General features: G+C 67.5%; 53 protein-coding genes, 1 tRNA gene, 1 rRNA gene and 1 pseudogene (1 of these 56 only partly in view). 27 read left to right on the forward strand and 29 right to left on the reverse strand.

Annotation, left to right across the window (positions count from 1 at the left end; translation table 11 throughout):
- Positions 1 to 165 precede the first annotated feature (165 nt).
- Positions 166 to 287, forward strand: a 5S ribosomal RNA gene (rrf, locus tag BM282_RS11855).
- A 270-nt stretch (positions 288 to 557) separates the two neighbouring features.
- Positions 558 to 1,808, forward strand: coding sequence for a hypothetical protein (locus BM282_RS11860; RefSeq protein WP_089881198.1), 1,251 nt, complete (start codon positions 558 to 560; stop codon positions 1,806 to 1,808).
- 52 nt (positions 1,809 to 1,860) lie between these two features.
- Here the strand turns inward: BM282_RS11860 and BM282_RS11865 are convergent, their stop codons facing one another.
- Together BM282_RS11865 and BM282_RS11870 are read right to left on the reverse strand one after the other, a co-directional pair.
- Positions 1,861 to 2,265: a hypothetical protein gene (locus BM282_RS11865; protein ID WP_089881200.1), complete on the reverse strand. Its 405-nt coding sequence runs from the start codon at positions 2,263 to 2,265 to the stop codon at positions 1,861 to 1,863.
- A complete protein-coding gene (locus tag BM282_RS11870) occupies positions 2,262 to 2,567 on the reverse strand; it encodes a hypothetical protein (protein WP_089881203.1) in 306 nt (101 codons plus the stop codon). Before BM282_RS11870 ends, BM282_RS11865 begins: the two co-directional genes overlap by 4 nt.
- A gap of 144 nt (positions 2,568 to 2,711) precedes the next feature.
- On the opposite strand from BM282_RS11870, the gene BM282_RS11875 reads away from it, so the two are divergent.
- Positions 2,712 to 3,902: a redox-regulated ATPase YchF gene (locus BM282_RS11875; RefSeq protein WP_089881205.1), complete on the forward strand. Its 1,191-nt coding sequence runs from the start codon at positions 2,712 to 2,714 to the stop codon at positions 3,900 to 3,902.
- Between the two features lie 136 nt (positions 3,903 to 4,038).
- The gene (locus BM282_RS11880) at positions 4,039 to 4,377 is read left to right on the forward strand and encodes a hypothetical protein (RefSeq protein WP_089881208.1); all 339 of its coding nucleotides are present in this window, start codon (positions 4,039 to 4,041) and stop codon (positions 4,375 to 4,377) included.
- A 126-nt stretch (positions 4,378 to 4,503) separates the two neighbouring features.
- On the opposite strand, the gene BM282_RS11885 is transcribed toward BM282_RS11880, so the two are convergent.
- Positions 4,504 to 5,160, reverse strand: a complete 657-nt coding sequence (locus tag BM282_RS11885) for a helix-turn-helix domain-containing protein (RefSeq protein WP_089881211.1) — start codon at positions 5,158 to 5,160, stop codon at positions 4,504 to 4,506.
- Positions 5,161 to 5,244: 84 nt separating this feature from the next.
- Between BM282_RS11885 and hutU the strand changes: the two genes are divergently transcribed.
- The 8 genes and pseudogenes from hutU (at position 5,245) to BM282_RS11925 (ending at position 15,356) form a co-directional block, all read left to right on the forward strand.
- A complete protein-coding gene (gene hutU / locus BM282_RS11890; protein WP_089881214.1) occupies positions 5,245 to 7,077 on the forward strand; it encodes a urocanate hydratase in 1,833 nt (610 codons plus the stop codon).
- Complete coding sequence (gene hutG / locus BM282_RS11895) at positions 7,074 to 8,018, forward strand: formimidoylglutamase (RefSeq protein WP_089881217.1); 945 nt, start codon at positions 7,074 to 7,076, stop codon at positions 8,016 to 8,018. Before hutU ends, hutG begins: the two co-directional genes overlap by 4 nt.
- A complete protein-coding gene (gene hutI, locus BM282_RS11900) occupies positions 8,015 to 9,232 on the forward strand; it encodes an imidazolonepropionase (RefSeq protein WP_089881220.1) in 1,218 nt (405 codons plus the stop codon). Before hutG ends, hutI begins: the two co-directional genes overlap by 4 nt.
- The gene (gene hutH / locus BM282_RS11905) at positions 9,225 to 10,787 is read left to right on the forward strand and encodes a histidine ammonia-lyase (protein ID WP_089881222.1); all 1,563 of its coding nucleotides are present in this window, start codon (positions 9,225 to 9,227) and stop codon (positions 10,785 to 10,787) included. Before hutI ends, hutH begins: the two co-directional genes overlap by 8 nt.
- A 193-nt stretch (positions 10,788 to 10,980) precedes the next feature.
- Positions 10,981 to 11,748 (forward strand): annotated as a pseudogene (locus BM282_RS11910) (DUF2270 domain-containing protein); the annotation flags it as partial.
- A gap of 307 nt (positions 11,749 to 12,055) precedes the next feature.
- Positions 12,056 to 13,792, forward strand: a complete 1,737-nt coding sequence (locus tag BM282_RS11915) for a glycosyltransferase family 39 protein (RefSeq protein ID WP_089881224.1) — start codon at positions 12,056 to 12,058, stop codon at positions 13,790 to 13,792.
- A gap of 9 nt (positions 13,793 to 13,801) precedes the next feature.
- The gene (locus BM282_RS11920) at positions 13,802 to 14,572 is read left to right on the forward strand and encodes a methionyl-tRNA formyltransferase (RefSeq protein ID WP_089881228.1); all 771 of its coding nucleotides are present in this window, start codon (positions 13,802 to 13,804) and stop codon (positions 14,570 to 14,572) included.
- Positions 14,573 to 14,699: 127 nt separating this feature from the next.
- The gene (locus BM282_RS11925; protein ID WP_089881231.1) at positions 14,700 to 15,356 is read left to right on the forward strand and encodes a TVP38/TMEM64 family protein; all 657 of its coding nucleotides are present in this window, start codon (positions 14,700 to 14,702) and stop codon (positions 15,354 to 15,356) included.
- Between the two features lie 26 nt (positions 15,357 to 15,382).
- Here BM282_RS11925 and BM282_RS11930 read toward each other — a convergent pair whose 3' ends face one another.
- On the reverse strand, positions 15,383 to 16,417 hold the full coding sequence (locus BM282_RS11930) for a Gfo/Idh/MocA family protein (protein ID WP_089881234.1): 1,035 nt from the start codon (positions 16,415 to 16,417) through the stop codon (positions 15,383 to 15,385).
- Positions 16,407 to 17,534, reverse strand: a complete 1,128-nt coding sequence (locus tag BM282_RS11935; protein WP_089881237.1) for a DegT/DnrJ/EryC1/StrS family aminotransferase — start codon at positions 17,532 to 17,534, stop codon at positions 16,407 to 16,409. The genes BM282_RS11930 and BM282_RS11935 overlap by 11 nt, the downstream gene beginning before the upstream one ends.
- A gap of 148 nt (positions 17,535 to 17,682) precedes the next feature.
- On the opposite strand from BM282_RS11935, the gene BM282_RS11940 reads away from it, so the two are divergent.
- On the forward strand, positions 17,683 to 18,597 hold the full coding sequence (locus BM282_RS11940; RefSeq protein WP_089881240.1) for a glycosyltransferase family 2 protein: 915 nt from the start codon (positions 17,683 to 17,685) through the stop codon (positions 18,595 to 18,597).
- Between the two features lie 117 nt (positions 18,598 to 18,714).
- Entirely contained in the window at positions 18,715 to 20,514 is a 1,800-nt protein-coding gene (locus BM282_RS11945) for a methyltransferase domain-containing protein (RefSeq protein WP_089881242.1), read from the forward strand.
- Here the strand turns inward: BM282_RS11945 and BM282_RS11950 are convergent.
- Together BM282_RS11950 and BM282_RS11955 are read right to left on the reverse strand one after the other, a co-directional pair.
- Positions 20,492 to 21,733 carry a glycosyltransferase family 4 protein gene (locus BM282_RS11950; RefSeq protein ID WP_089881245.1) on the reverse strand — a complete coding sequence of 414 codons (1,242 nt, stop codon included), beginning with the start codon at positions 21,731 to 21,733 and terminating at the stop codon, positions 20,492 to 20,494. The genes BM282_RS11945 and BM282_RS11950 overlap by 23 nt on opposite strands.
- Positions 21,734 to 22,642, reverse strand: coding sequence for a glycosyltransferase family 2 protein (locus tag BM282_RS11955; protein WP_089881248.1), 909 nt, complete (start codon positions 22,640 to 22,642; stop codon positions 21,734 to 21,736).
- A gap of 126 nt (positions 22,643 to 22,768) precedes the next feature.
- Between BM282_RS11955 and BM282_RS11960 the strand changes: the two genes are divergently transcribed.
- Complete coding sequence (locus tag BM282_RS11960; RefSeq protein ID WP_089881251.1) at positions 22,769 to 24,301, forward strand: lipopolysaccharide biosynthesis protein; 1,533 nt, start codon at positions 22,769 to 22,771, stop codon at positions 24,299 to 24,301.
- 11 nt (positions 24,302 to 24,312) lie between these two features.
- Here BM282_RS11960 and BM282_RS11965 read toward each other — a convergent pair whose 3' ends face one another.
- From BM282_RS11965 to BM282_RS11980, 4 genes are all read right to left on the reverse strand, one after another.
- A complete protein-coding gene (locus BM282_RS11965; RefSeq protein ID WP_245758355.1) occupies positions 24,313 to 25,596 on the reverse strand; it encodes a glycosyltransferase family 4 protein in 1,284 nt (427 codons plus the stop codon).
- Positions 25,593 to 26,765 carry a glycosyltransferase family 4 protein gene (locus BM282_RS11970; RefSeq protein WP_089881254.1) on the reverse strand — a complete coding sequence of 391 codons (1,173 nt, stop codon included), beginning with the start codon at positions 26,763 to 26,765 and terminating at the stop codon, positions 25,593 to 25,595. The genes BM282_RS11965 and BM282_RS11970 overlap by 4 nt, the downstream gene beginning before the upstream one ends.
- A gap of 169 nt (positions 26,766 to 26,934) precedes the next feature.
- A tRNA-Glu gene (locus tag BM282_RS11975) sits at positions 26,935 to 27,009 on the reverse strand.
- A 92-nt stretch (positions 27,010 to 27,101) separates the two neighbouring features.
- Positions 27,102 to 28,289 carry a metal-dependent hydrolase family protein gene (locus BM282_RS11980; protein ID WP_089881257.1) on the reverse strand — a complete coding sequence of 396 codons (1,188 nt, stop codon included), beginning with the start codon at positions 28,287 to 28,289 and terminating at the stop codon, positions 27,102 to 27,104.
- Between the two features lie 117 nt (positions 28,290 to 28,406).
- Here BM282_RS11980 and BM282_RS11985 point away from each other — a divergent pair, with 117 nt between their 5' ends.
- Entirely contained in the window at positions 28,407 to 29,141 is a 735-nt protein-coding gene (locus BM282_RS11985; RefSeq protein WP_089881260.1) for an SDR family oxidoreductase, read from the forward strand.
- Positions 29,142 to 29,159: 18 nt separating this feature from the next.
- Here BM282_RS11985 and BM282_RS11990 read toward each other — a convergent pair whose 3' ends face one another.
- The 3 genes from BM282_RS11990 to BM282_RS12000 all read right to left on the reverse strand — a co-directional run bounded on the left by BM282_RS11990 (position 29,160) and on the right by BM282_RS12000 (position 31,079).
- Positions 29,160 to 30,023: an MOSC domain-containing protein gene (locus tag BM282_RS11990; protein WP_089881263.1), complete on the reverse strand. Its 864-nt coding sequence runs from the start codon at positions 30,021 to 30,023 to the stop codon at positions 29,160 to 29,162.
- A 3-nt stretch (positions 30,024 to 30,026) separates the two neighbouring features.
- The gene (gene psmA / locus BM282_RS11995; RefSeq protein WP_089881266.1) at positions 30,027 to 30,779 is read right to left on the reverse strand and encodes an archaeal proteasome endopeptidase complex subunit alpha; all 753 of its coding nucleotides are present in this window, start codon (positions 30,777 to 30,779) and stop codon (positions 30,027 to 30,029) included.
- A 120-nt stretch (positions 30,780 to 30,899) separates the two neighbouring features.
- The gene (locus BM282_RS12000; protein WP_089881269.1) at positions 30,900 to 31,079 is read right to left on the reverse strand and encodes an HVO_2922 family protein; all 180 of its coding nucleotides are present in this window, start codon (positions 31,077 to 31,079) and stop codon (positions 30,900 to 30,902) included.
- 192 nt (positions 31,080 to 31,271) lie between these two features.
- On the opposite strand from BM282_RS12000, the gene sufB reads away from it, so the two are divergent.
- Complete coding sequence (gene sufB, locus BM282_RS12005; protein WP_089881272.1) at positions 31,272 to 32,705, forward strand: Fe-S cluster assembly protein SufB; 1,434 nt, start codon at positions 31,272 to 31,274, stop codon at positions 32,703 to 32,705.
- A 45-nt stretch (positions 32,706 to 32,750) separates the two neighbouring features.
- On the opposite strand, the gene BM282_RS12010 is transcribed toward sufB, so the two are convergent.
- From BM282_RS12010 to thyA, 5 genes are all read right to left on the reverse strand, one after another.
- Positions 32,751 to 33,128, reverse strand: coding sequence for a DUF7344 domain-containing protein (locus tag BM282_RS12010; RefSeq protein WP_139229718.1), 378 nt, complete (start codon positions 33,126 to 33,128; stop codon positions 32,751 to 32,753).
- Between the two features lie 45 nt (positions 33,129 to 33,173).
- On the reverse strand, positions 33,174 to 35,120 hold the full coding sequence (locus BM282_RS12015) for a bacterio-opsin activator domain-containing protein (RefSeq protein WP_089881278.1): 1,947 nt from the start codon (positions 35,118 to 35,120) through the stop codon (positions 33,174 to 33,176).
- 102 nt (positions 35,121 to 35,222) lie between these two features.
- Positions 35,223 to 36,632, reverse strand: a complete 1,410-nt coding sequence (locus BM282_RS12020) for a hypothetical protein (protein WP_089881281.1) — start codon at positions 36,630 to 36,632, stop codon at positions 35,223 to 35,225.
- A 70-nt stretch (positions 36,633 to 36,702) separates the two neighbouring features.
- Positions 36,703 to 37,239 carry a dihydrofolate reductase gene (locus BM282_RS12025; protein ID WP_089881284.1) on the reverse strand — a complete coding sequence of 179 codons (537 nt, stop codon included), beginning with the start codon at positions 37,237 to 37,239 and terminating at the stop codon, positions 36,703 to 36,705.
- Positions 37,236 to 38,234, reverse strand: a complete 999-nt coding sequence (thyA, locus tag BM282_RS12030; RefSeq protein WP_089881287.1) for a thymidylate synthase — start codon at positions 38,232 to 38,234, stop codon at positions 37,236 to 37,238. Before thyA ends, BM282_RS12025 begins: the two co-directional genes overlap by 4 nt.
- 106 nt (positions 38,235 to 38,340) lie before the next feature.
- Between thyA and BM282_RS12035 the strand changes: the two genes are divergently transcribed.
- Positions 38,341 to 39,321 (forward strand): hypothetical protein, encoded by a 981-nt coding sequence (locus BM282_RS12035; protein WP_089881290.1) that lies wholly within the window; start codon positions 38,341 to 38,343, stop codon positions 39,319 to 39,321.
- 35 nt (positions 39,322 to 39,356) lie between these two features.
- Entirely contained in the window at positions 39,357 to 39,935 is a 579-nt protein-coding gene (locus BM282_RS12040; protein WP_089881292.1) for an MBL fold metallo-hydrolase, read from the forward strand.
- Between the two features lie 61 nt (positions 39,936 to 39,996).
- Here the strand turns inward: BM282_RS12040 and BM282_RS12045 are convergent, their stop codons facing one another.
- Complete coding sequence (locus BM282_RS12045) at positions 39,997 to 40,302, reverse strand: DUF5827 family protein (protein WP_089881295.1); 306 nt, start codon at positions 40,300 to 40,302, stop codon at positions 39,997 to 39,999.
- Between the two features lie 90 nt (positions 40,303 to 40,392).
- Here BM282_RS12045 and BM282_RS12050 point away from each other — a divergent pair, with 90 nt between their 5' ends.
- A complete protein-coding gene (locus BM282_RS12050) occupies positions 40,393 to 40,821 on the forward strand; it encodes a DUF7522 family protein (RefSeq protein ID WP_089881298.1) in 429 nt (142 codons plus the stop codon).
- 80 nt (positions 40,822 to 40,901) lie between these two features.
- Here the strand turns inward: BM282_RS12050 and sod are convergent, their stop codons facing one another.
- From sod to BM282_RS12070, 4 genes are all read right to left on the reverse strand, one after another.
- Positions 40,902 to 41,501 (reverse strand): superoxide dismutase, encoded by a 600-nt coding sequence (gene sod / locus BM282_RS12055; protein ID WP_089882135.1) that lies wholly within the window; start codon positions 41,499 to 41,501, stop codon positions 40,902 to 40,904.
- A gap of 102 nt (positions 41,502 to 41,603) precedes the next feature.
- A complete protein-coding gene (locus tag BM282_RS12060) occupies positions 41,604 to 42,203 on the reverse strand; it encodes a DJ-1/PfpI family protein (protein ID WP_089881299.1) in 600 nt (199 codons plus the stop codon).
- A 39-nt stretch (positions 42,204 to 42,242) separates the two neighbouring features.
- Entirely contained in the window at positions 42,243 to 42,794 is a 552-nt protein-coding gene (locus BM282_RS12065; RefSeq protein ID WP_089881302.1) for a hypothetical protein, read from the reverse strand.
- A 71-nt stretch (positions 42,795 to 42,865) separates the two neighbouring features.
- Positions 42,866 to 44,275, reverse strand: coding sequence for a cryptochrome/photolyase family protein (locus BM282_RS12070; protein ID WP_089881304.1), 1,410 nt, complete (start codon positions 44,273 to 44,275; stop codon positions 42,866 to 42,868).
- A 382-nt stretch (positions 44,276 to 44,657) separates the two neighbouring features.
- Here BM282_RS12070 and BM282_RS12075 point away from each other — a divergent pair, with 382 nt between their 5' ends.
- Entirely contained in the window at positions 44,658 to 45,515 is an 858-nt protein-coding gene (locus BM282_RS12075) for a hypothetical protein (protein WP_245758356.1), read from the forward strand.
- A 32-nt stretch (positions 45,516 to 45,547) separates the two neighbouring features.
- Here BM282_RS12075 and BM282_RS12080 read toward each other — a convergent pair whose 3' ends face one another.
- Complete coding sequence (locus BM282_RS12080; RefSeq protein ID WP_089881309.1) at positions 45,548 to 46,222, reverse strand: 6-hydroxymethylpterin diphosphokinase MptE-like protein; 675 nt, start codon at positions 46,220 to 46,222, stop codon at positions 45,548 to 45,550.
- Positions 46,223 to 46,363: 141 nt separating this feature from the next.
- Positions 46,364 to 47,530, reverse strand: a complete 1,167-nt coding sequence (locus tag BM282_RS12085; RefSeq protein WP_089881312.1) for a dihydropteroate synthase — start codon at positions 47,528 to 47,530, stop codon at positions 46,364 to 46,366.
- A 255-nt stretch (positions 47,531 to 47,785) separates the two neighbouring features.
- On the opposite strand from BM282_RS12085, the gene BM282_RS12090 reads away from it, so the two are divergent.
- From BM282_RS12090 to BM282_RS12105, 4 genes are all read left to right on the forward strand, one after another.
- A complete protein-coding gene (locus BM282_RS12090) occupies positions 47,786 to 48,388 on the forward strand; it encodes a hypothetical protein (protein ID WP_089881315.1) in 603 nt (200 codons plus the stop codon).
- On the forward strand, positions 48,389 to 49,216 hold the full coding sequence (locus BM282_RS12095; protein WP_245758357.1) for an RNA methyltransferase: 828 nt from the start codon (positions 48,389 to 48,391) through the stop codon (positions 49,214 to 49,216).
- 114 nt (positions 49,217 to 49,330) lie between these two features.
- Complete coding sequence (locus tag BM282_RS12100; RefSeq protein WP_089882137.1) at positions 49,331 to 50,260, forward strand: M48 family metallopeptidase; 930 nt, start codon at positions 49,331 to 49,333, stop codon at positions 50,258 to 50,260.
- Entirely contained in the window at positions 50,257 to 50,646 is a 390-nt protein-coding gene (locus BM282_RS12105; protein WP_175501521.1) for a MaoC/PaaZ C-terminal domain-containing protein, read from the forward strand. Before BM282_RS12100 ends, BM282_RS12105 begins: the two co-directional genes overlap by 4 nt.
- Positions 50,647 to 50,673: 27 nt before the next feature.
- Here the strand turns inward: BM282_RS12105 and gatE are convergent, their stop codons facing one another.
- The 3 genes from gatE to BM282_RS12120 form a co-directional block, all read right to left on the reverse strand.
- Entirely contained in the window at positions 50,674 to 52,542 is a 1,869-nt protein-coding gene (gatE, locus tag BM282_RS12110) for a Glu-tRNA(Gln) amidotransferase subunit GatE (RefSeq protein WP_089881316.1), read from the reverse strand.
- 166 nt (positions 52,543 to 52,708) lie between these two features.
- On the reverse strand, positions 52,709 to 52,873 hold the full coding sequence (locus BM282_RS12115) for an HVO_2901 family zinc finger protein (RefSeq protein WP_175501523.1): 165 nt from the start codon (positions 52,871 to 52,873) through the stop codon (positions 52,709 to 52,711).
- Positions 52,874 to 53,153: 280 nt separating this feature from the next.
- Positions 53,154 to 54,560 carry a class II fumarate hydratase gene (locus BM282_RS12120; protein WP_089881321.1) on the reverse strand — a complete coding sequence of 469 codons (1,407 nt, stop codon included), beginning with the start codon at positions 54,558 to 54,560 and terminating at the stop codon, positions 53,154 to 53,156.
- A gap of 334 nt (positions 54,561 to 54,894) precedes the next feature.
- Here BM282_RS12120 and BM282_RS12125 point away from each other — a divergent pair, with 334 nt between their 5' ends.
- Complete coding sequence (locus BM282_RS12125) at positions 54,895 to 56,280, forward strand: ABC transporter substrate-binding protein (protein ID WP_089881324.1); 1,386 nt, start codon at positions 54,895 to 54,897, stop codon at positions 56,278 to 56,280.
- Positions 56,281 to 56,292: 12 nt separating this feature from the next.
- Positions 56,293 to 56,496 carry the 5' portion of a carbohydrate ABC transporter permease gene (locus BM282_RS12130; protein WP_089881326.1) on the forward strand. Its footprint extends 822 nt past the window's final position, so only the first 204 of its 1,026 coding nucleotides appear in the window; it begins with the start codon at positions 56,293 to 56,295; its stop codon lies beyond the right edge, outside the window.

Consider the following 56,496-nt stretch of genomic DNA (forward strand, 5'->3'; position numbering starts at 1 on the left):
CGAGCACTAACAGTCCATAGCCACATTCATACATCATCGGTCCGCGTCACGTGGACCGGTAAAGCGGGTTCAGGCGTTAACTGGATTGCACGCATTCACACATACGGTTAGAAGAACCACCAACGACTGGTGTTTAAACGATGGTTCGATTCCATCGGTTGGCGTTAAGGCGGCCACAGCGGCGAGGCAACACCCGTACCCATCTCGAACACGGAAGTTAAGCTCGCCAGCGTGGCAGTCAGTACTGGAGTGTGCGAACCTCTGGAAACGCTGCTTCGCCGCCTGCCACTCATACTATAGTCGACGCCCGCACGGGAGCGCCCGTGCGGGCGTCTTCCATTTCGAACGGCAGACTACGGAGAGCCGTAGGCTCGTCCGCGCCTCGACTCACGAACACGCAGACCTGAAACAGCCCTCGCAGCGACGAAACCCGGATTCGGCGTTTTGAATGCACTCAAACACCCGATTTAGCCCGAATTAAATCCGGGTAAAACGTCGAATAGTCGGATTCAGAGACGTTCTGTATTATGTGTGTGTCGTCCGATGGTGAATCCGTAATGCGCATCAACTCACTTGCGGTCGTCGTGGCGGTGCTGGTCGTAACGGCGGGAATGCCGGGTGCGGCGAGTGCGGCGACGACGCTGGACGTGACGCTCGAACAAGACGGTGCGACTGGCGACGGCCTCGTCGTCGTCACCACGAACGGAACCGCGGCGGAGAACGTGACCGTCGAGGTCGGCGGCGAACGCGCGTACGCGGGTAACGGGACGTACCGGACCGACGCGAACGGGTCGGTCGTCCTCGCGCAACCCGAGGACACGCAGAACGTCACCGTGACCGCGGTGGGCGCGAACGCGACTGCGACGACGACGGCCCTCTTGCAGGGTGACGACGACCTGACCGTCGACGCGACGCAGGCGACGGACGGACGAGTCGCCGTCGTCGTCGAACGCAACGGCACCGCCGTCGAGAACGCGACGGTGAACGTCACCAGCGAGAACGAGACGTACGCGGCCGACGGCGACTACAGGACGGACGCGAACGGCACGGTCGAACTCGACGCGCCCGCGGAGAACGTCACCGTGACGTTCACCGCGGCCGCGGACGGCGAGTCGGCGACGGAGACGACGACGCTCGTCGCCGTCGAAGCGCCGTTAGCCGTGTCGGTCGAACAGACGACGGACGTGACCGTGACCGTCGCGCGGGGTGACGAGGCCGTCGAGAACGCGACGGTGAACGTCACCAGCGAGAACTACAGCGGTGCGGGAAGCTACCAGACGGGTGCGGACGGCACGGTGTCGCTTCCGGCCCCGACGGAGAACGTGAGCGTCACCGTCACCGCGACGGCCGACGGCGACACCGCCTCCGAGACGGTGACGCTGAGCACCGAGTTCGTCGAGGAGTCGAAGAACTTCGGACAAGCGGTCAAGCGGTTCGTCGACGCGCTTCGGTCGGCGGGCTTCAACGGACCGCCGGGTCGCATCATCTCGGACTTCGTGACGGCGAACAACCCGGGTAACGCGGACGACGCCCCCGGACAGGCCAAGAAGAACGCAGTCGACGCCGCCGACGAGAACGAGACGGCCGAACGGGACGATTCGGAGAACCGACGAGGGCCGCCGGAACACGCGAAGGAGAAGAAGAACGGAGCGAAGGAAGACCGTGACGACCGGAAACGACCCGGTGACGACACCGAGGACGCGGACGGCGAAGCAGAAGCGGAAGACGAGGAGGACGAAGACGACGAGAACGACGACGACCGCCCGGACCACGCGAAAGACAAGGGCGGAAAGAAGGACAAGAAGTAGCCGCGAACCCGAATCGTCGGCTTCCGGTGTCGATGCGCGACGGTCCGCGCTCCTATCGAGACCCTCTCGACTGTTCTTTCAGACGCGCTCGCAAATCGGAGAGTGGCAACCCTGCGTTCGCCGCGACCCGTTCGTCGGCCACGTCGAACCGTTGGGCGGCGGTGGCGGCACCGACGGCGACGAGTTCTCCCTGCGCCTCCGGCGGCGACCGGGTCGGAACCGGCGCAGACGAGTCCAGCGCGGCGACGGCCGCGGTACAGACGAGCGCGGCCGTCAACGGGTCCGTTTGCGGGTCGAACGTCTCCTCGCGGACGCGTTCGACGGCCCCCGCCAGCGCGAAGTAGCGTCGACCGTCCGTCTCGGCGAGCAGTGCGCGTTCGAGTGCGCCGTCGACGACGGCCTCGAAGGCGTCGGGGTCGTCGACGGAGTCGCCAGCGTCGTCACCCTCGTCGGTCACGCGTCGGTCGTCGGAGGCGAGAGTTCGGCTTCGACGACGGTACCGTCCGGGCGGAGGGTGACGCGGCCGAGCGTCACCGTCTCACCGGGCGACGAGTCCGCGGCGATGGCTCGAAGCACCGGCCGTTGCTCCAGGCGGTCCCAGACGACGCGTTCGACGAGTCGCTGAAACTCCTCCGGGTCGGTCCAGGCCGAGTCGATGTCCGAGGGGACGTGGACGACGAACTGGAGGTTCTCTTCGGTGACGTGGATGCCGACGCCGAACGTGTCTCCGTCGTCGGGGGCGTCAGCGTGGTCGGTCATACTCGCTTCTCGGGCGTGGCGGGACAAATACTCCGTGGTGAGAGACGACGAGCGAGATTCGAAGACGGCGTGTGGACTGCCAGCACACCGCTGAGACGACCCAGATAGGACACCTTTTGCCCGCCGAGTAACTTCGCAGACGCAATGAGCTACAAGATCGGACTCGTCGGCAAGCCCTCTGTCGGCAAGTCTTCGTTCTTCAACGCGGCGACGATGAACGACGTCCCCGAGGGCGCGTACCCGTTCACGACTATCGACCCGTCCGTCGGAGAGGCGTACGTCCGCGTCGACTGCGCGGCACCCGAGTTCGACGAGACGTGCACGCCCTCCGTGGGCTTTTGCGACGACGGCACGCGGTTCGTCCCGGTGAAACTCGTCGACGTGGCCGGACTCATCCCCGGCGCGCACGAGGGGAAGGGACTCGGCAACCAGTTCCTCACCGACCTGAACGAGGCGGACGTCCTCGTCCACGTCGTCGACTTCTCGGGTGAGACAGACATCGAGGGCGAGGCGACGGAGGGGCACGACCCGCGCGACGACATCGACTTCCTCGAAGACGAACTCGACATGTGGTACCTCGACATCTTGGAGAAGGGCCTCGAACGGTATCGCTCGGGCTACAACGGCGAGGAGAAGAACGTCGAAGAGGACTTAGCGGAGCAGATGTCGGCGTTCAAGACGAACAAAGACGAGATAAAGCAGGTCATCCTGAGTCTGGGTCTCTCGTTGGACCCCGACGAGTGGGACGACGAGGACAAGGAGTCCATCGCCCGCGAGATTCGCAAGCGCACGAAACCGATGCTCATCGCGGCGAACAAGATGGACAAACCCGTCGCACAGGAGAACTTCGAGGAGATAACGTCGGACCCCGACTACGAGCACTTGACGTTCGTCCCCGCGAGCGCGCACGCGGAGAAGGCGCTGAAGAAGGCCGACGAGGCGGGCGTCGTCGACTACGAACCCGGCGAATCGACGTTCGAGATTCTCGGCGACGTGAGTGACGAACAGGAGGAGGGACTCGAACAGATACGCGGCTTCCTCGACGAGTACGACGGCGCGGGCGTCCAGCGGTCGCTCGAAGCGGCGTTGTTCGACGTGATGGGCGCGATGGCAATCTTCCCCGGGAGTGCGAACGGGAGCAAAGACGAGAAGGGCGTGTTCCGCGACTGCTTCATCCTCCCCGAGGGGTCCACCACCGAGGACTTCGCGTACCATCTGCACTCGGACATCGGAGACGGCCTCTTGCACGGCATCGACTGCCACACGAACCGACAGGTCGGGTCGGACCACGAACTCGAACACCGCGACGTGGTCGAAATCGTGACGACCGGCTGAACGACCCGTTTACTTCGTCTCCCGCACGCTCGCCGGAAATGTCGCTAACGTATACGTTCGTTAAATCCGACTAACGACACGATACGGGGTCGAGAATTCGCATAAGCTATGAAGGGGGAACCGCTACGAGGAGACGATGCGGGAGACAAGCCCTGCTCTCGACGCCACCGTTTCGGGGGAAATCGGTGGCCTCGGAGGAGACGTAACGCTCGACGACCTCTTCGGGGACGAGTGGATGGCGGCGCATACAGACAGCGACTGTATCGCCGACTTCGTCCAGTCGTGCGGTCACGAGGTCGAAGACCAGGAATCGTTCGAGAACATCCCGGACAGAGAGTGGGACGACCACGTCGCCGCGCACTCTTCGTTCGACGACTGGCGGTCGATGCTCTCTGCGGCGGTCGAATCGTACGTCGGCGTCGGGCGGTCGCTGGCGGCCGACGGCGGCCACGACCCCGTCGAAGCGGACGAGTAGCGAGCGAGTAGCGAACCCCCCATCCGAGCGACGACGAGAGGCGGCGAATCGATTCGTTCTCGACGAGTTTTCTGTCGGCCGTTCCAGCGCCAGGCGTTCCGGTGTCGACCGTTCGCCTCCGAGCGCTCAGCGACGGCCGCGGAGGTGTTCGAACACCGCGACGACCAGTTTGTTCTCCGCGCGCCGGAGGTGTTCGGCCACCGTCCGGCGGCCGATGCCCAACTGCGCGGCCAGTTCGTCGGTGGTCGTCCGCCGCGGCATCTCGTAGTATCCGCCTTCGACGGCGAGTCTCAGCACCTCGTACTGTCGCGGACTGAGGTCCGGAAGGAGTCGCGACGGCGACAACGGGGCGTCCTCCGTGACGACGTTCACGTGACGTTTCGTCCGAACGTCGACGGAGAGGCCGTCGGCGACGAGTTCCCGGTACAGTCCCGTCAGCGACGCCGAGTCGAGTGCGAGGACGCGACAGACCTTCGCGCCGCGTTCGTAGCGAAGCGGTGGCAGAAGCAGGCAGTCGTGGCGGACGAGGTACGCCTCGACGGCGCGCGTCTCGCGCTGACGGAGGCAGTCGTCGGTGATGAGGACGACTTCGTCGTCTCTGCCGAGTCGTTCGCGGACCCCGACGAGGCGTTCGACGCGTTCGACGACGGCGTCTGCGGACGGGCCGCGGACGTGCAACAGGTCGCAGTGCTCGTTACACCAGAGTTCGACGGCGGCGTCCGTCTCCGCCGTCGCCAGCGTGTACCCGCCGTCTCCCGTTATCTCGAACGTCGCCTCGTACACGTGGCGGTGTCCGCGGCCGGAGTATATAAATCACGCTCCGGACGGAGGTGAATTCGGTATGTGTGTCGGGCGTCCACTAGGTCCATGGACGAGACGACGAACGAGGCGGGGCGGCGAACGGTGGGCGACCCGTCCGCAGAGTGGCAGCGGTACCGAGGCGCTCCGACCGGAACCGACATCGAGTGTCGAGGCTGGCGGCAGGAGGCGGCGCTCCGGATGCTGAACAACAACCTCGACCCCGACGTGGCGGAGAAGCCGGAGCGGTTGGTCGTCTACGGCGGGACCGGACGCGCGGCCCGGTCGTGGGACGCATACGACGCCATCCTGAGCGAACTCCGCGAGCTGGCCGACGACGAGACGCTGTTGGTACAGTCGGGCAAACCGGTCGGTCGGTTCCGGACGCACGAACGCGCCCCGCGCGTCCTCGTCGCGAACTCCAACCTCGTCGGCAAGTGGGACGACTGGGAACACTTCCACGAACTCGAAGCGGAGGGGAAGATGATGTACGGGCAGATGACCGCCGGGTCGTGGGCGTACATCGGCACGCAGGGCATCCTCCAGGGGACGTACGAGACGCTGGCGGAACTGGGCCGTCAGCACTTCCCCGAGAGCGAGGGCCTCCGAGGGAACATCGTCGTCACCGGCGGACTCGGCGGGATGGGTGGCGCACAACCCCTCGCGGTGACGATGAACGGCGGCGTCTGTATCGCCGCCGAAGTCGACGAGTCTCGCATCGACCGGCGCATCGAGACGGGATACTGCATGGAGAAGACCGACTCGGTCGAAGAGGCCATCGAACGAGCGCGAGAGGCGGCGAACGCGGGTGAAGCCTACAGCGTCGGCGTCCACGGTAACGCCGCGGACGTTCTGGAGGAGATGCTCGAACGCGGCTTCGTCCCGGACGTGGTGACCGACCAGACCAGCGCGCACGACGAACTCGAAGGCTACTACCCGAGCGGATACACCGTCGCGGAGGCGGACGCCCTGCGCGAGGAGGACCCCGACCGGTACGTCGAGGAGAGTCTGAACACGATGGAGCGACACGTCGAGGCCATCTTGGACCTGCAGCAGCAGGGTGCGGTGGCCTTCGAGTACGGTAACAACCTCCGTGGGCAGGTGGAGACTCACCGTGGGCTCGATACGGCGTTCGACTTCCCCGGGTTCGTGCCCGCGTACATCCGACCGCTGTTCTGTCGGGGGAAGGGACCGTTCCGGTGGGTCGCGCTCTCCGGCGACCCCGCGGACATCCACCGCACCGACGACGCCGTCCTCGAACTGTTCCCGGACGACGACCGACTCTCGCGGTGGATTCGGCTCGCTCGCGAGCAAGTGCAGTTCCAAGGACTCCCCTCGCGGGTGTGTTGGCTCGGCTCTCGAACCGACGAGGAGGGGGTGACCGAACGCGCTCGATTCGCCCTCCGAATCAACGAACTCGTCGCCGAGGGGGAGATTTCGGCACCCGTCGTCGTCACGCGCGACCACCTCGACGCCGGGAGCGTCGCCAGTCCGTACCGCGAGACGGAGGCGATGCGCGACGGGACGGACGCCGTCGCGGACTGGCCCATCCTGAACGCCCTCCTCAACTGCGCCGCGGGCGCGGACATCGTGAGCGTCCACGACGGCGGCGGCGTCGGCATCGGCAACTCCCTGCACACGAACAACCACGTCGTCCTCGACGGGTCGGACCTCGCCGCGGAGAAGGCGCGCGCGGTGTTCACCACCGACCCCGGAATGGGCGTGATTCGTCACGCCGACGCCGGGTACGACGAGGCACTGGACGAGGCCGACCGGTCGGGCGTCCACGTCCCGATACGACCCGAAGAGACGGGTCCGGCGGGGGTCGATGAGACGGCCGACGGCGCGTCGGAAGGCGACGCGTCCGAAGACGCCGACGAGACGGCGGGAGGGGGGCGATGACGACGCTCGGCCCCGCGCCCGCGTGGTCGGGTCCCTCGGCGGACCCGAACGACGAACAGTTCGGGCACGTCGTCGAGGGAACGACGCTCGACGCGGCGGCGGAGTACGCCGCCGTCCTCGTGGGCGAACCGTACGACGGCGCAGTCATCGGGCGGCCGGGCGCGCGGGACGGCCCGACGGCTATCCGCGACGCACTGGCGGGCGTGAAGACGCACCGGTTCGGCCGACGCCCCGCCGGCACCGTCGGTCGAATCGGCGACGTCGGCGACGTGACGCTCGCCCGCGGGAGTGTTCGAGACGTGCAAGACTCGCTTCGCGAGACGGCGGCGAAACTGTACGACACCGGTGCGGTCCCGGTGTTCCTCGGCGGCGACAACTCCCTCACGTACCCGAACGTCGCCCCACTCCTCGGGGACGACGGGGACGCGAACCGCGTCGGCGTCGTCAGTTTCGACGCGCACCTCGACTGCCGGGAGGTCCGCGAGGGGCCGACCAGCGGAACGCCCTACCGGCAACTTCACGACGAGGGGTTGGAGACGCTCGTCGTCGTCGGCGCGCGCGACTTCGAGACGACCACGGCCTACGCCGACTACCTCGACGAACGGGGGGGAACCGTCGTGACCGCCGACGCAGTCGCCGACGGCGTCGACGCGACGCTCGACCGGATTCGGACGGCGCTCTCGGGTGTCGACAGCCTCTACGTCAGCGTCGACGTCGACGTGTTGGACGCGGCGGCCGCACCCGGCGTGAGTGCGCCGACGCCGGGCGGTCTCTCCTCGCGGGAACTGTTCGCCCTCGCGGGCGGTATCGCGGGCGACGACCGAGTCCGCGGGTTCGAGGTGGTCGAGTGCGCGCCGTCGCTGGACCCGACGCCCACCGGACTGACCGCGGCGACGGCCGCGCGCACCGTCGCGCGATTCCTCTCGGAGGTGTCGGCGTGAGCGACCTCCTGCTCGCCAACGCGTCGGAAGTCGTCACGTACGCCGACCACGCGCGTCTCGATAGCGTCGAAGACGCCGCCGTCGCCGTCGAGGACGGCCGAGTCGTCGCCGTCGGACCGACGGAGGAGGTGACCGCGGAGTACCCCGAATCGGACGCGGACCGGGTCGTCGACTGCGCGGGACGCGCCGTCGTGCCGGGGTTCGTCGACCCGCACACCCACGCGCTGTTCGCGGGCGACCGGTCCGACGAGTTCGAGGCCAAACTCCGCGGGAAGACGTATCAGGAGATTCTCGCCGACGGCGGCGGTATCCTCAGAACCGTCGAGGCCGTCCGCGAGGCGACGACGGAGGAACTCGTCTCGAACCTCCGGGCCGAGTTGGACGTGATGCTCGCGCACGGGACGACGACGGCCGAGGTGAAGTCGGGGTACGGACTCGACACCGAGACGGAACTGCGGATGCTGGCGGCCATCGACCGGGCGGCCGCCGACCACCCGATTCGCGTCGTCCCGACGTTCATGGGCGCGCACGCCGTCCCGCCGGGCCGCGACGCCGACGATTACGTCGAGGACGTCGTCGCCGAGCAGATTCCTGCCGTCGCCGAACAGGGCGTCGCCGAGTTCTGCGACGTGTTCTGCGAGGAGGGCGTCTTCTCGGTCGACCAGTCCCGGCGCGTCCTCGAAGCGGGGCGCGAGTACGGGATGCGGCCGAAGGTCCACGCCGAGGAGTTGAGTCACCTCGGCGGGACGAAGTTGGCCGCGGAACTGGGCGCGACGAGCGCCGACCACCTGCTCTACGCCGACGCCGCGGACGTCGATGCCCTCGTCGACGCCGGGGTGACGCCCGTCCTCCTCCCGGGGACGGCGTTCGGTCTCGGGGCGGGCTACGCCGACGCCGAGACGTTCCTCGCGCGCGACGCGCCGGTCGCACTCGCCACGGATTTGAACCCCAACTGCTACTCGCAGAGCATGCCGTTCGCGATGACGCTCGGATGCGTGGAGATGGGACTGACGCCCGCGCAGGCACTCGGCGCGTCGACGGTGAACGCCGCGCGGGCCGTCGGACGCGAGGAGACGGGCGCGGGCCGACTCACCGTCGGGTCGCCCGCCGACTGCGCGATTCTCGACGCGCCCAGCTATCGGTATCTCTCGTACAACTTCGGCGTGAACGCCGTCGACACCGTCGTCGTCGGCGGGGAGGTGGCCCGTGACTGACCACGTCACCCTCGACGGCGACTCGCTGACGCCGAAGGCCGTCGAAGCCGTCGCGAGACACGGTGCGACGGTGTCCATCTCGGACCGCGGCCGCGAGAACGTCGCCGCCTCCAGAGCACGCGTCGAGGAGATAGTCGACAGCGGACAGGCCGTCTACGGGCTGAACACGGGGTTCGGCCAACTCGTGGACACCCGAATCGAGGGGTCGGAACTGGCCGACCTGCAGACGAACCTGCTTCGCAGTCACGCCTCGGGCGCGGGACGACACCTCGACACCGAGGAGGTCCGCGCCCTCCTCCTGACCCGACTCAACGCCCTCGTGAAGGGCTACTCCGGCGTCAGAGAGGTCGTCGTCGACCACCTCGCCGCGATGCTGAACGAGCGCGTCCACCCCGTCGTCCGCTCGCGGGGGAGCCTCGGCGCGTCGGGCGATTTGGCACCGCTGGCCCACCTCGCACTCGTCCTCATCGGTGAGGGCGAGGCGACGGTGGACGGCGAACGTCTGTCGGGCGCGGACGCCCTCGCGATGGCCGAACTCGACCCGTTGACGCTGGTTCCGAAGGAGGGGCTCGCGCTCATCAACGGGACGCAGTTGACGACCGGTATCGCCGCGTTGCTCGTCGTCGACGCCGAGCGTCTACTGGAGGCCGCAGACGCCGCCGGTGCGCTCACGACGGAGGTGACGATGGGGACGACGGCGAACTGCGACCCGGCTATCCACCGCGTCCGCCCGCACGCCGGGCAGGCGGCGGTGGCCGAACACGTCCGCGAACTCACCGCGGACTCCGAGATAGTCGAGTCGCACGCCAACTGCGACAGGGTGCAGGACGCCTACTCGCTGCGCTGTCTCCCGCAGGTTCACGGTGCCGCCCGCGACGCCGTCTCGCACCTCCGCGAGGCGGTGGAAGTCGAACTCAACAGCGCCACCGACAACCCCCTCGTATTCGCCGCGAGCGAGGCGGACAGCAGAGCGACGGGGACGGACGACGCCGTCGTCATCTCCGGCGGCAACTTCCACGGCGAACCGCTCGCACTCCGCCTCGACTACGCGGTGAGCGCGCTGACCGAACTCGCCGCCATCTCCGAGCGTCGCGTCGACCGGATGGTGAACCCGAACCTCCAAGAGGACCACCTGCCGCCGTTTCTCGCCGAGAAGAGCGGTCTGCACTCGGGCTTCATGATTCCGCAGTACACCGCCGCGTCACTGATAAACGAGATGCGCGCGACGGGCCGGCCGTCGATGGACAACACGCCCGTCAGCGGCGGGCAGGAGGACCACGTGAGCATGAGTGCAACGAGCGCGTACGCCGCGAAGTCGGCTCTGGAGAACGCCCGAACCGTCGTCGCCGTCGAACTCCTCACGGCGGCGCAGGCGTCGGAGTTCGTTTCCGACTCGCTGGCGCACGGCCGCGGAACCTCGGCGGCGTACGAACTCGTCCGCGAGGTGTCGCCGCCGGTGACCGAAGACCGGAGCTTAGACGACGACATCGAAGCCGTCGCGGGCGTCGTCGCCGACGGGACGCTCGAATCGAGACTCGCGGTAGCCCTCGACTAGCGCCCTGCGACCCGCATCCTCGAATCCGAAGACGCGGCACCGCGTGCTCGCGTGTTCTTCTCCGCCCCTGCACCCGTGCGAGCGTGCCGGTCGACTATCACGAACGATTCACCGGAAACTCGGTGTGCGGAGGGACGGAGGCGAAAGACGGACGCAATAGTTTTCACGCTCGGTACAATACTGTGCAATACAGATGGTCGAGAGTCGCGGGCAGTACCGGGGAGACGAGAGGGAGAGCAGAGACGGCGCTACCGGCGTGGGGAGTGGCGAGTCGGAGCCGAGACCCGGTCCCGCCGAGAACCCCTCGGGTGACCCGTACGTCGGACGCGGACTCCTCGACGTCGACATGGGCCCGAGTTCGGCGATGGCACACCTCTACCGGGGCGAGATACACCGGATGAAGCTCTGGCGGGAACGCCTCGACCGGACGACCAACTGGGCGGTCATCCTGATGGCCGCCGTGTTGACGTGGGCGTTCTCGCAGTCGACGAACCCCCATTACGTCGTCCTCCTCGGTAACGCCGCCGTCGGCCTCTTTCTCACCATCGAAGCCCGACGCTACCGCGCGTACGACGTGTGGCGGTCCCGCGTGCGCTATCTCCAAGAACACGTCTGGGCACCCGGTCTGGACCCCTCCTCGCCCCTCCGGGACGAGAACTGGCGGAGCGAACTCGCGCGCGACTACCGCAACCCCACGCTGAAGATAACCTTCGAAGAAGCGCTCGCACACCGCCTCCGACGGGTGTATCTCCCCCTCTTCGGCGTGTTGAACGGCGCGTGGTTGCTCCGCGTGACGGCGTTCTCGGCGGACCCCTGGCCCGAGAGTGCGGCTATCGGGGGGATTCCGGGCGTCGTCGTCACCGCCGCCGTCGTCCTCGCGTTCACCGCCGCGACGGTCATCGCCTGCCGCCCCCGAACGTGGCACACGCGCGGCGAACTCCTCTCCGAAGAACTTCGCCGGGACCAGACGCCGAACCGAAACCCGCTTCGCACGGACCCCGAGTCGTTCGACGAGACCGGAGCGGAGACGGGAGACTCACCGGGAGACTCGTCGGGAGAGACGGCCGACGTCACCGACGGTACCGGCGGAACGGACACCGACGACGCGGACCGAGCAGACACCGACGCCACCGGTTCGACGGCCCAGTCCGCGTCCGCATCGCCGGAAGCGACTCGGGACGGGGACGACGGAGACGGCCGTTAGTCGCCGGTTACCGCGGTTATCCGGTTCGAAATTATGTAGTTCAGACTGGTAGCGGGCAGTGAATATGTATCGGCGTAGGTGGGCACCCGTCGTCGCCGTGGTCGCCGTCGGCGCGGCACTCCGTCTGTACGGTATCGGCTCGGAGAGTCTCTGGACGGACGAACTCATCACGCTCGCGTTCGTCCAGTCGATGACCGCCGGTGAACTGCTCACCACGATTCCGCGGGTGAATCCGCATCCGCCGCTCTACTACGTTCTGTTGGACCTGTGGGTCGGCGCGTTCGGAACGACCGAGACGGCGCTTCGACTCCCGTCGACGCTGTTCGGCGTCCTCTCGATACCGGCGCTCTACCTCCTCGGCCGTCGAATCGGCGACCACACCGTCGGACTCGTCGCCGCCCTGCTTCTCGCACTGTCGCCGTTCCACGTCCGTTACGCGCAGGAGGTGCGGATGTACGCGCTGTTCGTCTTTCTCGTCGTCGCCTCGTTCCTCCTCGTCCACGCCGTCGCCGACCGTCGGTCACGCCGACCACGACACCGGCGCGGACTCCTCGCCGCGTGGGTGCTCTCCTGTCTCCTCCTCGTGGGAACGCACTACTTCGGGGGGTTCGTCGTCGCCGCTCAGGTGACCTACCTCGTGATTCGACTGGACCGCGTCCTCCCCCGCGGAGTCGGGTCGTTCTCGACGCGCCGCATCCAGCGAGCGTACGGCTTCGCGACGCTCGCGAGTCCGCTGTTTCTGCTCGCGCTCGGTGCGGTGTTCGACCTGCCGCACTACTTCTACATCCCGTTCCCGACGCCGCGGTTCGCCGCCGGAACGCTCGCGCGCTTCTTCGTCGGCTACGGGACCGTTCCGCTCGCCGTCTCCGTCGCCGTTCTCGTCCTCGTCGGGACCCTCGCGACGCTCGCGGCGGTTCGTTTCGACGCGACCACGCCGCTGGACTTCGACTCGTCGCTCCGCGCGACGCTCCGCCGCGCCCGCGTCGACGTCGGAGACGACGGACTCGCACTCGCCGCCGTCGCCTTCCTCGTCCCGTTCTTCGGTCCGGTCCTCGTCTCCTACCTCGTCGTCCCCGTGTTCTGGCCGCGGTACGTCATCGCCGCCTCCGTCGGCCTCTTTCTCCTCGTCGGACTCGGCGTCCGAACCCTCCCGCGCGAATCGCTACAGGTCGCCGCCGTCGCCCTCCTCGTCGTCGCCGTCGTTCCGATGACGGGCGTCTACCACACGACAGACCAGAAAGAGGAGTGGCGCGAAGCCGGGAACGTCGTCGAGGAGAACGCCCACTCCGGCGACTTGGTCCTCCTGATGGACCGGATAAGCGAGTACGCGCTGACGTACTACGTCGACCGCGAGGACGTCGAACGCGGGACCATCGTCGGCGCGAGTTCGGGAACCGGATACGACGCGAACACCTCCGCGGAGATAGCCGAGAAGACGGTCGGTCACGACCGAGTCTGGCTGTTTCTCAACCACGGCACCGACGAGGAGCGAGAACGCGTCCTGACCGCCGTGCGCGGGTCGCGAACGCAGGTGTTCCACCGCCAGTTCTTCCAGGTCGAACTCTACCTGTTCGACCGGTCGCCGGACGCGGCGTCCGGGACCGACTCCGACTCGGCGGCCTCGACTGAACCGGCGGCGGGTGCGTCCGCGTCCGTGTCTACGTCCGCGTCCGCGTCGCCCGCGACGTTCGTCGCCGACCCCGGCGTGACCGACTGGCGCTGGCGGTCGGTCTCGCGGACGACGGGGGGGTCGAACGCAGGCGCTGAATCTCGACGGCACCGTTTTGCCGTCGCAGACTGACCCTGTGGTATGACGACAGTCGCCTTCTTCGGGAGCCACCCGCTCGGTGCCCGCTGTCTCGAACGCCTCCACGACCACGACGGAATCGACGTCTCCGTCGTCGTCACGTACCCGCCGGACCACGACGGCTGGTGGGACGAGTCGGTGAACGAACTGGCCCATCGGTTGGGCTACCCGGTGCTGACCCGCGAGGAGGCTCACCGCGCGACCGAGTACCCCGTCGACTACCTCCTCAGCGTCTACTACCCGGACGTACTCGGCCCGAACCTGTTGGCACATCCCGACGTGGCACCGATAAACCTCCATCAGGCGGAACTGCCGCGCTACCGCGGGAGCAACGTCTTCAGCCACAGCATCATGAACGCCCGCGCCGACGACCACTGGAAGCACGGGACGACGATGCACGTCATGGCCGAGTCCGTCGATGCGGGCGACGTGATAGCGCGACGGTTCGCCGAGATACGTCCGGACGACACGGCGCGGACCCTGTACGACCGCGTCCACGAGGTGTCCGTCGAACTGTTCGAGGAGATGCTCCCGAAGTTCGTCTCGGGCGAACTGCTGGCGATGGCCACGCCGCAAGCGGAGTTCGACGGCGAGCGCTACTTCTACAGTAAGGCGAGTCTGGACGGACTGAAGGAGATTCCCGCCGCGGAACTCGCGGACGAAGACGGCCAGACGGAACTGTACGACCGTATCCGCGCCCTCGACTTCCCACCTCACGAACCGGCCTACACGCGAGTCGACGGCGAGAAAGTGTATCTGACGCTCGGGCGGTGAGTCGAGGACGCGCCGCACTCGCAGGCGAGGGGTGCGTCGACGTCTCGTGCCGAACCGTGCTCGCGAGCCGCGCTACCCTACATATACAGGCATAACCCCCTTTCACACCCGTCGCGCACGAAACGGCATGGATTCGCGTGTTCGGTCGGTCGGGAGTGCGCTCGTCGTCGCCATCGCGGCCGGTGCCCTGTTTCTCTTCTCGCCAGAGTGGGTACTCGAACGACTCGGATGGCTCGCGGGCGACCCCGTGCGATTCGCCGTCGCGCTCGTCGTCCTCGCACTCGTCCGACCCCTGTTACTCTGGCCGGCGACGCTCGTGGCCGTCCTCGCGGGCTACGCCTGGGGGCTGATGGCGTTCCCCGTCGCACTCGTGCTGATGGTCGTCACCTGCACGCCGCCGTACCTCTTCGGTCGGTTCTCCGCCGACGGCGGCCGGTTCTCCGAGGTGGGCGAGAAGGCGATGGACGTCGCCGGCGACTTCCGCGGCATCGTCGCCGGACGCGTCTTCCCGGCGCCGTCCGACATCGTCTCCGTCGGGTCGGGACTCGCGGGCGTCCGGTCTCGGACGTACCTCGGCGCGACGGCCGTCGGCCAGATTCCGTGGGCGTTCGCGGGCGTCGCCGCCGGTGGCTCCATCTACCGCGTCGTCAACGAGGGTATCACCGCCGTCGTCAGCCCCTCGATACTCGCCGCAACCGTCGTCGTCGCGGCGCTGATGTTGGCGGGGCCGGCGTACAGTTACGCGACCGACGGGGGCGACATCGCGGACGTCGTCGCCGGATGAGCGTCGGAAAGCGAGGAGAGAGGGCGTCAGTCGTCGGCCTGCGCCGGGACGGACTCAGGGTCGACGCCCGCCGGGAGCGAGACGGACTCACCGAGTTCGTCGGAGCGCTCTGCGGCCTCCAGTAGTTCGACCGTCTCCGCACCGACGCGTCCGGTCGCGGGCGGGTCGGTTCGCGTCTCGCAGGCGTCGACGAACGCCTCGACTTCGAGACGGAGGGGTTCGCCGCCGTCGACTTCGTGTCGGCGGACGCCCTCGTCGCGGGCCTGTAACACGCCTTCCTCGCGAACCACCTCGGCGTCGTGTATCTCGACGACGGTGTCTTCGAGGTAGTCGATGTGTGCGGAACGCTTCGACCCGACGACGGTCAGGTCCCGCCGCTTGTCGAAGACGGGGACGTGCCAGGACTCGTTGATGACGCCGGTGACGTCGCCGTACGAGAGCGTCAGCGTCGCCGTCTCGTCGATGCCGTCGCGGACGTTCGAGTCCAAGCGACAGTAGACGCTGTCGGGTCGGGCGTCGAGGAGATGCGAGTAGACGTCCACGTCGTGGACGGCCAGCGAGTAGAGCGCACCCGCGTCCGGTCGCGGCGTCCGGAAGGCGTATCGCGTCGTCGTGAGGTACCGTATCTCGCCGAGTTCGCCCCGGTCGATACGTCGTTTCAGGTCGCGGAGCGCAGGGTGTGAGCGGAAGATGTGCCCCACCCCCAGGACGCAGTCGTTCGCCTCGGCGCGTTCGACCAGCGACCACGCGTCCCGACTCGTCGTCGCCAGCGGTTTCTCGACGAGGACGTCGACGCCGGCGTCGAGGAGTTCACAGCCCACCTCGTGATGCGTCACGGAGGGCGTGGCGACGACGACGGCGTCGACGCCGGAAGCGACGAGGTCCGAGATGCTGGTGACGTACGGCACGCCGTAGGAGTCGGCCATCTCGCTCGCGCGTTCCTCGTCGATGTCGCAGAGCGTCAGCGAGTCGATGTCTCCCGCTTCGACGAGTTCGGCGGCGACGCGGACGTGGTTGCTTCCCCAGTAGCCCGTGCCGACGACGCCGTACTCAAGCCCCACGGCCGCCCTCCTCGAAGTACGACGCGACGGCGTCGCAGACGTGGCTGACGTCGCCGGGCGTCAGACGCGGATGCATCGGCAGCGACAGGATGCGGTCGTACAGGTTCTCCGTTACGGGGAGCGACGACTCCCCGACGCGTTCGAGGACCGCCGGGTGGCGGTGCGCCGGCGTCTCGTAGTGGACGCCCGTCTGCACCCCGGCGTCTTCGAGATATCCGCGGAGGGCGTCGCGGTCCGCCGGCGGCACCTGCACGACGTAGAGGTGGTAGACGTGCGTCGCGTTCTCGGGGACGGCGGGGGTGACCACCTCGTCGACGTCCGCGAGGCAGTCGTCGTAGTGGGCGGCGGCGGAGACGCGGGCGTCGTTCCAGTCGCGGACCTGCCGCAGTTGCTCGCGTCCCACGACGGCTTTCACCTCGTCGAGACGGTAGTTCAACCCGAGCGCTCGGTGGACGCCGTCGCCGTCGCGGCCGTGGTTCCGAAGCCTTCGCGCGGACTCGGCGACGTCGTCTCGGTCGGTGACGAGCATCCCGCCGTCGCCGCCGACGGTCATGTTCTTCGAGGGGTAGAAGCTGAACGCGCCCGCGTCGCCCGCGGTTCCCGCGACGTGTCCGTCGCGTTCGGCGAAGTGCGCCTGACAGGCGTCTTCGACGACGACCAAATCGTAGTCGTCGGCGACGTCGGTGATGGCGTTCATATCCGCCATCGCGCCGTAGATGTGGACGGGCATCACTGCCGAGGGGTTCCCCGCGGCGGCGACCTTCTCTTCGAGGTCCGCGGGGTCCATCGTGTACGTCTCGGGGTCGACGTCGACGAACACGGGCGTCGCGTCCAGTGCGAGGACGGGCGAGGCCGTCGCGAAGAACGTGTTTCCGGGGACGAACACCTGTTCGTCCTCGCTCCCCCCGACGCCAGCCGCTTCCAACGAGAGGAGGAGGGCGGCCGTCCCACTGCTGACGCCCACGGCGTGTTCGACGCCGCACTCTTCGGTGAACTCTCGCTCGAACGCCTCCAGTTCCGGTCCCTTCACGTACCGCGTACTCCGCATCACCTCGCCCACCCGGTCGACGATGGTGTCGTCGACGTAGACGTCGGTGAACGGAACTTCGGCTGTCATGGAATTATCGAAGATAACGAATTTCTTTGTTACCGCTCTTGTAACGTACCGTGACCGTTGGTAAGCCAACGGCTACGCCGCGGTGAAACGGTAGTAGGAGTCTCAAAACACCCGTACGGCTATATCCGGTGACGACGACGGCCCGTCAATGACGGTACTCGTGAGCGCGGTGATTCCGACGTACAATCGCGAGTCGTACGTGGGCGGTGCCATCGAGAGCGTTCTCGAACAGACGTACGAGAACGTGGAGGTGGTGGTCGTGAACGACGGGTCGACGGACGGAACCGAGAGCGTCCTCGCCGAGTACGCGGACGACGACCGGGTTCGCGTCCTGCGCAACGACGAGAACCGGGGGATTCCGTACACGATGAACCGCGGCGTCGAGGCGGCCCGCGGCGACTATATCGGCGTCTTCGGCGACGACGACCGCTGGTATCCGACGAAAGTCGAGAAACAGGTCGCGGTCCTCGAAGGACTCGGCGACGACTACTGCGGCGTCTACACCGGCGGCGTCATCCGCGACGGGTCGGGCGAGGTCGTCGACCGCGTCCGATGGGACCGCGGCGGCGACCGTTTCCCGGAGATTCTCGTCCGGAACACGGTGCTCCCGCACTCCAGTCACCTGGTCCGCGCGGAGTGTTTCGAGGCCGTCGGCGGGTTCGACGAGTCGTTCGACATCGCCTGCGACTGGGACCTCACCATCCGCCTGTCGAAGCGGTGGAAGTGGGCGTGCATCCCCGAAGAACTCGTCGAACGCACCCACCACGACGGCAACGTGACCGGCGACCCCGACTACGACGTCCGGTGTCGGGCCGCCGTCCGCGAGAAGTACGCCGCCGAACTCGCGGCGAACCCGGACGCACGCCGACGGTTCGAGGCGGCGGCACACCGCGAACGCGGCGTCCGGGCGTTGGAGGCGGACGACCGAACCGAGGCGGTTCGCGAACTCTCGAACGCGTTCGTCCGCGAACGGCGCGGCGACCACGCGGCCCTCCTCGCACTCGCACCGTTCGGCCCGCGCGCGCTCTCTGCCGCCCGCGCACTCCGCGGCGTCCGCGGCTGATTCTCTCGGGCGCCGCTGAATTCGCGCGCTCCGTGACGAAGGCGTCCGCGTCGCGTTCTCGGCGGGGTTTACCCACCGTCTATTAAAGCGCTCGTCCGCCGAACTGACGCGACACTGATGCGAGACGAGGTACTCGAACGGTGGGTAAAGCAACCGGCGGCCGCTCCGATAGTGCAGTATCTCCGCGACGCGGAGAAGGAGTCCGCGTGGGAACTGTTGGGGCGGCGGGGTCGCGTCCTGGACCTCGCCTCGGAGGTGAACGTCACCCGCGGCCTCGATGCCGAACGCGTGACGCGACTCGACTTCGCCGAGGGGGCCAGCGAGTCCGCCAGAGACGCGCTCGGTGACGACGTCGACGAGTACGCCTGGACCGACCCGGAGGCCCCGACGCTTCCGTTTCCGGACGACCACTTCGACGGAGCGGTCTCGATCGGTCCGTACGACTGGCGCTTTCTGGACGTCGAACGCCTGACGGCGGAAGTCCGGCGCGTGGTCGGTTCCGAGGGGCGGTTCGTCTTCTCCGTCCCCACCCCGCGCTCGCCGTACTTCGCCGGCGGCAAACACCGGATGCGATACTACGACCCCGACGAGGCCCGCCGCCTGTTCGCTCCGCGGTGGCAGTTGGCCGACTACGACCTGGTCTACCAACTCCCGCAACGCGTCCACGCCCACGCCGGACACCTTCCGTGGTCCGTGCAGGGACCGTTCGTCGACCTCTCGGAACGACTGTCGGAGCGTCTCTCGGCGCGCGACGCGTGGGAGGACGCCTCCTATCTCGTCCTCGCCGTCGAACCGTTCGACTACGACGCGCACCTCGACGCCGCCCTCGACTGCCTCTTTCGGCCCACCCGAGAGAACGGCTTCTGGGACGGAGCGAACGAGCGGTTGCTTCGCGCACTCGATTACCGGGTCGACGCGGACGGAGAGCAGATAGTCGAGTGGACGCCGAACGACGAGAACCAGTGGCGCTACGCGACGTTCGCTCTCGCGGGCCTCCTCCAGTGGCGCGTCTCCGACCGCGGAACCGACGCCTACGACGAGAGACTCCGCTCGCAGTTGGCGCACTTCCGCGAGGCCGTCTCCGACGAGACGACGCGCGAGGAGATGCCGAGTTACGGGCTCGGCCCCCTCGTGGCCGCGTTCTCGCTCGCGTCGGACGTGTTCGACTCGGACGACGAGAGCGGAGACCACCTCGCCGTCGCTCGCGACCTGCAGGCGTACACCGCGGACCGGTTCGACTTCTCGAACAGCGAGGACAGCCTCCTCCTCTACGGGTGGACGTACCTCTACGAACGCGACCCGACCGACGCTCTTCGCGACGACGTCGTCCGCGCGATGGACGCCGTCGTCGACAGACAGGACGGCTGGGAGACGCTGTTTCTCTTCGACAACCCGACGACGCGTCGCCACCAGAATCAGATGTACACGCTGTGGGGACTCGCCCGAGCCATCGAGGTGACCGGGCTCACGGGCTATCTGGAGAACGTCGAACGCGTCCTCGACTACACCGTCGAGAACCGGATGCGAGACGACGGCGCGTTCCTCTGGGAGGACCCGACGCGGCGGATGCTCGTTGGCAACGAACTCCGGCACAGACTCCGCGGAGAGCGTTCACCGCCGCACTGGGAGTTACTCTACGAGTGCCACCAGACGTTCTTCGTCAACGCCGTCGCGCACTACTACGCCGCCGGCGGCGAGAAGAACTACGACCGCGAGGTGGGCGACGCGATGGGGTGGATATACGACGACAGCGACGGCCCCTCGCTGGTCGACCAGAGCGGTCTCGGCGTGCCGACGCGCTTCCAAACCGCCGACGGCCGAATCGACGTGCCCGGCCAGACGTTCAAGGGCGCGTACGAGGTTGGCTCGTACGTCGCCGCCCTGACGCACCTCGTCACCGGGACGGCCGAGCGGTAACCGGGCGGTTCTCGGATTCGTCTCCGTCCGGGAGCACTCCCCGTCGGACCAGTTCCCGATACTTCTCCTCGCAGAACTCGTCCCACGTCGGCACGCGACTCGCGTCCGGCGTCTCACCGGTGTCGAGCAGCGATTCGAGCGCGTCGGCCCAACTCGCCGCGTCGGGGTCGGCGACGCGGACGGCGGGCGCGTCGCCGAGAATCTCCTTCACGTAGGTGTCCGTCGAGAGACCGACGGGCGTGCGCATCCCGTACGCCTCCAACGGCGCGAGACCGTACGACATCCACGCCGGGCAGGCGAACGCGTCGGCCGACGTGTAGTAGGCGGGGAGGTCGGACTCGGCGACGTACCCCTCGAACCGCACGTGGTCGTCGAGTCCGCCGTCGGCGACGGCATCTCTGAGTCGCGCCTCGTCGTCCCCGGTGCCGCAGAGGACGAGTCCGACGTCGCGGCCGCGGTCACGCACGCGGCCGACCGCTTCGACGAGGACGCCGAGTCGCTTCCGCGAGTCGAGTCGGCTGACGCTCAAGACGGTGTGCTCGTGGTCGGTGAGCGTCCGCGTCTGCACCGCCTCGTATCGGTCGAGCCACGACCGAGAGACGCCGGGACGGACCACCTCGGGCGTCGCGCCGTACAGCCCTCGGAGTTCGGTCGCCACGCGGTTCGACCCGGTGAAGACGGCGTCGGTCTCGCGGAGGACGCGTCCTTTCACACGCTCCCAGCACTCGACTCTGAGGCGTTCTCGGACGCCCGGCCGGGGGTCGCCGTGGAACTCGCGGTGGCCGGGGACGGCGGCGACGAGTTCGTCGTACGTCCCGCGACGGCGGTGCGGAAGGTGACGGGCGTCTTCGGGGAACCAGAGGACGGAGCCGTGAACGTGCGAGACGGTGGGCGGGTCCGTCGGGAGGGTGGCGAGGGCGACGCCCGTCTCCTGTTCCGTGTAGTGCGTGAAGACGACGTCCGGCGACGCCGCGCGGAGGACGCGTCGAATCCGGCGAGCGCCGGGCAGGCGGTGCCTCGGGTCGCCGTAGACGACGACGGTGACGGCGTCCGGGAGTCTCACTTCGGAGAGGTAGTCCTCGTCGTAGCGGGGCACCGCCAGCGTCACGTCGTGACCGCGGGCCGCCAGGAACCGGGCTTCTTCGAGAACGAGTCGTTCCGCGCCACCCGGCGGCGCGAGTTCGAGACCGAAGACGACGCAGATTCGCGTTCGCGTCATTCAGTTCACCCGACTCAGCACCCGGTCGGCGAACGTCAGTCCGGTGCGTCCGAAGAGCGACGCCGCGAGGAACGCGCCTCGCTCCGGTGACGGCTCTCCCCGGAAGGCGCGGAGAAACGCGCGTATCGCCCGCGGGTCCCACGCTCGCTCTCCGAGTCTGACGCGCCCTTCGAGGGCGTTCGTGGCGGCGACGGCGCGGCGCCGGGGCGCCGGGTGGAGACCGTACACGTGAGCGTACTCCCAGAGGATGTCCCGCCGCCCGCGGACGACACCCCGAGACTTCCCGCGGGATTCCCCCGCTTCGCCGCGGGTGACCAACACCTCGTCCACGTAGTCGAACGCCGTCCGCCGCGCGAGGTCAATCATCAGGCCCAAGTCGTCGCCGCCGGGGCGGTTCGCGAGAGGGAGGACGGCGGCCAGTTCGTCGCTGTCGACGAGCATCGTCGAGGTGACGCAGGGCGAGAGGTCGAACGCGAGTGCTTGCGGGAGGACGTCGCCGCGACAGTCCGGATTCGGGAGGACGTCGTCGCCTCTTTCGAAGCACATCCCGCAGTAGGCGACGCCTACCGCGCCCTCGTCGTCCGAGTTCGACGCCTCCAACAGCGCGACCTGTTTCGAGAGCTTCGTCGGGTGGAGTCGGTCGTCGTCGTCCAACAGTTGCACGTACGCGCCGTCGGCGCGTTCGATACCGGCCATCCGGGCGGGGTTGCCGCCGCGGTTCTCCGGGAGGGCGACGTACTCGACTGGGTACTCCTCGGCGACGGGTTCGGCGTGCGCCTCCCCGGAGTCGTCCACGACCACAACCTCGACGGCGTCGTAGTCGCTCGCGAGGACGCTCTCGACGGCGTCGCGCAGTCTATCGTTTCGGTAGTAGGTGGGGACGACGACGGAGACCAGGGGGGCGGCCATGTAGCAGGGACTGCCCGCGCGGAGGTACTGTCTCTTTCGGTCGTTTCGACCGACGGCGACGGCGGCGGCGACCCGAACGACCGTTATCCGGCGCGTACCTTTGACCGGTGTCGCCGTCTCTCGACCGTGCGCTGGCCTCGCGATTTACTCTCGACGCTCCGGGGCGGTCCGCTTCCCTCCGGGTCGCTCGTCGAACGTGCCGTCAAGGGCGGCCTCTGGGCCGCCGGCACGAACGTCGGCGAACGACTCGTTCTCCTCGGGCGGTTCGTCGTCCTCGCGACGGTGCTTCCGCCCTCCGAGTTCGGCCTCTTGGGTATCGCCCTCCTCGTCGTCGCCATCTTCGAACGGCTCTCGGATTTGGGACTGGACGCCGCACTCGTCCAACGCGCCGAGGACGACGTGGACGACTACCTCGACACCGCACTCGCGATGCGCGCGGTTCGCGGCGCCGCCCTCCTCGCTCTCGGACTCGCCGTCGCCCCCCTCGCCGCCGACTTCTTCGGCGATTCGCGGCTGACTGACGTGATTCGGGTGCTGGCGCTCAGTCCGTTCCTGTTCGGCCTCCAGAACCCCGGCATGGTCTACCTCCAGAAGGAACTGGATTTCCGCAGGAAGGCCGTCTACCGGATGACCGGCGCGGTGGTCGACACCGCCGTCGCCGTCGGCTACACGTTCGTCGTCGCTCCCCTCCTGTTGAACAGAGACCCCACGGTGTGGGCGCTCGTGTTCGGCGTCGTCGCGGGTAACCTCACCCGCGTCCTCGTCTCGTACGTCGTCCACGACTACCGACCCGGACTCGGCGTCGACGTCGCGCGCGCCAGAGAACTCGTCACGTACGGCAAGTGGATGACCGGATTGAACGCGCTGGTCTTTCTCGTCACCGAGGGCGACGACATCTTCGTCGGGTGGGCGCTCGGAAGCACCGCCGTCGGGTTCTACCAGATGGCGTACCGCTTCTCGAACGCGCCGGCCACGGAGATAACGCACGTCGTCTCTGACGTGGTGTTCCCGACGTACTCGAAGCTTCAGAACGACGCCGCTCGACTCCGCGAGGCGTACTTCCGGACCCTTCAGCTCACCACGTTCGTCGCGTTCCCCGTCGCCGTCGGCGTCGCGGCCATCGCGCCGACGTTCGTCCTCACCGTGTTCGGTCCCGAGTGGGAACCCGCCATCGACGTGATGCGCGTCTTGGCCGTCTTCGGTCTCCTCCGTTCCCTCGGCGCGACGACCGGGCCGCTGTTCCAAGCGGTCGGTCGCCCGGACCTCGGCACGAAAGTCCAGTTCGGCAAACTCGTCGTGTTGGCGGCGCTCGTCGTCCCCCTGACGGACGCGTACGGCCTCGTCGGAACCGCCCTCGCCGTCGTCGGCGCGTCCGTCTGCTTCTCGGAACCCGTCTCGGCGTACCTCGCCGTCGACATCGTCGACGGCCGGTTTCGGACGCTCGCCCGCGTCGTCGGCTATCCCGCGGTCGCAAGCGCTCTGATGGCCGCGGTGGTCGTCTCGCTACAGGCGCAGGTGGGCGTCGGCGTCCTCGGTCTCGCCTTCCTCGTCGCTTCCGGCGTGGTGACGTACGCCGCCGTCGTCCTCCTCTTCGAACTCCGCCTCGGCTACGACATGCGGACGGTGGCGCGGACGCTCGCGGGCGGGTTCGGAAACTGAACTGAGAAAAGCTACGCGCCGGTCAGGTCGTCGTAGAGCGCGACGAGCGTCTCCGCGTCGTCCGCCCACGCGTATCTGTCGACGACGGCGCGACGGGCGCTCTCGCCGAGTCGGTCTCGTAACTCCGCGTCGTCGCCGAGTGCCGCGAGTGCGGTGGCCATCGCTGCCGGGTCGCTGGCGGGGACGACGCGCCCGCCGCCCGCGTCGCGGACGATTCGACCGAGCGGTCCCACGTCAGTCGCGACGACGGGGACCGAGAGCGCCATGTACTGGAACAGTTTGTGCGGCACCGTCGTCTCGGTGTGGGCGTTCGAGACGTGGGGTACGAGCCCCACGTCGCACGCCGCCATGAAGCCGGGAACGTCGGCGGCGTCGACCCAACCGGTGAAGGTGATTCGGTCACCGACGCCCGTCTCCGCGGCGAGTTCGCGAAGTCCCTGGTCGTAGCCCGGTTCGTTCGACCCGCCGACGAGGAGGAGTCGCGCGTTCGGAACGGCGTCGACGACGGCCGGAAACGCGCGGATGGCCGTCTCGATGCCTCGGTGTGGACCGAAGCTCCCGACGTAGCCGACGACGAACTCGTCGTCCGCCGCGGCGTCCCCCCGACCCGACTCGATGGGGGCGACGCGCTCCGGGTCGTACACGTCCAAGTCGACGGTGTTCGAGACGACGCTCACCGTCCGCGGGTCCGCGCCGCAGTCGCGGAGGTAGTGCGCGCGCGCCTCCTCGGCGACGGTCAGGACGCGGTCGGCGCGGGCGACGGCCCGACGTTCGAGTCGTTTCAACCGCCACACCGGGGCGACGACCGTCTGGACTCCCCGTCGCCACCGGGGCATCCCGCGCCGCCACTGCCGCACCGCCTCGGGGTAGTTCTCGTGGAGGTCCGCGACGACCGGCAGGCCGTACTCGTCGGCGACGTCCTGCGCCGTCTGGACGAGTGGGAGGTCGTGGACGTGGAGGACGTCGACGTCGTCCGTCTCCACGAAGTCGACGAGTTCGCGCCGCCAGATTCGGTCCGAGAGCGTCGCCGTGTACGCGAGCGTCTTGACGCCTCGTTGGAGGAGGCCGTACTTCTCCTGCCGCCGAAACCGGGTTACCGTCGCGCCGCCGACGCGTTCTCGCTCCGGGTCGTCGTCGCCGCCGAGACAGAGGAGCGAGACGTCGTAGCCCGCGGCGACGAGGACTCTCACCTCCTTCTCGACGCGCACGTCGGGCGGATAGTGACCCTTGAGAACCATCCCGATACGCGGCCCCGAGCGACGTTGCGACGTCTCGGACTCCGTGTCTGCGCTCATCTGCTCTGGACGCTCCGCACCGCACCGATGGCCGACTCGAACTGCGTCGGTTCGGTGTGACGAATCTCGTCTATCACCTCGAAGAACGACGCGCGGAACGCGTCGAGTCGAGTCGCCTCGTCGAAGCGGACGCCGCGTTCTCGCGCCGTCTCCGAGAGGCGTCGACGTTCGGCGACCGGTCGGTCGAAGTAGTCGACGACGCCCGAAGCGAGAGCGGACGGCGTCGCCTCGACGACCATCGAGGGGTCGACCCGTTCGACTTCGGACCGCGTCCCGACGGTGTCGGTGACGAGCGCCGGGAGTCCGGCGCACATCGCTTCGAGCGAACTCACGGGGAACGCGTCCATCCGCGACGGCTGAACGTACAGCGAGGCGTTCGAGAACGACTCCGCGAGCGAGTCCACGTAGCCGTGGACTTCGACGCCCGCCGCGTCGCCGTAGGAGTCGGGATGCCCCGCGCCGACGAGGTGGAGTTCGGCCTCTGGGTGTCGTTCTCGAACCGTCGACCATGCCTCGACTAAGAGGTCGAACCCCTTGTACGGTTCGGGCCTGCCGACGGCGACGGCGACGGTCGATTCGAGGTCCGGGTCGGTCGCTTCGAGTTCGGGCTGAACCGACTCGTCGATGTACGGGTGCGCGACTCGAACCGGCGTTCGCGGACCGACGATGTCCGCGGTGAAGTCGGCGGCGAAGTCCGAGACGGCGACGACGCCGTCGATACCCCAGTCGGCGACGCGCCGGATGGCGGGGACGCCGAACCGACCCACCAGCGACTTGACGAACGACGTGCCGACGAAATCGTCGCTTCCGACGTGGTAGAGGCCGTGGTCCGCACAGAGGTAGACGACGGTGGTGTCGGTGACCGCGCGGCCGACGAGCGCCGCGTACAGCGGAACCGACCCCTCGACGAGACAGACGTCGTAGTTCGGGAGTCTGAGTCCGTTCACCACGTCGTCGGCGACGGTTCCCGAGAGGGGGCCGGCGGAGTGTTCGCGGTAGTCTATCAGGTCCGCGCCGATGGCCTCGGCGAACCCTCTGTGGGCCGGGTGCGGGTCGAAGTACAGCATCGCGACGTCCAAGTCGAACAACTCGTCCGCCACTCCGACGTCCGTCGTCTCGCTCTCTCTCTCGACCGAGCGTCGGTCTCGGCGAACGTGTTGGGAACTCATTAGCTCGGCCGTACCGACACGTATCGGACGATTAGTTAGCTCCCGAGATACTGTGGGTTAATCGGAGAGTATCGAAAGAAAAACTATCTCAAACGCTGGACGGACGACGACCCTCGCTCGCTGATTCGAACTCCCACGCTCCGCTCTTCGGTCGTTACGTTCGCGAAAATGCTCCGGCAGGGATTCGAACCCTGGTCATCACCGTGAGAGGGTGATATGATTGGCCGGACTACACCACCAGAGCGCTTCTGCATACACTCGTATCGGATGAACGGATAAAACCATTCCGTTTCGGGACGCGTGTGCCGCACCGTGGCGCGGCACCCGCCGTCCCGTTCAGACGACGCGTTCGCCGTCCCGGTAGACGGCGTCGGCGTCGCGCCACGCCGTCACGTCCTCGTTCGGGTCCGCCTCCAGCAGCACCAGGTCCGCCCGGTAGTCCTCGGCGACGCGCCCCACGTCGTCGACGCCCAGCAACTCAGCGGCCGTCGCCGTCGCCGCTTCCAACGCCTCGGGCGCGGAGAGGCCGTACTCGGCCATCAACTCCATCTCGCGGAGGGCGTTCTCGCCGTGGAAGTTGAACGGCGTCCCGGCGTCCGTCCCCATCGCGATGGTCACGCCGGCGTCCAGCGCGTGCTCCCACGCTCGCTCGAATCGCTCTTGGGCGTCTTCGGCCTTCTCGACGGCCGATTCGGGGATTCCGGCCTCGACGCCGTTCTCGACGATTCCCTCTAACGCGCTCGCCGTCGGCACCCAGTACGTCCCCTCGCGCGCCATCAGTTCCGCGGTGTCTTCGTCCATGAACGTCCCGTGTTCGACGCTCGTGATGCCCGCGCGGACGGCGTTCTCGATGCCTTCCTTGCCGTGGGCGTGCGCCGCCGTGGGAACGCCTTTCGTCGACGCCGCGTCCACGAGTACCGCGAGTTCCGCCTCCGTGAGTTCCGGCGCGCCGGTGACGGCACCCTCGGTGAGGACGCCGCCCGTCGCCATCGTCTTGACGACGCCCGCACCCCGTTTCAGTTGCTCGCGGGCGGCCTTTCTGACCTCGTCTTCGCCGTCCGCCTCGCGGCCGAACCAGTGGCCGTGGCCGCCGGTCATGACGACGTTCCGTCCGCAGGCGACGACGCGCGGGCCGACGAGGACGCCCTCGTCGACCGCGCGCCCGGCGTCGAGCGCGAGACTTCCCGGCGCGCCGAGGTCGCGAACCGTCGTCACGCCCGCCTCGACGTTCGCGCGGAGGTTGGCGGCGGCGCGGTAACTCAGCAGTTCGCGGCTCTCGTCGTTCGCCGTCGCCACGTCGGGTCGGCCGTCCATCATCAGGTGGACGTGCGAGTCGACCAGTCCCGGCGCGACGTACGCTCCAGAAGCGTCGACCGTCTCGGTGTCGCCGTCCGCCTCCGCGCTCAGTTCCTCGCCGACCGCGAGAATTCGGCCCGTCTCGCCGTCCACTACCACGTCCGCGCGTCGCGTCCCGTCCACGTCGGCGACGTGGCCGCCCTCGAACACGAGTCGGTCTGCGTCCATAGCTCGCGGTTCGTCGCCTCCCCGCCTAAACGTCCGGGTAGCGGTAGGGTGAACGAAGTCCTCGCCGTCGCGTTCGGCGGTACGTACCGCTAAGTCGACGCCGTGAGAGAGACGACTATGCAGGAGCACTTGCGGGGACAGACCGCACTCGTGACGGGCGCGAGTTCGGGCATCGGCGCGGCGACGGCGCATCGGCTAGCCGACGAGGGAGCGAACGTCGCTCTCGTCGCGAGACGCGAGGACAGACTCGAAGCGCTGGCAGACGAACTCGAAGCCGGCCACGGCGTCGAGACGCTCGTCCACCCGGCCGACGTACGCGAAGAGACGCGGGTCGACGACGCCGTCGACGCCGTTGCCGAGCGGTTCGGTCGCCTCGACGTCGTCGTGGTGAACGCGGGTCTCGCGCGCGGGTCGGACGTGACGTCGATGACGACGGAACAGTACCGGACGATGATGGATACGAACCTCGACGGGTCGTTCTTCCTCACCCGCGCCTCCATCCCGCACCTCGCCGAGAGCGAGGGCGTTCTCGTGTTCCTCGGGAGCTTCGCGGGCCACTACCCGCGTCCGTTCAATCCCGTCTACGCGGCGACGAAGTGGTGGGTCCGCGGCTTCGCTCACAGCGTCGCCGCGAGCGCCGGTGAGGACGGCGTCGCCGTCACCGTCGTCAACCCCTCGGAGGTCAGAACCGAGTTCGCCGTGGAGGGCGAGACGTTCGCCGACCGGTTCGACGCCGGTGAGGTGACCGAGCCAGAGGAAGTCGCAGACGCCGTCGTCTTCGCGGCCAAACAGGACAACTCGGCGGTACAGGAACTGAACCTCTATCGGCGCGATAAGTTCAGCGGGTGGTGACTGCGGTGGGTCGCGGCGTCAGTCGTCCGTCGGACGCGACGCGCCGACGCGAACCTCGTCGCCCACCGACAGCGTCTCGCCCCACGAGGGTTCCGGAACCGTCGTGTTCACCATGACGCGGAAGTCGTGGTCGAACCAGTCCGAGTCGGCCCACTCGGGCATCGTCTCGCGACGCCGTCGCACGAACGTCTCGCGGAACCCGTCGTACTCCGCGCCGGTATCCGGGTGCCGGGAGGGGACGACGCACCGTTGACAGGGGTTCACGCCGACGAACTCGACGTCGCCCGCGGCGAAGGGGACGACGCGTCCTCGCCGGTCGAACAGGCGGTCCTCCCAGAACGGCGGGAGCGACCCGTCCCTCCCCCCGAGTTCGACGTTCGCGCGGAGTCGGCGGCGCATCCCGTCGGCGTCGACGCCGTCGAACCACGACGCCACCTCGCGAAGCGTCGCCGTGCTGACGACCGTCGGACCGGACGCCTCCGTGTCGTCGGGAAAGCCGCCCGCCCGGTTCTGTCGGAGCGACACGTCGTAGCCGAAGAACTCGGAGAGGAAGTCGGTGACCGCGCCGCGTTCGTCGTCGACGTCGAACGTCTCGGTTCGGTTCGGGAGCGTCACGGCGAGCGTTCGGGCGTCCGGGTCGAACTCGGTTCGGACGCGGTGCGTGCGTCGCTCGCGCTTGCCGTTCACGTACTCGCCGTCAGAATCGAAGAGGGCGAACTCTCGGTCGCCCGCGAGGCCGCCGTTGCGGACGACTCGAACCGAGTCGCGTTCGCAACCGTCGAGTGACTTCACCGGAAACGTCGTGAGGCGGCGCACGACGGCCACCGGGCCGTCGGCGTCTCGGTCCGCCGACTCGCCTCCGGGAGTCTGGTCTCTCGCCATCGCCTACTCGGCGTCGCCGTCGTCGTCGGCGCCGGGGACGTGGTCGGAGAGAACGGCGTCGACTTCGTCTTCGTCGACTTCGCGGTAGCCGTCGGCCGAGACGGTGACGACGCTCAGTTCCGCGGCGTCCAGTTCCTCGTCGGGGACGAGAAGCGACCGAATCGCGAGGCTCACGCCGTCGGAGAGCGACAGTTCCTCGGACCACTCTGCTTCGAGGAACTCCTGGATGTCGCCGCGATTCGCGCCGATGGCGACGGCCTTCCACTCCTGCGGCGCGCCGGAGGGGTCCGTCTGGAACAGACGGGCGCTCGCCCCCTCGCCCTCGCCGTCCATCCCGCCGATGAGGAGGGAGGCGCCGAACGGGCGCGTCCCGCCGCGCTGGGTGCTCTCTTGAATCATGTCCGAGAGCGACTTCGTCAGCGTCTCGACGCGGACGGGTTCGCCGTAGCGGAGGTGGTTCACCTGCGCCTCCTGTCGGGCGTCGTCGACGAGTTGCCGGGCGTCCGCGACGTGACCGGCCGTCGCCGCGCCGAGGTAGTTGTCGAGTTTGTGAATCTTCTCGATGCTGTCGGCTTCCATGAGCGAAGAACTCGTACGCCGTTGCGCGGCGAGGACGACGCCGTCGGCGGTTCGGATGCCGACGCTCGGCGCGCCTCGCTTGACCGCCTCGCGGGCGTACTCGACCTGATAGATACGTCCGTCGGGAGAGAACAGCGACGTACCGCGGTCGTACGCCTGCTGGTCGTTCCGGTTCATCACCCCTACATCCGGTCCCCGGAGGTATAAAAGCACCACCGTGGGACGATAGTACCGCATCCCGGCGACGTATTTAGGCTCGACGCGCCGACGCCGTCCCGGAACTCCCCGAACCCCGCCTCAGACCTCCTCGACGGCGGCGTCAGCGGCGTTTCGCTTCACGCTCTCGATACCTTGCTTCGCCTTCTGTTTCGTCGCGTAGCCCTCGCCGCTGTCGGCGATGATGTTGCCGTTGTCGTGGACGAGACGCCAGCGGAACTTCTCGTCTCTGTCCTCGTAGAGTTCGAAGGTCGCGGCCATGTCGACTCCTTCACGCGCCGCCGAGAAAAGCGTACTCGCGACGGACCCGCCGCCGCCCGTTCACGGCGGAACCGCGAGACGTCGTGCCCGCGGCGAGAGTCGACACGACCGAACCCCAGATACCGCGGCACTCGAAGCCTGACACCCCCTGTCGCAGATGTGTTCATATCTCCTCGGCCCCCCTCTACGAGTATGAGCACTCGCGACGAGAAACACTTCGAGACGGCCGACGTACAGAACCGGTTCGACTTCAAGATGGACCAGAAGGCCGCACTCGTCGCCGAGAAAGGCCTCACCGAGGAGACGGTACGGCTCATCTCCGAGGACAAGGGCGAACCCGAGTGGATGCTCCGGCGTCGCCTCCGCGCCCTCGAACTGTTCGACGCGATGCCGATGCCGACGGGGTGGCCGGAGATGCCCGACCTCTCGGAAGTCGACATCAACGAGATAATCCCGTACATCCGCCCCGACGTGGAGGTCCGCGGCGGCGCGAAGTCGTGGGAGGAACTCCCCGAAGAGATTCGCGACACGTTCGACAAACTGGGCATCCCCGAGGCGGAACGGAACGCGCTCTCCGGCGTCGGCGCGCAGTACGAGTCCGAAATCGTCTATCAGAACATGCGCGAGGAGTGGGAGCGCGAAGGCGTGGTGTTCATGGACATGGACAAAGCGGTGCGCGAACATCCGGACCTCGTCGAAGAGTACTTCATGACGAAGTGCGTCCCCCCGTCCGACAACAAGTTCGCCGCGCTTCACGGGGCCATCTGGTCCGGCGGGTCGTTCGTCTACGTCCCCGAGGACACGACGGTCGACATGCCCATCCAGGCGTACTTCAGAATGAACTCCGAGGGGATGGGCCAGTTCGAACACACCCTCATCGTCGCCGAGAAGGGTTCTGAGGTCCACTACATCGAGGGCTGTTCGGCACCGAAGTACTCCGCGTTCAACCTCCACTCGGGGTGTGTCGAGGTGTTCGTAAAGGAGGATGCACACGTCCAGTACTCCACGGTCCAGAACTGGTCGAAGAACACCTACAACCTCAACACGAAACGCGCTATCGTCGACAAGGGCGGTCGCATGGAGTGGATTTCGGGGTCGATGGGTTCGAAGGCGACGATGCTGTATCCGGCGACCATTCTCAACGGGAGAGGCGCGTCGGACAACCACATCACCATCGCGTTCGCCTCCGAGGGACAGGACATCGACACCGGCGCGAAGGTGTACCACAACGCGCCCGAGACGAAGTCGACCATCGTCTCGAAGTCCATCTCGCGCGGCGGCGGTCGGACGAACTACCGCGGACTCGTCCGTATCGCGCACGGCGCGACGGACTCCTCGTGCGCCGTCGAGTGCGACGCGCTCATGTTCGACAACGAGTCCACCTCGGACACGATGCCGCACATCGAGATTCACGAGTCGAAGGTCGACGTCGCCCACGAGGCGACGGTCGGTCGAATCGGCGACGACGACATCTTCTACCTCCAGTCGCGCGGACTCGGCGACGACGAGGCGAAACAGCTCATCGTCTCGGGCTTCATCGAACCCATCACCTCGGAACTGCCCATCGAGTACGCGGTGGAACTCAACCGCCTCGTCGAGTTGGAGATGGAGGGAAGCCTCGGGTAGTCGGCGACGGACTCGGGCCGCGGACGCGGCGTCGTCGGGGTCGCCTCAGTCGACGACGGACAGTTCGTCGGGGTCGGGGTCGGGGTCAGAGTCGGGTCCGGGTCTCGCCTCCGATACCGTCCACACCGGTTCAAGCGGCGGCCACGCGACGACTTCCTTCTCGACCGGGTCGTACTCTACGATACCCGCGTTCTCGAGCACCGGGAGGTGGAGGTGGTGGAACGCGATTTCGAGCGCGCGCCGGTCCTCGACCGAGTAGTTCGCTCGTCGCCCGACCTGCGAGAGGTCTGCGACCTCTTCGGTCAACTCGTCGAGGGGAAGCGGCGGTTCCTCTCGGCTCAGGACCGCGAGGATGTCTCGCCGGCGGGGGTTGTCGGTGTGGTACACCGGTGACCGTTCGGGGACACGTTGGGCTGCATCCATACGCTCTCTCGTCTCCGAACCGGCCTGAATCGTCTACCTGACTGCTCAGGTAGCGCTCCGTCCGCCACGCCCGTTTCCTCCCGGCTCATCCCCTCGGTCGCCCGGTTCAGTCTCTAACCGGTCCGCCGCGCGGAGGTACGCACCGACGACCTTTCCCTCGCCGACGCGGAGATGCTGGTGAAGCGTCGCCGACGAGACGCCGAACGTGTCGGCCAACTCCGTCCCCGTCGTCCGCCGTCTGGGCCAATCGTAGTACCCCGCCGAGTACGCCGCCCGGAGAACCGCCCGTTGCCGGGAGGTCACGTCGTCACCGCTCGCGTTCCACGGAGCGGACTCCTGCCGCGAGAGCGTCCGCTTTCGGACCACCGACGCCGACGGATATCGACTCTTCACGGCCGAGGCGAAGTGCTTGACGTTGTCTCCGGGGAGCACTTCGACGACGACGTCGCACCGTCCCGCGTCGGCCGTCACCGACCGGACGTGGGCACCCAACTCGGCCAACGAGCGGACGGGCGTGCCGCCGGAGACGACGAGTTCGAGCGTGGTGTGACCGCCGTCGTCGGAGACGGAGCGAACCCGTTCGACGCCGTCGAGCGAGGAAGCGGCGTCGACGGCTACCTCGGCCGGCGTCTCCCCGACGGTGACGTAGTGAATCGCGCGACCGGCGTCCGCCGGAACCACCTCGGCGACGGAGACGACGGCCCCGGTTTCGAGACTCACCCGACTGTAGAGGAGGTCCGGGTCGTCGAACCTGAACTGGAGGCGGACGACCCTGTCGGCCGCGAGGAGACGTCGGGCCTCCTGCCCCGCGAGGACCTGTCCGACCATCTGCCCGATTTCGGCGAGGACGTCGCGTTCCCGGTCGGTGAGTCGATCGACTCCGCACCCGAGGACGAGCGTTCCGGTCGGCGCTTCCCGGGACATCGAGACGGCGTAGACGGCGGCGACGGACGCGGGAGCGTTCGGCCACTCGACGCGTCCGACCGCTGGGAAGGCGTCGCCGTCTCCCCGCCGGTCCGTCTCGACGCGAGGCACCACGTCGTCGACGTCGTCCGGCGAGAGTCCGGCCCGAGCGAGGACGTCGCCGAACGCCGAGACGACGACCGCGAACTCGTAGTGCGGCGCGGCGACGAACGCCAGACAGACGGCGTCGAGCGTCTCCGATGGGGTCGTCCGATTCGACACCTGCCTCGTGACGCCGCGCAAGAGGTCGTCGAGGTCGACCAGTCGGGCGAGTTCGTCGCGCTGTCGTTCGAGCGTCCGTCGGTCCGCCTCTCTGTCCGTCACGTCTCTGAGGACGGCGAGGTGTTCGTGCGGGCGCACGTCCGCGACGGCGCTGAACTCGACGACCCGTCGCTCGCCGTCCGCGCGTCGGAGCGTGAACGTTCCGCTCTGCTCGCCCGCGTCGAGGAACGACGCCCACGCCGCGTCGAAGTCGAACGCCGGTGGCGCGAACGCCGCGATGGACTTCCCGAGGAGCGCGGCCCGCGAGAGACCGAACAGTTCGCACGCCGCGGGGTTGGCGTCGACGTACCGCCCGTCGTCGTCGGCCAGTACGAGAGCGTCGAGGGCTCCGTCGAACACGGCGCGGAACCGCGCTCTCTCGGCATCGGCCGTCGCCGCCGCGTCGACGAGATTCGTCACGTCGCGAGCGACGTAGAGGTAGTAGCCGTCGCCCGCGGGCGCTATCGTGAGACGGAACGTCCGGGTCTCTCCTGTCACGTCCGTCGTCGTCAGTCGCGCGTCGCTCGCGACGGCGTGTACCCGACCGGGGTCGTACGCGCCGCCCAGTACCGCGGTCACTCGCTCTCCGACGAGTGACCAGTCTGACGGACGGCCGAACGCGGGCCCGGCCGACGGAGTCGCCCACCGAATCACGCCCGTGTCGGTGACCAGGAGTACCGGGTCGGGGAGATGGTCAGCTACGAGCGACGGGAACGCCTCCGCCCCGCCGATACGGTCCTCGTGCGGGCGTTCTGTCTGCTCTCGCATACCCGGGGTAGGCGGCGTGCGAGCAAAGGTGCTCTGTGTACCTAGGCATCATGTCTACCGAACTGTCTCTTTCTTTCCGACAGTTTTCGACACACCCGTCGCTCAGTTCGTCACGAGGCCGTCGCGCGTCGCGTTCCTCGCGTTCGACACCCACGGCGGTTCGGTCACGGGGACGTCGCCGCGGTTCAGATACTGGATACTGACCGTCGCCGTCACGTCCGGATTGTCGGGCGTCTCGTAGCTTCGTTCGACCCACAGCACGATTCCCTCGCCGGTGACGAGTGCGCGACCGGTCGAGTTCTCGACGCCGGGGTACGAATCCGGCCCGAGACGGACCCAGTAGTAGGTGGTGCCGCTCTGTTCGACGCTATCTTCGACCGTCGAGTTCTCGACGGAGAGATACCAGCCGAGGTATCGCTCGATTCGGTCGGCGTAGTAGCCGTGTCGCGCCCGCGCGTCGCGAGTCGGCGTCGCGGTGTAGACGACGCCTCCCGGGAGGGGCGGACCGTCGACCCGTCGCTCCCACCGGGTCCCGCCGTCGGCGTACGCCTCCACGTCGGCGACGACGGAGGGCGGTGCCGCCACCACGCCGCTCCGGGTGACGTTCGTGACGTAGCGCGTCGGCGAGGCGACCTGAATGCGTTCTCGTCGCCACCCGGTCGCGGTCCCGTTTCTCGACTCCTGGTATCGAATCCGAACCGTGTACGACTGCGTGGTGACCCCGTCCGCGTGCGCCGCCGCGAGGCGGTAGGGGTCGGTGACGCCGTCGGTTCCCAGACCGGGCGGGAACCCGGACCCGGCGCGACCACCGGCCGCTGTCGCCGTCTCCGCCTCCGACTCGGTCGTCGGCCCCCGTTCTGCGGTCGTCGCTGTCGCCGACGCCGTCGCCGTCGCCGACGCCGCGGTACCGACCGAACGGTCGCCGCCGAGACGTTCGCTCGCGTCACCCAACGCGATTCCGGGGTTCTGCCCGTCCGTCATCCAGAACCCCCCGGCGGACCCGAGGACGGCGAGGAGGACGAGGACACCGACGAGGACCGCCGCCGAGGCGGGCAGCGGCTCGACCCACGAGAACCGGTCGGTCGAGAGCCGTTCCGCGACCGACGACGTCGCCCCGGAGTCCTCGACGAGAAGCGAGAGTCCGAGGTGCGTCGCCGCCACCTCGACTCCCCGGTCCCGAGGGAGCGCGTAGAGAAGTTGGTCGCGGAGGCCGTCGGGGTCGACGACGCGGACGCCGTCCGGTCGCGAGGAGACCGGTCTATCGACGACGAGCACGTCGACGTCCGGCGACGGGGAGAGACGGCGGGTGGCCCACCGGCCGCAGACGACGCGCACGAACCGAGATTCTCCACCGTGAACGACGGTGAGTCCGTCTCGGCTCTCGCTTCCGCCGTCGTTGACGGTCACCTCGGCACCGCGTGCGCGCCACGCCGCGGCGACGAAGTCCCGCAGTTCTCCGGTGTCGAGGCGGCGTACCGACCGTCGAAACTGCCGCCGGTCGACGGGGTGCATACCGAGACGTCGGGCGAGAACGAGTCAAGCGTTTCGGGGGGGTGATTCCGCCGGCGCACGGCCGCGACGCTCACCCGTCGCGGTCGTAGGTGACGAAGTCGAACTCGCCGCCGCGTTCTCGGTCCGTCTCGGTCCACTCCGCTTCGTCCCACTCGGGAAACCGCGTGTCGCCCTCGTAGCCGTCGTGTACTTCGGTCAGAACCATCCGGGTCGCTCGCGGGAGGAACTGTTCGTAGACGCGCCCCCCGCCGGCGACGTACACCGTCCGGACGCCCATCTCCGCGGCGGCCGATTCGGCCCGCTCGGCCGCCGCTTCGACGGAGTTCGCGAGCACCGCTCCGTCCGGGAGTTCGAGGTCACGCGACGAGAGGACGACGCTCAGCCGACCCGGAAACGGTTCGCCGATGGCCGAGAGGACGCTCTCGTACGTCTTCCGCCCGAGAATCACCGGATGGCCCGTCGTCGTCTGCTTGAAGTGCGCCATGTCGTCGGGGAAGTGCCACGGCATCCCGCCGTCGCGGCCGATGACGCCGTTCTCCGCGACGGCGGCGACGAGGACGTAGTCGACGCCGTCCGCCACCGTCGTTCGATTCTCGTCGGTCGTCATTCGGCCACCGCGAATCGAATCCCTTCGTCGGGGTCGTAGTCGTGTAACTGGACGTCGTCGTAGGTGAGTTCGTCGAGGGGGACGTCGGCCACCTCGATAGTCGGCTTCTCGCCGGGTTCGCGGGCGCACTGCGCGAGGAGGCCGGGCACGTGGTCGTAGTCTTCCTTCCCCTCGGGTTCGGCGGGTGCCGTCTCGACCACCCAGTCCCGCACGTCGAGGTAGTCCGCCTTCGACTCCACGTCGGCGAGGCGAGCCTGGAGTTCCGAGAGGTTGTCGGCGTACCACGCGCCGCGGTCACCCTCGCCGCAGTAGACGTGCGCGTCGACGACGGTGTGCGCGAACGTCCCCACCTCGAAGCCCGTCCGCTGGGCGACGGCGGTGGCGAGGAGGGCGTACGCGGCGATGTTGAACGGGATGCCGAGGGCGATGTCGCCGGAGCGCTGGGTGAGATGGAGGTTCAACCGGTCGCCCTGCACGTTGAACACGAACGAGTAGTGACACGGCGGGAGCGTCGAGACGGCGGCGTTGGCGGGGTGCCACGCGTTGACGACGATTCGCCGCGAGTTCGGGTTCTCGCGAAGCGTGTCGAGAACGTACTGAATCTGGTCGAACGTCCCCTCGTCGTTCAGCCATCGATTCGACTCGTCGGGCCACGCCTCGCCCGGCAGTCCCTCGTCGGGAACCGGGAAGCGTCGCCAGAAGCGGCCGTACGCCGTGTCGAGGTTCCCCTCGTCGTCGGCCCACGCGTCCCAGATGCCCGTCTCCTCGCCGAGCGTTCGGACGTGTTCCTCGCCGGAGAGATACCAGACGAACTCGTGGATGAGCGAGTTCCACCGGAAGCCCGAGAGGTCTTTCGTCGTGAGGAGCGGAAAGCCCTCCTGTAAGTCCACCTCGTAGTGTCGGCTGAACGCCGATATCGTGTCGACTCCGGTTCGGTTCGGCTTGTGCTGTCCGTCAGAGAGCACGTCGGTGACTAAGTCGAGGTACTGGCGCATGGTGGACTCGGTTGGGTTGTTCTCCTCGGCACTGCCCTATAGATTGTAGCGTTCCGGGAAAATTCGAGACAACAGATATACATGAACGGTCCGCGACGACAGAACGATGCCCTCCCGCCGTGCCGTCCTCGCCCTCCTCGCCACCGCACCGCTCGCCGGATGCGGCGGCGACGCCGACCAATCCGACGAATCGCTGCTGGCCGGTCGAACGCTCGCCGCCGACGCCCGCGTGGAGTTCCCATCCGACACCGGCGTCGCCCTCACCGACGACGTCGCGGACGCCGAAGCGTTCGTTCTCCCCGCAGACGCCGACGGTTACGACACCGCTCTCGACGCCCTCGACGTCGGGGTTCCGGTCGTTTTCGTCGGCCGGGGGAGTCCGGGGGACGCGATTCGTCTCTGTGAACAATCCGACCGCGCGTACGGCCTCCCGAGTCGAGCGTGGACGGCGGGCGAACGCGTCGCCGCCGTCGTCCCGTCGGGCGGACGACTCACCGCACAGTACCTCACACCCGGCACCGAGACGACCGGCGTCGAAGCGCTCCCGTGGGCCGTCAGCGAAGTACTCGACGGTTCGGCTCCGGACCTCTCGCCGTCCCCTGTCGTCGGCATCGACCTCGGGTGGGTTCGGATGGGCGGTCGAACTGACGTGGGAATCTACGACCGCTGGGACCGGGTCGTTCTCCAACGAGCGAACGGCCGCGCCCTCGTACAGACGTTCGCACGCGTCGATACGGTCGACGCCCCGTTCTGGGACCAGTACTACCTCGGCGACCTGTCGGTCGACACCGCTTTCGACGACGCTGTCGAGGCGACGGTGGCCCTTCCGGACGGAACTGAGAACTGGTCCGTGAGAACGATGCGGGGTGAAGACGGGACGAGCGTCAGTCGCGAGTTTCGGGTCGGCGGAACCGGACGGCGAACGCTCGCGTTCGGGACGAAAACGCTGGTCGAACTCGACTCGTCCTCGTCGTTCTCCTACGTCGGCAACGTCCGATTCGACTGGCGACGGAACGGGATTCTCCGAGACGACACGTGGACCGCGCACACGCCGGGGCGGCCCGTCTGGCGTCGACCGGACCAGTAGAAAGAGGAAAGTCGCGTTCGCGTCTACCCGAACGCGTGATAACCAACCTCGCGCAGGGCGTCCAAGCGTTCACGAGCAACGTCTTTCTCGTCACCGGCGACGTCACCGCACTCGTCGACGTGGGCGCGAACTTCGACGTCGTCTCTCGAATCGGAGAACACACCGACGAACTGGACCGGGTCTACCTCACGCACACGCATCCGGACCACGTCGGCAACGTCGCCGCCGTGACGGACGGATTCGACGTGGCGGTGTGGGGGTTCGACGCCGACAACCCCGACGTGGACCACGCCGTCGAAGACGGCGAGACGGTCGAAATCGGCGACGACTCCTACGTCGCCCTCCACACGCCGGGGCACAAGAACGACCACCTCTGTTTCTACTCGCGCGGCGCGGGCGTCCTGTTCGCGGGCGACCTGGTGTTCGCCAACGGCGGGTTCGGTCGGACCGACCTGGCAGAAGGTCACCGCCCGACGCTGATAGAGAGCCTCGACAGACTCCGCGAGGCGATAGACGAGGAACTGTCGGAGATGCACGTCGGCCACGGACCGAGCGTCACCCAGCGACCGTACGACGACGTGGAACTGGCCGGGCGGGCCGCGCGGATGGGGTGAGTACGACCGTGGACCGTGGACGGTGGACGGTGGACGGTGGACGTACGGACGACCGGCGAGACTACTCGTCGGCGCCCTCGGGGATGTCGTCGGCCGGACGCGACGACGACTGCACGCCGAAGTAGCCGGGTTCGTCGCCCTCCGGGTCGTTGATGACCAACTCGTCGGCGTGCGACATCAGCCACGGCACCGTCCAGACGACGATGCGGTCTTCGGTGTCCGCGTCGAGTTGCGTCTCCGGGTCGAGTCCCTGCAGGAGTCGCGCTATCTCGGGGACGGTGTACATCGTGTCCTCCGCTAAGACGTCCTCGGGGTCGTACAGGCGGTACGGGTAGAGCGTGTCGAAGTCGTCCTTCGGCCGGGGCATACCGGACAGTCGCCGGCAGAACACGTAAACTCCGTGACTCGCTCTCAGCACAATCACAATAGTTAACACGCCCCTTCGATGTCTGGAGGTATGGAACGACCCTCCGACCAGTTGCTCGACGTCGTCCAGGAGTTCGGCGGTGACGCCCTCAGAGACGTGTGGCTCTTCGACGAACACACGTCCGAACGGGTGTACGTCCGGGCGGACGTCGCAGAGACGATATCGGAGGAGGGCCTCGACGTCGAGCGGTTCATCGACAACGAGCGCTACGGGTTCGTCACGCGCCGAACGTACGAGTCGCTGTACTACGCCGACTACGGCTACACCGTCCGGAGCCTCTCCTCTTTCGAACTGTTCCGGACGTTCCTCGGAGACGAACCGCTCGGCGTCTTCGTCAGCTTCGACCCAAAGGAGGGCTGCTACGACTACAACCGACTCAACGACTCGATTGGCTCGCTCGTCGACGAACTCGGTGCGACGGCGTTCTCGATTTCGGACGAGAATCCGGAGCCGGTCTGAGAGAGACGGGCATCCGACGCCGTCGCTGCTGCTCGTCGGTGCGGCGTCGAAAGAAAGGTCGGGGTGTACGAAGTCGTCGCTTACTCGAACAGTTCGACGGCCTGGTCGTAGCGCGCGCTGGGTTCGTCCCAGTCGACGACGTCGAAGAACGCGTCGATGAAGTCGCCGCGGGCCGGGCCGTAGTCGTGGTAGTAGGAGTGTTCCCAGACGTCGAGCGCGAGAATCGGGTGCGAGCCCCAGAGTGCGCCCTGGTCGTGCTTGTCCACCACGACGTTGCGAAGCTGGTTCGAGAACGAGTCGTAGACGAGAAGCGCCCATCCGCCGGCGTTGCCGGCGGCGGCTTCGAACTCGCCCTTCCACGCCTCGTAGGAACCGAAGTCCTCGGCGATACGGTCCGCGAGGTCGCCGGAGGGTTCGTCGCCACCCTCGGGCGACATGGAGTTCCAGAAGAGGTCGTGGAGGATGTGTCCAGAGCCGTTGTGCGTGACGTTACGAATCGCACCGGGCGACGAGGAGAAGTCCTCGCTCTCGCGGTTCGACTCCAGCGTCTCCTCTGCACTGTTCCACCCGTTCACGTAGCCCTGATGGTGGGTGTCGTGATGCCACGTGAGCACCTGTTCGGAGATGCTGGGTTCGAGTGCGTCGTAGTCGTACGGCAGTGGGTCGAGTTCGTAGCTCATGGTAGATTCCTCCACCTCATCATTCCTCCTGAGTGCTGTTAAACGTTGAGGAGAGGTATGTTAACAAACACCTTTCACGTCGGCTGACCGTCCCGCAGTCGGTCAGTTTCTGCCGGGCGCGTCGACGCGAACGTACTCGATTTCGGTCGCGACGCGGTCGGCCGCTTCCGCTCCGCACTCGCGTTCGACGAGGTGGAGTGCGAGGTCGATTCCCGACGTGACGCCGCCCGCCGTGAGCACGTCGCCGTCGTCGACGAACCGCGCGTCTCGAACGTCGACGTCCATCGCCCGAAGGTCGTCGAGTGCGCTCGCGTGGGTGACGGCCGGCCGTCCGTCCAACACGCCCGCGTGGGCGAGTAACATTCCACCGGTGCAGACGCCGGCGACGACGCCGCCCGCGTCGGCGTGCGCCGCGATTGCGTCGGGAACGTCACCCGCTTCGGCCTCCATCCCGGCACCCGGTTTCGAGGCGTCGCTCCACCCGCCGCCGGGGACGAGGAGGATTCGGGAGGGGTCGGAGTCGAAGACGCCGTCGACGCCGACGCGCAGGCCGTGACTCGCCGTCACCGTCGCTCGGTCGTCGAGGGCGACGAGTCGTGCGTCGCAGTCGGCACCGAACGCACCGGCGGTCTGGAACACCTCGTACGGACCGACCGCGTCCAGTTCGTCGAACCCGTCGTACAGGAGGATATCTACGTGCATACGCTCCCTTGCGCGGGCAGTCGACAAGAGCGTTCCCGGCTACGATGCCGCCGTCGCGTTCACGGGGTTCGGCAGTCGATAGAGGTCAGCGGTGGTGTCCGCGTTCTCGAACGTCAGTAGTTCGCGGTCGTCGACGGTGACGACGGCGCGTTCGTACTCCGTCGGCAGACCCGTCGCGAGGTCCAGCGTCGTCTCGGCGCGGTCACAGTTCGAGAGGGACTCCGCCATCCGGTCGTCCTCGTCCGCGTCCGGCGGCGTCGTCACGATTGCGAGTTCGTACGTTCCCGGCGTCCGTTCCGTGACGTTCACCGAGACGCGTCTGTCGGTGTCGTGAACGACTGTCGCGTTCAGCGTCACGCCGTAGTAGTCACCGTTGGCGACTTCGTGGACCCAGCCAGCGTTCGCCGTCGGCCCCTCGTAGCAGGACGGCCCAGCGGACGAGAGCGTGTAGCCGGGTGTGTCGTCCCTGTCGTCGTCGCCGTCGTTCGGTGTCGCGAACGACCCGGCGGGCGCGCCACTCGCGAGAACGAGGCCGACGAGGAGGCCGACGGCGACGCCGGCGAGCAGTTCGGTGGAGGGCTTCGGTGCCATGGTCCGACGACAGTCTTCGTCCGAAAAAGTGTTGTGAGAGTGACCGGTCGGGGGAGACTCGCGCCCGCGACTCAGTCGTCCTCGTCGTCGCCGCGGGCGTCCTCGAACATCGAGATGGCCGCCTCTCGACGTTCGGAGTGGTCGACGACGGGTTCGGGGTAGTCGGGCGCGGCCTTCTCGCGTTCGACCGGTGACAACTCGGGCCAGTCGTGAATCTCCTCTGCGGAGGCGTCCCGGAGTTCGGGGACGAACTTCTTGATGTACGTCGCGTCGGGGTCGTATCGCTCTCCCTGCGTCGTCGGGTTGAAGATGCGGAAGTACGGTTGCGCGTCCGTCCCCGTGGAGGCCGCCCACTGCCACCCGCCGTTGTCGTTTCCGGTGTCGTGGTCCGAGAGGTACTCGCGGAAGTGCGCGTAGCCCTCGCGCCAGTCCTGAAGCAGGTCCTTCGTCAGGAACGACGCGACGATCATCCGCACGCGGTTGTGCATGTACGCCTCCTCTCTCAACTCCCGCATCCCGGCGTCGACGATAGGGTAGCCCGTCTCCCCGTCCTTCCACGCCCGCAACTCCTCGTCGTCGGTGCGCCACGCGATGTCGTTCTCGTACTCCTTGTAGTTCTCCGTGACCACGTGCGGATTGAAGAAGAGGACGTGCGTGTAGAACTCCCGCCACGCCAACTGCGACTGGAACTCCTCGACGGACTCCGACTCGTCGCCGTCGTCCGCGTCGCCGGCCGCGCGTTCGGTCGCTTCGTACACCTCGCGGATGCCGATGGTTCCCCACTTGAGGTCCGTGGAGAGGCGCGAGGTGGCGTCGCGTTCGGGGTAGTCGCGGTCCTCGGCGTAGCGGAAGATTCCGTCCTCGCAGAACGCCGCGAGTCGGTCTCTCGCCGCCTCGGTCCCCGCCTCCTGCACCGTCGCCGCCGGTTCCTCGAACCCGAGGTCCTCGATGGTCGGCATCGCCTCGCCGGAGACGTCGGCGAGTGCGTCGGCGTCCGGCGCGGGGACCGACGCCTCCTTCTCTCTGTCGCGCCACTTCTTCCAGAAGTAGGTGTACACCGAGTACGGGTCGCCCGCGTTCGTCGTGATAGACCCCGGTTCGTGGTGGATGGCGTCGTGGACGGACTCGCGGGCGACGTCCGCCTCGTTCAGCGACTGTCTGACTCGCGCGTCCCGTTCGCGCGCGAGACCGGAGTAGTCCTTGTTCCACACCACTCGCTCGACCCCGTACTCGGCGGCGAGTCGGGGGAGTTCCTCCGACGGGTCGCCGCGGACGACGAGGAGGTCCGAGTCGCGTTCGCGGTACGACTCGCGCAGTCGTTCGAGGGCGTCGAGCATGAATCGAACTCTGGACGCCCCGGCGTGCGCGAGAACGGCGTCGTCGAAGACGAACACCGGGACGACGTCACCGGCGTCCGCGGCCGTCGCGAGGCCCCGGTTGTCGGCCACCCGCAGGTCGCGGCGGTGCCAGAACAGTTGCATACCGACAGCAAGGACGACGCGACCCTCAAGCTATCGGCACTGTTCGACGCCGACGACCCCGCTGAATCGGATTCGGACCGCGAACTGTCTTCTAACTCTGACTGTTTCGCGTCTCAGTCCCGTTTGTGAGAACTTTACACGCCGGTATCGTGTGATTAGCGCGTTGTCAAGTCCGGGTTACGGTACTTAACGAACGATAGGGACGGCGAAAAAACGCCGTACCTGTCGGGAATCGGTAGTAAGTGCCCCATACCTATCCCCGGACGTCTACTCATGTTCGATAGTGGCGAGAGCGCTTGACCGCGTCGTGAGACGCACCGTGGCAGTTGGCACATCGGTCCGTTCGACAGCCCTCGCTATGCGACGCCGGCGGGACCCTCGCGTGGTAGTCCTCGTCGTCGCCGCGTTCGCCGTCTTCTCCGGCATCGCCGTCGGGATGACGGCACGCTGGCCCACCGCGGGCGTCGTCGTCTCGTTCGTCCTCGTGAGCACCGCGGCCGTCATCGTCGCCGACCACCCGTCGTCGCGTCGGCGAATCGACCGCTGCGCTGACCGGGTGTCGGCGCTGGCCCGTCGCCTCTTCTCCACCGACAGTCGGGCGCAACTGCCCGACGCCGTGGGGGTCGGCTCGGCGGAGGCGCACCTCCGACGGGCGGACGTGTTGGTCGACGACGAGAGCGGTGAGATTCCGCGCATCGCGTCCGACTTCGAACGGTCGTGGCGACGACGCATCCTCTCGATGGGCCACCGAGAGGACGACCCGGCCGCTCTCGCGAACCTCCTCTCGATTCCCGAACGCGAAATCGACCTGCGGTGGGAGGCCGAAGAGGGCGTCCTCGTCGCGTCGGTCAGCAACGAACGCGCCGGCCAGTGGCCGTCGCGTGCGGCGTTCGTGGCCGACGTGACGGCGGTCGCCGAGTTCCGAGCGAAGTACCCCGAGTGGTGGACGCTCGACCCGCCGATGCGGACGCGCGTCCTCGCCGCACTCAGACTCTGTCTCGACCGGTGTCCGACGTGCGACGGCGACGTGACGCTCTCGCGGTTCGACGCCGACCGCTTCGACACCGGCCGGCGTCGGTCGGCGGACGGTCGACCGTTCCTCGGCGACGCCGCCGCGAGAGACGGCGACTCAGTCCTCGCGGCGACGTGCGCCGGATGCGACGCGCGTCTGTTCGAGGCGGAAGTCGACCGGGTCGACTTCGACGCGTCGTACCAACCGGACGCCGACGCCGAAGCATAGACCGAAACCCAGACGGAAGTCCAGACCCGTTCTCAGCGGCGGTCTATCGCGTCACGTCGCCCGTCGAGGACCGCGAACCGTTCCCCACGCCGCCGCTCTAACACCCCGAGCAGTCGCTCCGCCCACCGGAGTTTCTCCGCCTTCGCTTCGTCCACCGTCGGGTCGTCGAAGTCCCACCCGACGAACCGGAGGTCCGCGGCCCCGAACGCGTCGGCGAGAAACGCCGCGCGGTCGCCGTCGGTGAACCCGCCGAAGTTGTACACGTTCTCGACCGGTGCGGCCTGCGTCGTCGCGAGGACGTGCGCGGCGTCGAACCGCGGCATCCACTCGCGGACCGACGGGAGGTTGTCGCCGTGTGCGTGCGCCGCGACGGGGTCGCCCGCCCGCGTCCGGCGACGCGCCGTCTCGGGGTTCTTGTCCAAATCCGTCACCATCAGGTCCACGTCGTACCCTGCGTCGCGGACGACGTCCGCCGCCGTCGACGCGGCGAACACCGCGTCCGCGTCGGCGACGGCGTCCACCGTCTCCGGAAGCGACGGCGCGGCGCCGACGACGGCGACAGTCTCGCCAGTGCAGTCGAGTCGGGTCGTGTCGAACGGACGAGCGTACTCGGCCATCGCGTCGCGGGCGCGTTCGTCGCCCGCCCGCGGGTAGCCGAAATCCGCCAAAATCCGCTCGTACAGGGGTTCCCAGTCGTCGAACTCCATCGCTATCGCTCCTCGAAGAAAATACGGTGTGGGCCGGAGTGGCACCAAGTACCCCTACCCGCGTGCCCTTCCGGCTTACAGTCGCCCGGTTCACGGGCGTCGGGTATAAGCTTTCTCTTACGCTGACGTGTTTCAGTCAGTTCACACGAACGAACCATCGACCACCTCGAGGGCTGTACGGAGCGAATTCGAGCAGTCGGTCGCGAACGCCGGCATCTCCCTGAGGGCTCTCGGCGTCCCGACGAGGAGCACGCCGTGTCCGGCGCCGGTGTCCGCCGTCTTCCCGCGGGCGACGGTGGCCCCCGCGTTCCCCGCCGCGGTGGCCAGCGTTCGCACGTCGTCGTCGGAGAGGCCGGTCAACTCGAAGACGCGGACGACGGACTCCGAGGCGACCGACTCGGGCGAGTCGACGCCGAGGCGGGCGAGGTGACGTTCGGCCTCCTTCGCGGTGGTCACGTCGAGTTCTTCGACGCTCACGTCGCCCTCTCCTCTGGTCCGGCGACGCGAGAACTCGTGGCCCACGAGAGCGGCGTCGCGCGTCTCTCGCACGTCGTGGGTTCGGACGACGTGTGCGCCGCGTTCGACGGCCATCGAGGTGGCGGCCAGCGAGACGGCGAGTGCGTCTTCGGTGCTCCGCCCAGCGACGTCGCGGAGGAAGTTCTTCCGGTTGATGGAGACGAGAATCGGCTGACCGTAGCCGCGGAACTCGCGGAGTCGGTCGAACGTCTCTCTGTCGTGCGCCAGCGTCTTCTCCTCGGACCACCCGCCGAACGCCGGGTCGACGATGGTCTTGTCGGTGATGCCGTTCTGCGCGAGGGCGTCGTAGATGTCGTCTACGTCTTCGACGGCCCCCGGCCGTTCGAGGTCCGGCGGCGACGCCATCTTCGCGACGGCGGCGTCGTACTCCTCGCAGACGACGGGCATCTGCGGGTCGGCGAACCCGCAGATGTCGTTCACCATGTCGAACCCCCGCGAGAGCGCCTCGTCGGCGACTTCGTGGTAGCGCGTCTCGATGGAGAAGACGGCGTCGCCGGAGACGCTCTCCAGCACCTCGATAGCCGTGTCCAGTCGCTCCAGTTCGTCCTCGGCGGAGAGCACCTCGAACTTCTTGTTCGCCGACTCCAACCCCACGTCGACGATGTCCGCCCCCTCGTCGATGAGGGCCGTGTCGACGTAGTCGGCCGCTTCGCCGGCGTCGTCGAACACGCTCGGCTTGTACGGCGACTCCTTCGAGACGTTCAACACACCCATGATTCGCGGCGGATAGTCGTCGCCGATACCGAGTCCGGCCGCGTCGACGGTTCGCATGTGTCGAGCGTAGGAGGCTGTAAGTATAGGCCGTGCGGTCCCGGACGGCGCCTCCGTCGTCCCGTTTGGTGCGCCCGGCCGTGTCTCCCTCACCACTCCTCTCCTTCCGCCTCACCGACCGCATTAGTCGGTCGGTACTCCGATTAGGAGGCGGTTTCGACCTCCCATCTCGTCGATTCCCGCCGACGACGTCTCTGCGGTCCGCTGAGACCGGAGTCACGCTCTTTTTATCCGCGCGTCCGCTATCTCGGGGCGATGGCGAAGGTCAGTATCGGGCTTCGCGGGTGGCGCTTCGACGAGGACGAGGTGTTCACCGACGAGGGGGAGTTCCGCCCCCTCGACGAGGTTCCAGACGACACGCGACGGCGACTCATCCGACTCACCTACCTCCAGGGCAAGCCGTGCGACGCCTGTTATCTGATTCACGGGGAGGCAGAGAAGAAGCGCTGTAACGAGGCCGAACTCGTCTACGGCGAACCGATGGAAGAGGTGCTTCTCTGTGCGGACCACGAGGCGGACTTCCTCTACTGGTTCCGCGAGGCCGGCGGGTCGGCCCACCGAGAGACCGAGGCGTTCCGCGACGAGTTCCACGAGTGGTTCGCGAGCGGCGAGCGTGCGCCCGAGGGCTACGGCGGCCTCGAACACGTCGACACCGACGTCGACGCTCTCCCCACCCCGCCGGACCCGGACGAACTCAACCGCCGTCTCAACGAGAGCCACGGCGGCACGCGAAAGCGCATCGACCTCCGGACCGGCGAGATAACGTACGAGGAGTGGAACGGCGGCGACGAGGACGACGAAGAGACGACAGACGACCTCGGCGACGTCGACCTCGGGCAGGACTACCCGACGAAGTAGATGGCGCGGAGTCACAAACCGGTCGTCGTCGTCGTCGAACCCGAGACGCCGGGCAACGTCGGCACCATCGCGCGGGCGATGAAGAACTTCGGTCTCACTGACCTCAAACTCGTCAACCCGCCCGAACTGCATCCCGACGGCGAGGCGTACGGGTTCGCCGGCCACGCCCGCGAGGACGTCCTCCCGAACGCCGAAGAAGTCACGTTCGACGACGTCGTCGCCGAGTACCACACGGTCGGGACGACGGCGATAACGAACGAAGACAGCAGAAAGCACGTCCGCTACCCGTACAAGACGCCCGTCGAGGTTCGCGAGAGTCTGGAGACGGTCGACACGAAGACGGCGCTGGTCTTCGGACGGGAGGGCCGCGGCCTCAACAACGACGAACTCTCCCGTCTAGACGAGGTGTGCTCGATTCCGGCCAGCGGCGAGTATCCCGTGTTGAACCTCGGGCAGGCGGCGACGATACTGTTCTACGAACTCCGCTCTCTCACCGTAGAAGAGACGCAGTTGCCCGACGTGGACCGCGACCGGGCCGCAGAAGAAGACATCGAACGCTTCTACGACTACTTCTCTCAGTTCCTCGAACGCGTCGAACACCGCGACCACAAGCGACCGAAGACGATGCGGATGATGCGCCGGGTCGTCGGACGGTCGCATCCAACCGACAGAGAGGTGTACACGCTGACCGGCCTGTTCCGTCGCGCCCGAGACAGACTCGACGGCTTCGACGACGAGGACGACGGGGAGAACGAAGACGACGCGAAGAACGGGGGCGACGCGGAGAACGAGGACGACGAACGGACGGCCGTCGAGAACGAGGAGTAGTCGCCGGCGCGGCGTCGGCGGCGACACCGGACGACCGGGGAACGGTTTTGCCGCTGGACCGCGTACCGAGAGGCGATGGCTGCGCCCTCCACCCGCGGCGGCGTTCGCCTCCTGATGGCGCTGGTTGGGGTGCTCGTGTTCGGCTTCTACACCGCCGTCGCCTACGCGAGTTACCTCGGTCTCACCTACCTGTGGCGTCTGCAGTTCGACCCGGTAACGACGGCGCTCACCGTCCTCGTCGTCGCCGTCGCGTTCGGCTACCTGAGCATGCGCGTCGGAACGGTCCGTCTGCTCTCACGACTCGACGCCCGAGAACTCCCGAGAGCGCGCGTTCCGGGCGCGTACGAGGTGCTCGACGGTCTCACCGCGCGGATGGACCTCGACGCGCCCCGACTGATGGTCGTCTCGCTCTCGACGCCGAACGCGTTCGCCCTCGACACCGCCGGCCGCGACACCGTCGTCGTCGACACGGCGCTGTTCGGACTGCTGGACCGCGCGGAGTTCGAGGGGCTGCTGGCGCACGAGTTGGCGCACCTCGAACACCGAGACAGTCTCGTGCAGACGCTCACGTTCAGTACGCTCCAGACCGTCGCGAGCGTCGTCTACGCGCTGGTTTCGCCGCTCGTCTTCTTCGTGACGGGACTCGCGTTCGCCGCGGCGTGGTTCCGCGGCGACCCCCACTCGTGGCCCGAGACGATTCCCGGGCGCGTGCGGACGGCCCTCGAACGCGGCGTCGTCGTCGCGATGAGCGTCGTGACGTTGGCCGCTCGCGCGCACTCGCGCAAGCGAGAGTTCGCCGCCGACGCCCGCGCCGCGTCGGTCACGGGACGCCCCCTCGCACTCGCGCGGGCGTTGGAGAAGATAGAGCGTGCGACGACGCCGGACGTCGGTCTCCTCTCGCCGCTTTGGATTCACGGCGAGGTGGAGTCTCCCGACGAGAGGCGGGTCCGGGACCTGTTCTCGACGCATCCGAGAACGGAGGACCGCGTCGCCAGACTCCGTCGCCGCGCTGAAGAGGGCCGCGTCCGAATCGACGTGCAGTGATTTCCCCGATAGAAGGCGACGCGCACGTCGTCGAACGCGCGTTCTCGACCGAAGAGGTCCGACAGTTCGCTGCGCTCTCTCGCGACGACCAACCCCGACACACCGAGACGGACGAGGACGGGCGACTGCTCGTCCACGGCCTCTTGACCGCGACGCTCCCGACGGAGGTGGGCGGCGAACTCGGCGTCCTCGCTCGCTCGTTCTCCTTCGAGTTCCTCCGACCGGTCTACACCGGCGAGACCGTCCGCTGTGAGTGCGTGCTCGACGACGTCCGCGAACGCGACGACCGGTACGACCTCTCGGTGGACGTGACCTGTACGCGCGAAGGCGACGAGAGGACAGAGTCGGTGATGGTCGGGACGGTGACCGGACTGGTGTGGAAGTAGCGTGGGAGCGCAGTCGGATACGAGCGACTACGCGCGCTTTTGAATCTCTTCTCTGAGGACGCTGCTGACGACTTCGCCGTCCGCCTTCCCGCGGAGCGCACCCATCGCCTCGCCCATCAGACCGGAGAACGCGCCCATGCCCTGTTCTTCGACCTGCGCCGCGTTCCGTTCGACGACTTCGACGACGGCTTCGCGAACGTCCTCCTCGGAGACGCCGGAGAGGCCCGCCTCCTCGACCGCTTCCTCGGCCGACAGCGAGGGGTCCTCGGAGATGGTCGTCAGCACGTCGTTGACGCCCTCTTTCGCCAACTCGCCGTCCTCGACGAGGTGCATCACTGCGAGGAGGTGGTCTTCGGTGAGTTTCCCGACGGCCACGTCGTCGCGGCGCAGTTCCGTCAGCGTCGACTCCAAGAGACCGGCGGCGAACGTCGCGTCCACGCCCTCGTCGGTCGCACGCTCGAACAACGGCATCCGGCGGCCGTAGGCGACCTGTTCTGCGAGGCCGGCGTTCAGACCGAACTCCGACTGGTAGCGCTCGACCTTCTCGGTGAGGAGTTCGGGCGTCTCCACGTCCGAGGGGTCGAGTTCGACCGGCGGCACGTCCGTCTCGGGGTACATCCGCGCCGCACCGGGGAGGGGGCGGAGATAGCGGGTGGTCCCGTCCTCGTTCGCGCCGCGCGTCTCCTCGGGGACGCCGGAGAGCGCCGTCTCCGCGCGCGCTTGCACGGCGTCGATGGCCAGCGCCGCCGTCTCGGGGTCGGTGGCGACGATAGCGACGGCGTCCTCCTCGCCCGCGCCGACGGCGTCTCTGAGGGCCGCGACCTCTTCTTCGGTGACGCCGTAAGCGGGCAGTTCGTCGGTGTGGAAGATGCCGCCCGCGCCGTGTCGCTTCGCGTGGTCGGAGAACTCCGTGCCGAGGCGGCGGTCCGGTTGAATCTCTCGGCCCACGAGGCCGTCGAAGCCGAAGAGGGGGACGGCCTGCACGACGCCGCCCGAGGAGAGTGCGCCGCCGATAACGCCGCTGTCGGTGTCCTCGAACACGTCGGTCACGTCCCGCGTCTCGCCGACGGACGCGCCTCGGTCGTCGAGTTCGTCGCGGATGGCGAGGAGTTCGACCTGGCGGCCGACCTCTTCGCGCACGATGTCGTCGATGGTGTCCAGCGCCTGCACGCCCTTTATCTCAACGCGCGCGCCGTCGGCGATGGAGACGTTCACGTCCTGTCGGATGGTGCCGAGGCCGCGCTTTACCTTCCCCGTCGAACGCAGGAGCATCCCGATGGTCTCGGCCGCCTCGCGGGCCTGTTCGGGCGAGGAGATGTCGGGTCGCGTGCCGATTTCGACGAGCGGGATGCCGAGTCGGTCCAACGAGAACAGCACGCCGTCGTCGCGTTCTTCGACTCGCTGGGCGGACTCCTCTTCGAGCATCAGGTCCTCGACGCCCACGGGGCCGTCGCTCGTCTGTATCTCGCCGTTCTGCGCGACGAGCGAGGAGCGCTGGAAGCCCGAGGTGTTCGAGCCGTCGATGACGAGTTTGCGCATGACGTGCGCCTGGTCGACGGCGTCCATGTCGAGGAGCGACGCGATCTGCATCACTACTTCGCGGGCCTCCCGGTCGAGTCGGTGCGGCGGTTCGTCGTCCTCTTCGACCAGACAGGTGGTGTCGTAGGCGAGGTACTCGAACTCGCGGTCGACGCGGCTCTCCTCTAAGGCGGCGTCGTCGAGTTCGCCGAGTTCGCTCTTCGTCGGGTGGAGAAAGCGGGTGAACGTCCGCGCGGCGTCGTCGGGGTCGCGAATCTCCGTCGGACAACCGCAGAACAGCTTCGTCGCGGTGTCGAGTTGCTGGTGAATCTCCAGCCCGGCGACGAGTCCTAACGCCTCGTAGTCGTGCGCACTCATTGGTAGCTCATGCGAGTGCGGGAGTAAAAAAGGATTCATAAGGACGGGTGACGCCCTCGTGTCTCCGAGTCGGACGCGACCGGCCACCTCGCACGTCGCGGCCGCGTCCGGGCCGTCTCTTCCCGCATCTACCGTCTCGGGTCCGGGGACCCGCGCTGTTCGCCGCTCAGACGCGGCGCAAACCCTGACCGATGCCGTGAGCCTCCTCACACTCCGGACACTCGTAGTGCCAGCCGTCGTTCGTCGCTCTGCCTTCGGGGAACGTCGCTCCGCACCCTCGGCATTCCAACATGTCTCGGCCGCGTTCGCGCTGATACTGCAGGCTCGGCATGAGAGAAGATTCTACGGATTCAGGCATCAAAATACCGATTTTCTACGGCGTTCGTGACTGTTCGCCACGGGAACGTCGCCGTCGTCGGGTTTCCACGGAAACGTTTCTGAAACAAACTATTGAGTGTGTGTAACTCACTCGTGATTCGGTTCCCCGTCGGTGACCACACGGTCGTCTCCGGTGTCCGTAGGTTGTATCTAAAATCAGACACGAATCCGCTCGCCCGGAGATGCTCGACCCTGGGAGACGACTCGGTTCCGGGAGGCTCCGGCGGTCCGTCTCAGTCGTCGCCGAGGATGCCGCGGCGCGTCATCTTCTCGGGGTCGAGAACGTCGTCGGCTTCGTCCTCCGTGAGGTAGCCCTTCTCGAGGACGACTTCTCGGACGGTCTTGCCCTCTTTCAGCGCCGCCTTCGCGACTTCGCTGGCCTTGTCGTAGCCGATGGTGGGGTTCAGCGCCGTCGCCAACGCCATGGAGCGTTCGACCTGTTCTTCGCAGACGTCCTCGTTCGCCTCCAGTTTGGCGACGAACTTGGACGCGAACACCTCGGAGGCGTTCGACAGCAGGTTCGCGGATTCGAGGAAGTTGTGCGCGAGGACCGGTTTGTACAGGTTGAGGTCTATCTGTCCCTCGGCGGCCCCGGCGGAGACGGCGGCGTCGTTGCCGACGACCTGTTTGTGGACCTGGTTCACCGCCTCGGCGACGACGGGGTTTATCTTCCCGGGCATGATGGAACTGCCCGGTTGGTTCTCGGGTTGCTCTATCTCGCCGAGGCCGTTCCGCGGGCCGGACGCGAGCAGACGCAGGTCGTTGGCTATCTTGTTCAAAGAGCCCGCGATGGTGCGGAGAGCGCCGTGGGCCTCGCTCATCGCGTCGTGGGCCGCCTGCGCCTCGAAGTGGTCGTCGGCCTCGCGGAACGACACGCCCGTCTCCTCGGAGATGTACTCCGCGGCCTTCTCGGGGAAGTCGGGGTGCGTGTTCAGCCCGGTGCCGACGGCGGTGCCGCCGAGAGCGAGTTCCGAGAGGTGGTCGCGGACGTAGTCCAGTCGCGCGAGACCCTTCTCGACCTGCGTGCGGTAGCCGCCGAACTCCTGTCCGAGCGTGACCGGCGTGGCGTCCTGCAGGTGCGTCCGGCCCGTCTTGACGACGTGCGAGAACTCGGACTCCTTCGCTTCGAGCGCCTCGCGGAGGGTGTCGAGGGCGGGCAGGAGGTCCTTCTGGACGGCCTCCAGCGCGGAGACGTGCATCGCGGTCGGAATCACGTCGTTCGACGACTGCCCGTAGTTGACGTGGTCGTTCGGGTGGACGACTCTGTCACCGACCTCCTCGCCCATCAGTTCGGCGGCGCGGTTGGCGATGACCTCGTTCGCGTTCATGTTCGAGGAGGTGCCCGACCCCGTCTGGAACACGTCGACGGGGAACTGGTCGTCGTGTTCGCCCGCGATGACCTCGTCTGCGGCCTCGACGATGGCGTCGGCCACGTCTTCCTCGACGAGTCCGAGGTCGCGGTTCGCCTGCGCCGCGCCCTTCTTCACGACGCCGAGCGCGCGGACGAACCGCCGACTGAAGGTGATTCCCGAGATGGGGAAGTTCTCGACGGCGCGTTGGGTCTGCGCGCCCCAGTACGCGTCCGCGGGTACCTGCATCTCGCCGAGACTGTCCCGCTCAGTACGGAAGTCGTCGCTCATATCCTGAGCCACGGGTGGCGGCCGCGTAAAACCCGTCGATGTCCATCGACCGTGAACGAATCGGAAAATCTATCGCGAAATATAACAACAAACGTCGACAGCGGCCGACGATACGCGCCAGAATCCGACGAAATTGGACGAATTCGCACCGAAATCGAGCGCCGAGATTCGTGTAATTGCAGTTGCTAATAACGGAAAAATCGGCCGCAGTCGCCGTGTTTCGTCCGGTCAATTTTCCGTGTGATACCGATTCACTCGGGGTGCAGTAAATGCCACAAACATTTAAGTAAATAGTGTAGAATAGTTCAGTCGCAACTGTCAGCGGATAATTACCATGAACGACGAACACAACGACAGCGGTCTCTCTCGGCGCACGTATCTCCGTCTCAGTGGCCTCGCGAGCGTCGGAATGGCCGGATTAGCCGGCTGTTCCGGCGGCGGCGACGGCGAAGGGACGACGGAATCGGGCGGCGAAGAGACCACCGACGCCGGTGGCGAGGAGACGAGCGGCGAGTCCACAGAACAGAGCGGCGGGAGCAGGAACGCCCTCGAACTCGTCCACTGGTGGACGGCGGGTGGCGAACAGGACGCGCTGAACGCCCTCCTCGAAGGCTTCCGCGAGGAGTACCCCGACGTGGAGATAACGAACAACCCCGCGCCGGGCGGTGCCGGGTCCGCACTCGACACCGTCGTCAAGAACCGCGTGCTCAACCAGAACCCGCCGAGCACGTTCCAGATATGGCCGGGGAAGGCGCTCACCCAGTACGTCGAGGGCAACGTCCTGAACGACATCGGCGACTCGGTGTGGAGCCAAGAGATGCGCGACGCCTATCGACAGGGCGTACAGGACCTCGCGCAACCCGCGGGCAACTACGTCGCGGTTCCGCTGAACATCCACCGCCTCAACAACCTCTTCTACAACACCTCAGTCGTGGAGTCGGCGGGCGTCGACCCGTCGAGCATCTCCGACCCGGGAGCGCTGTTGGAGGCGATGAAGACCGTCGACAGCGAGACGGACGCCGTCCCGATGGCGCACCAGGTGCAGGCGCCGTGGTCGTCGGTCCAACTCTGGGAGACCATCTTCCTCGGCTACAACGGCGCGGACGCCTACCAGTCGGCCATCGTCGAGGGCAACGTCGCGGACCACGAGGACGCGGTTCGTCAGTCCCTCCAGACGCTCAAAGACTACCACGAGTACTTCAACGACGACGCCGGGTCCGTGTCGTGGGACCAGGCGAACAGCAAAGTCGTCAACGGCAACGCGGCGTTCATCCACCAGGGCGACTGGGCCGCGGGCCAGTACAAGGCCGCCTCGGGCTTCGAGTACGAGTCGGACTGGAACATGGTCCCGTTCCCGGGCACCGAGTCGATGTACTCCGTCGTCACCGACTCGTTCGTCTTCCCGAAGAACAACCCCTCGCCGGAGGCGACGCGGAAGTTCCTGAGTTACTGCGGCACCGTCGACGCACAGGAGCGGTTCAACCCCGTCAAGGGGTCGATTCCGCCGCGCACGGACGTGCCGACGGACCCGTTCGGGCCGTTCCTGCAGTCGCAGATTGAGGACTTCAAGAACTCCGAGACGCAACCGCCGACCATCGCGCACGGGACGGCGGTCACGCCCGACGTCCACGGCAACGTCGACGAAGCGTTCGCGAGCTTCAACGAGCAGTGGAACGTCGACTCGGCGTACCAAGCGCTCGCAAACGCCTTCCCGAACTAACGGGGCCACACGATGCCTCACTCCATCTTTCGACGACTCGTGAGCCTCGGGAGCGACGGCGACGGCGACGCGAACGACGCGAACGAGGTGCGGACGGACGGCGGCACGGCGACGGCGACGGGCGAGGGGACGACCCGGTCGGACCAGTCCGACCGGTCGCTCCTCGACAGCGAGTTCGTCCGGTCGCTCCCGTTCTGGTTGCCGCCGGCGCTCCTG

This window comes from Halogeometricum limi, from assembly GCF_900115785.1.
In the GTDB taxonomy this organism is placed as follows: Archaea; Halobacteriota; Halobacteria; order Halobacteriales; family Haloferacaceae; genus Halogeometricum; species Halogeometricum limi.

Coding starts and splice junctions, on each gene's coding strand:
- BM282_RS11860 (WP_089881198.1), top strand. CDS start 558: ATGCGCATCAACTCACTTGCGGTCGTCGTGGCGGTGCTGGTCGTAACG.
- BM282_RS11870 (WP_089881203.1), bottom strand. CDS start 2,567: ATGACCGACCACGCTGACGCCCCCGACGACGGAGACACGTTCGGCGTC.
- BM282_RS11875 (WP_089881205.1), top strand. CDS start 2,712: ATGAGCTACAAGATCGGACTCGTCGGCAAGCCCTCTGTCGGCAAGTCT.
- BM282_RS11880 (WP_089881208.1), top strand. CDS start 4,039: ATGCGGGAGACAAGCCCTGCTCTCGACGCCACCGTTTCGGGGGAAATC.
- hutU (WP_089881214.1), top strand. CDS start 5,245: ATGGACGAGACGACGAACGAGGCGGGGCGGCGAACGGTGGGCGACCCG.
- hutG (WP_089881217.1), top strand. CDS start 7,074: ATGACGACGCTCGGCCCCGCGCCCGCGTGGTCGGGTCCCTCGGCGGAC.
- BM282_RS11915 (WP_089881224.1), top strand. CDS start 12,056: ATGTATCGGCGTAGGTGGGCACCCGTCGTCGCCGTGGTCGCCGTCGGC.
- BM282_RS11920 (WP_089881228.1), top strand. CDS start 13,802: ATGACGACAGTCGCCTTCTTCGGGAGCCACCCGCTCGGTGCCCGCTGT.
- BM282_RS11925 (WP_089881231.1), top strand. CDS start 14,700: ATGGATTCGCGTGTTCGGTCGGTCGGGAGTGCGCTCGTCGTCGCCATC.
- BM282_RS11935 (WP_089881237.1), bottom strand. CDS start 17,534: ATGACAGCCGAAGTTCCGTTCACCGACGTCTACGTCGACGACACCATC.
- BM282_RS11940 (WP_089881240.1), top strand. CDS start 17,683: ATGACGGTACTCGTGAGCGCGGTGATTCCGACGTACAATCGCGAGTCG.
- BM282_RS11945 (WP_089881242.1), top strand. CDS start 18,715: ATGCGAGACGAGGTACTCGAACGGTGGGTAAAGCAACCGGCGGCCGCT.
- BM282_RS11950 (WP_089881245.1), bottom strand. CDS start 21,733: ATGACGCGAACGCGAATCTGCGTCGTCTTCGGTCTCGAACTCGCGCCG.
- BM282_RS11955 (WP_089881248.1), bottom strand. CDS start 22,642: ATGGCCGCCCCCCTGGTCTCCGTCGTCGTCCCCACCTACTACCGAAAC.
- BM282_RS11965 (WP_245758355.1), bottom strand. CDS start 25,596: ATGAGCGCAGACACGGAGTCCGAGACGTCGCAACGTCGCTCGGGGCCG.
- BM282_RS11970 (WP_089881254.1), bottom strand. CDS start 26,765: ATGAGTTCCCAACACGTTCGCCGAGACCGACGCTCGGTCGAGAGAGAG.
- BM282_RS11980 (WP_089881257.1), bottom strand. CDS start 28,289: ATGGACGCAGACCGACTCGTGTTCGAGGGCGGCCACGTCGCCGACGTG.
- BM282_RS11985 (WP_089881260.1), top strand. CDS start 28,407: ATGCAGGAGCACTTGCGGGGACAGACCGCACTCGTGACGGGCGCGAGT.
- BM282_RS11990 (WP_089881263.1), bottom strand. CDS start 30,023: ATGGCGAGAGACCAGACTCCCGGAGGCGAGTCGGCGGACCGAGACGCC.
- psmA (WP_089881266.1), bottom strand. CDS start 30,779: ATGAACCGGAACGACCAGCAGGCGTACGACCGCGGTACGTCGCTGTTC.
- BM282_RS12000 (WP_089881269.1), bottom strand. CDS start 31,079: ATGGCCGCGACCTTCGAACTCTACGAGGACAGAGACGAGAAGTTCCGC.
- sufB (WP_089881272.1), top strand. CDS start 31,272: ATGAGCACTCGCGACGAGAAACACTTCGAGACGGCCGACGTACAGAAC.
- BM282_RS12010 (WP_139229718.1), bottom strand. CDS start 33,128: ATGGATGCAGCCCAACGTGTCCCCGAACGGTCACCGGTGTACCACACC.
- BM282_RS12015 (WP_089881278.1), bottom strand. CDS start 35,120: ATGCGAGAGCAGACAGAACGCCCGCACGAGGACCGTATCGGCGGGGCG.
- BM282_RS12020 (WP_089881281.1), bottom strand. CDS start 36,632: ATGCACCCCGTCGACCGGCGGCAGTTTCGACGGTCGGTACGCCGCCTC.
- BM282_RS12025 (WP_089881284.1), bottom strand. CDS start 37,239: ATGACGACCGACGAGAATCGAACGACGGTGGCGGACGGCGTCGACTAC.
- thyA (WP_089881287.1), bottom strand. CDS start 38,234: ATGCGCCAGTACCTCGACTTAGTCACCGACGTGCTCTCTGACGGACAG.
- BM282_RS12035 (WP_089881290.1), top strand. CDS start 38,341: ATGCCCTCCCGCCGTGCCGTCCTCGCCCTCCTCGCCACCGCACCGCTC.
- BM282_RS12045 (WP_089881295.1), bottom strand. CDS start 40,302: ATGCCCCGGCCGAAGGACGACTTCGACACGCTCTACCCGTACCGCCTG.
- BM282_RS12050 (WP_089881298.1), top strand. CDS start 40,393: ATGGAACGACCCTCCGACCAGTTGCTCGACGTCGTCCAGGAGTTCGGC.
- sod (WP_089882135.1), bottom strand. CDS start 41,501: ATGAGCTACGAACTCGACCCACTGCCGTACGACTACGACGCACTCGAA.
- BM282_RS12060 (WP_089881299.1), bottom strand. CDS start 42,203: ATGCACGTAGATATCCTCCTGTACGACGGGTTCGACGAACTGGACGCG.
- BM282_RS12065 (WP_089881302.1), bottom strand. CDS start 42,794: ATGGCACCGAAGCCCTCCACCGAACTGCTCGCCGGCGTCGCCGTCGGC.
- BM282_RS12070 (WP_089881304.1), bottom strand. CDS start 44,275: ATGCAACTGTTCTGGCACCGCCGCGACCTGCGGGTGGCCGACAACCGG.
- BM282_RS12080 (WP_089881309.1), bottom strand. CDS start 46,222: ATGGAGTTCGACGACTGGGAACCCCTGTACGAGCGGATTTTGGCGGAT.
- BM282_RS12085 (WP_089881312.1), bottom strand. CDS start 47,530: ATGCGAACCGTCGACGCGGCCGGACTCGGTATCGGCGACGACTATCCG.
- BM282_RS12090 (WP_089881315.1), top strand. CDS start 47,786: ATGGCGAAGGTCAGTATCGGGCTTCGCGGGTGGCGCTTCGACGAGGAC.
- BM282_RS12095 (WP_245758357.1), top strand. CDS start 48,389: ATGGCGCGGAGTCACAAACCGGTCGTCGTCGTCGTCGAACCCGAGACG.
- BM282_RS12100 (WP_089882137.1), top strand. CDS start 49,331: ATGGCGCTGGTTGGGGTGCTCGTGTTCGGCTTCTACACCGCCGTCGCC.
- gatE (WP_089881316.1), bottom strand. CDS start 52,542: ATGAGTGCGCACGACTACGAGGCGTTAGGACTCGTCGCCGGGCTGGAG.
- BM282_RS12115 (WP_175501523.1), bottom strand. CDS start 52,873: ATGCCGAGCCTGCAGTATCAGCGCGAACGCGGCCGAGACATGTTGGAA.
- BM282_RS12120 (WP_089881321.1), bottom strand. CDS start 54,560: ATGAGCGACGACTTCCGTACTGAGCGGGACAGTCTCGGCGAGATGCAG.
- BM282_RS12125 (WP_089881324.1), top strand. CDS start 54,895: ATGAACGACGAACACAACGACAGCGGTCTCTCTCGGCGCACGTATCTC.